Origin of the sequence: Megasphaera stantonii (assembly GCF_025567065.1) — a bacterium.
GTDB lineage: Bacteria > Bacillota > Negativicutes > Veillonellales > Megasphaeraceae > Megasphaera > Megasphaera stantonii.
This window is the reverse complement of sequence record NZ_JAOQKD010000004.1, coordinates 1-57,671: the sequence shown is the minus strand read 5'-3', so window position 1 is coordinate 57,671 and position 57,671 is coordinate 1. Positions and strand designations below refer to the sequence as shown.

The 57,671-nt window shown below is 55.1% G+C and carries 52 protein-coding genes, 4 tRNA genes, 1 pseudogene and 1 riboswitch (1 of these 58 running past the window's edge); of the genes and pseudogenes, 5 read left to right on the top strand and 52 right to left on the bottom strand.

The genetic code is table 11. The features are described from left to right. The 9 genes from fmt to OCV58_RS03830 form a co-directional block, all read right to left on the bottom strand. On the bottom strand, positions 1-382 hold the beginning of the coding sequence (gene fmt, locus OCV58_RS03870; protein ID WP_095628856.1) for a methionyl-tRNA formyltransferase. 560 nt of this gene lie to the left of the window's left edge; only the first 382 of its 942 coding nucleotides appear in the window; it begins with the start codon at positions 380-382; its stop codon lies beyond the left edge, outside the window. After that, positions 382-840 (bottom strand): peptide deformylase, encoded by a 459-nt coding sequence (gene def, locus OCV58_RS03865; protein WP_087477402.1) that lies wholly within the window; start codon positions 838-840, stop codon positions 382-384. The genes fmt and def overlap by 1 nt, the downstream gene beginning before the upstream one ends. Positions 841-933: 93 nt before the next feature. Then, entirely contained in the window at positions 934-3,294 is a 2,361-nt protein-coding gene (priA, locus tag OCV58_RS03860) for a primosomal protein N' (protein WP_154877017.1), read from the bottom strand. A gap of 125 nt (positions 3,295-3,419) precedes the next feature. Then, on the bottom strand, positions 3,420-4,610 hold the full coding sequence (gene metK / locus OCV58_RS03855; RefSeq protein WP_087477400.1) for a methionine adenosyltransferase: 1,191 nt from the start codon (positions 4,608-4,610) through the stop codon (positions 3,420-3,422). Positions 4,611-4,665: 55 nt separating this feature from the next. Beyond that, positions 4,666-4,768: riboswitch (SAM riboswitch) on the bottom strand. A 77-nt stretch (positions 4,769-4,845) separates the two neighbouring features. Beyond that, positions 4,846-6,060: a bifunctional phosphopantothenoylcysteine decarboxylase/phosphopantothenate--cysteine ligase CoaBC gene (coaBC, locus tag OCV58_RS03850; RefSeq protein WP_154877016.1), complete on the bottom strand. Its 1,215-nt coding sequence runs from the start codon at positions 6,058-6,060 to the stop codon at positions 4,846-4,848. Between the two features lie 20 nt (positions 6,061-6,080). After that, positions 6,081-6,290 carry a DNA-directed RNA polymerase subunit omega gene (gene rpoZ / locus OCV58_RS03845; RefSeq protein WP_087477398.1) on the bottom strand — a complete coding sequence of 70 codons (210 nt, stop codon included), beginning with the start codon at positions 6,288-6,290 and terminating at the stop codon, positions 6,081-6,083. Between the two features lie 34 nt (positions 6,291-6,324). Further along, positions 6,325-6,939: a guanylate kinase gene (gmk, locus tag OCV58_RS03840; RefSeq protein ID WP_154877015.1), complete on the bottom strand. Its 615-nt coding sequence runs from the start codon at positions 6,937-6,939 to the stop codon at positions 6,325-6,327. A gap of 17 nt (positions 6,940-6,956) precedes the next feature. Continuing rightward, positions 6,957-7,235, bottom strand: a complete 279-nt coding sequence (gene remA / locus OCV58_RS03835; RefSeq protein ID WP_095628852.1) for an extracellular matrix/biofilm regulator RemA — start codon at positions 7,233-7,235, stop codon at positions 6,957-6,959. 10 nt (positions 7,236-7,245) lie between these two features. After that, positions 7,246-8,121 carry a YicC/YloC family endoribonuclease gene (locus tag OCV58_RS03830; RefSeq protein ID WP_267312785.1) on the bottom strand — a complete coding sequence of 292 codons (876 nt, stop codon included), beginning with the start codon at positions 8,119-8,121 and terminating at the stop codon, positions 7,246-7,248. A gap of 213 nt (positions 8,122-8,334) precedes the next feature. Between OCV58_RS03830 and OCV58_RS03825 the strand changes: the two genes are divergently transcribed. After that, complete coding sequence (locus tag OCV58_RS03825) at positions 8,335-10,050, top strand: Rqc2 family fibronectin-binding protein (protein WP_154877013.1); 1,716 nt, start codon at positions 8,335-8,337, stop codon at positions 10,048-10,050. Positions 10,051-10,202: 152 nt separating this feature from the next. On the opposite strand, the gene OCV58_RS03820 is transcribed toward OCV58_RS03825, so the two are convergent. From OCV58_RS03820 to OCV58_RS03615, 42 genes are all read right to left on the bottom strand, one after another. Next, positions 10,203-10,832 carry a class II aldolase/adducin family protein gene (locus tag OCV58_RS03820; RefSeq protein ID WP_087477393.1) on the bottom strand — a complete coding sequence of 210 codons (630 nt, stop codon included), beginning with the start codon at positions 10,830-10,832 and terminating at the stop codon, positions 10,203-10,205. Between the two features lie 61 nt (positions 10,833-10,893). Further along, positions 10,894-12,498: a DUF4153 domain-containing protein gene (locus OCV58_RS03815; protein WP_154877012.1), complete on the bottom strand. Its 1,605-nt coding sequence runs from the start codon at positions 12,496-12,498 to the stop codon at positions 10,894-10,896. Between the two features lie 129 nt (positions 12,499-12,627). After that, positions 12,628-13,404 carry an adenosylmethionine decarboxylase gene (gene speD, locus OCV58_RS03810; protein ID WP_087477391.1) on the bottom strand — a complete coding sequence of 259 codons (777 nt, stop codon included), beginning with the start codon at positions 13,402-13,404 and terminating at the stop codon, positions 12,628-12,630. Between the two features lie 37 nt (positions 13,405-13,441). Then, complete coding sequence (locus OCV58_RS03805; protein ID WP_095628847.1) at positions 13,442-13,933, bottom strand: metallophosphoesterase family protein; 492 nt, start codon at positions 13,931-13,933, stop codon at positions 13,442-13,444. Then, positions 13,930-14,520, bottom strand: a complete 591-nt coding sequence (locus OCV58_RS03800) for an XTP/dITP diphosphatase (RefSeq protein WP_154877011.1) — start codon at positions 14,518-14,520, stop codon at positions 13,930-13,932. Before OCV58_RS03800 ends, OCV58_RS03805 begins: the two co-directional genes overlap by 4 nt. 17 nt (positions 14,521-14,537) lie before the next feature. Beyond that, positions 14,538-15,212 carry a coenzyme F420-0:L-glutamate ligase gene (locus OCV58_RS03795; RefSeq protein ID WP_107195514.1) on the bottom strand — a complete coding sequence of 225 codons (675 nt, stop codon included), beginning with the start codon at positions 15,210-15,212 and terminating at the stop codon, positions 14,538-14,540. Positions 15,213-15,225: 13 nt separating this feature from the next. Further along, entirely contained in the window at positions 15,226-15,768 is a 543-nt protein-coding gene (locus tag OCV58_RS03790; protein WP_087477387.1) for a hypothetical protein, read from the bottom strand. Positions 15,769-15,827: 59 nt separating this feature from the next. Then, positions 15,828-16,631 carry a glutamate racemase gene (gene murI, locus OCV58_RS03785; RefSeq protein ID WP_154877010.1) on the bottom strand — a complete coding sequence of 268 codons (804 nt, stop codon included), beginning with the start codon at positions 16,629-16,631 and terminating at the stop codon, positions 15,828-15,830. Between the two features lie 14 nt (positions 16,632-16,645). Further along, complete coding sequence (locus OCV58_RS03780) at positions 16,646-17,071, bottom strand: acyl-CoA thioesterase (RefSeq protein ID WP_154877009.1); 426 nt, start codon at positions 17,069-17,071, stop codon at positions 16,646-16,648. Between the two features lie 133 nt (positions 17,072-17,204). Further along, positions 17,205-17,543 (bottom strand): YkvA family protein, encoded by a 339-nt coding sequence (locus OCV58_RS03775; protein ID WP_087477384.1) that lies wholly within the window; start codon positions 17,541-17,543, stop codon positions 17,205-17,207. Positions 17,544-17,558: 15 nt separating this feature from the next. After that, a complete protein-coding gene (locus tag OCV58_RS03770; protein WP_154877008.1) occupies positions 17,559-18,479 on the bottom strand; it encodes a hypothetical protein in 921 nt (306 codons plus the stop codon). A gap of 53 nt (positions 18,480-18,532) precedes the next feature. Beyond that, positions 18,533-19,285, bottom strand: coding sequence for an SDR family NAD(P)-dependent oxidoreductase (locus tag OCV58_RS03765; protein WP_394802395.1), 753 nt, complete (start codon positions 19,283-19,285; stop codon positions 18,533-18,535). Between the two features lie 16 nt (positions 19,286-19,301). Continuing rightward, positions 19,302-20,087: a sulfite exporter TauE/SafE family protein gene (locus tag OCV58_RS03760; protein WP_087477382.1), complete on the bottom strand. Its 786-nt coding sequence runs from the start codon at positions 20,085-20,087 to the stop codon at positions 19,302-19,304. Positions 20,088-20,099: 12 nt separating this feature from the next. Beyond that, complete coding sequence (locus OCV58_RS03755; protein ID WP_154877007.1) at positions 20,100-21,476, bottom strand: divergent polysaccharide deacetylase family protein; 1,377 nt, start codon at positions 21,474-21,476, stop codon at positions 20,100-20,102. A gap of 69 nt (positions 21,477-21,545) precedes the next feature. Next, the gene (locus OCV58_RS03750) at positions 21,546-22,706 is read right to left on the bottom strand and encodes an MGDG synthase family glycosyltransferase (RefSeq protein WP_154877006.1); all 1,161 of its coding nucleotides are present in this window, start codon (positions 22,704-22,706) and stop codon (positions 21,546-21,548) included. A gap of 110 nt (positions 22,707-22,816) precedes the next feature. Further along, positions 22,817-23,095: a non-specific DNA-binding protein Hbs gene (locus OCV58_RS03745; protein WP_087477379.1), complete on the bottom strand. Its 279-nt coding sequence runs from the start codon at positions 23,093-23,095 to the stop codon at positions 22,817-22,819. A 44-nt stretch (positions 23,096-23,139) separates the two neighbouring features. Further along, on the bottom strand, positions 23,140-24,147 hold the full coding sequence (mazG, locus tag OCV58_RS03740; protein ID WP_154877005.1) for a nucleoside triphosphate pyrophosphohydrolase: 1,008 nt from the start codon (positions 24,145-24,147) through the stop codon (positions 23,140-23,142). Positions 24,148-24,177: 30 nt separating this feature from the next. Next, positions 24,178-25,761: a putative polysaccharide biosynthesis protein gene (locus tag OCV58_RS03735; RefSeq protein ID WP_154877004.1), complete on the bottom strand. Its 1,584-nt coding sequence runs from the start codon at positions 25,759-25,761 to the stop codon at positions 24,178-24,180. After that, positions 25,754-29,044, bottom strand: a complete 3,291-nt coding sequence (gene mfd, locus OCV58_RS03730) for a transcription-repair coupling factor (RefSeq protein WP_154877003.1) — start codon at positions 29,042-29,044, stop codon at positions 25,754-25,756. The genes OCV58_RS03735 and mfd overlap by 8 nt, the downstream gene beginning before the upstream one ends. A gap of 138 nt (positions 29,045-29,182) precedes the next feature. Continuing rightward, positions 29,183-29,929, bottom strand: a complete 747-nt coding sequence (locus tag OCV58_RS03725; RefSeq protein ID WP_267312781.1) for an N-acetylmuramoyl-L-alanine amidase — start codon at positions 29,927-29,929, stop codon at positions 29,183-29,185. Further along, positions 29,926-30,834 carry a PHP domain-containing protein gene (locus tag OCV58_RS03720; protein ID WP_154877001.1) on the bottom strand — a complete coding sequence of 303 codons (909 nt, stop codon included), beginning with the start codon at positions 30,832-30,834 and terminating at the stop codon, positions 29,926-29,928. Before OCV58_RS03720 ends, OCV58_RS03725 begins: the two co-directional genes overlap by 4 nt. A 91-nt stretch (positions 30,835-30,925) precedes the next feature. Then, positions 30,926-31,282, bottom strand: a complete 357-nt coding sequence (locus tag OCV58_RS03715; protein ID WP_154877000.1) for a molecular chaperone Hsp90 — start codon at positions 31,280-31,282, stop codon at positions 30,926-30,928. A 109-nt stretch (positions 31,283-31,391) separates the two neighbouring features. Next, on the bottom strand, positions 31,392-32,111 hold the full coding sequence (locus OCV58_RS03710) for a TraX family protein (RefSeq protein ID WP_154876999.1): 720 nt from the start codon (positions 32,109-32,111) through the stop codon (positions 31,392-31,394). A gap of 54 nt (positions 32,112-32,165) precedes the next feature. Then, the gene (locus OCV58_RS03705) at positions 32,166-32,624 is read right to left on the bottom strand and encodes a low molecular weight protein-tyrosine-phosphatase (RefSeq protein WP_154876998.1); all 459 of its coding nucleotides are present in this window, start codon (positions 32,622-32,624) and stop codon (positions 32,166-32,168) included. A 237-nt stretch (positions 32,625-32,861) separates the two neighbouring features. Continuing rightward, on the bottom strand, positions 32,862-33,518 hold the full coding sequence (locus OCV58_RS03700; RefSeq protein WP_154876997.1) for a TatD family nuclease-associated radical SAM protein: 657 nt from the start codon (positions 33,516-33,518) through the stop codon (positions 32,862-32,864). A gap of 13 nt (positions 33,519-33,531) precedes the next feature. After that, entirely contained in the window at positions 33,532-34,359 is an 828-nt protein-coding gene (locus tag OCV58_RS03695) for a pyridoxamine kinase (RefSeq protein WP_154876996.1), read from the bottom strand. Positions 34,360-34,375: 16 nt separating this feature from the next. Next, positions 34,376-34,912: an ECF transporter S component gene (locus tag OCV58_RS03690; RefSeq protein WP_154876995.1), complete on the bottom strand. Its 537-nt coding sequence runs from the start codon at positions 34,910-34,912 to the stop codon at positions 34,376-34,378. A gap of 205 nt (positions 34,913-35,117) precedes the next feature. Then, entirely contained in the window at positions 35,118-36,098 is a 981-nt protein-coding gene (locus tag OCV58_RS03685) for a Gfo/Idh/MocA family protein (protein ID WP_154876994.1), read from the bottom strand. Positions 36,099-36,107: 9 nt separating this feature from the next. Continuing rightward, positions 36,108-36,929, bottom strand: a complete 822-nt coding sequence (locus tag OCV58_RS03680; RefSeq protein ID WP_154876993.1) for an MBL fold metallo-hydrolase — start codon at positions 36,927-36,929, stop codon at positions 36,108-36,110. A gap of 12 nt (positions 36,930-36,941) precedes the next feature. After that, entirely contained in the window at positions 36,942-39,401 is a 2,460-nt protein-coding gene (locus tag OCV58_RS03675; RefSeq protein ID WP_154877052.1) for a homocysteine S-methyltransferase family protein, read from the bottom strand. Between the two features lie 36 nt (positions 39,402-39,437). Continuing rightward, on the bottom strand, positions 39,438-41,570 hold the full coding sequence (locus OCV58_RS03670; protein WP_154876992.1) for an ASKHA domain-containing protein: 2,133 nt from the start codon (positions 41,568-41,570) through the stop codon (positions 39,438-39,440). Between the two features lie 3 nt (positions 41,571-41,573). Next, positions 41,574-42,401 carry a peptidoglycan editing factor PgeF gene (gene pgeF / locus OCV58_RS03665; RefSeq protein WP_154876991.1) on the bottom strand — a complete coding sequence of 276 codons (828 nt, stop codon included), beginning with the start codon at positions 42,399-42,401 and terminating at the stop codon, positions 41,574-41,576. Positions 42,402-42,471: 70 nt separating this feature from the next. After that, positions 42,472-43,821, bottom strand: a complete 1,350-nt coding sequence (locus tag OCV58_RS03660; protein ID WP_154876990.1) for an MATE family efflux transporter — start codon at positions 43,819-43,821, stop codon at positions 42,472-42,474. Positions 43,822-43,936: 115 nt separating this feature from the next. Further along, positions 43,937-45,106 carry an SLC13 family permease gene (locus OCV58_RS03655; protein ID WP_154876989.1) on the bottom strand — a complete coding sequence of 390 codons (1,170 nt, stop codon included), beginning with the start codon at positions 45,104-45,106 and terminating at the stop codon, positions 43,937-43,939. 130 nt (positions 45,107-45,236) lie between these two features. Beyond that, positions 45,237-45,312: transfer RNA gene (locus OCV58_RS03650), tRNA-Ala, on the bottom strand. Between the two features lie 327 nt (positions 45,313-45,639). Then, positions 45,640-47,016, bottom strand: a complete 1,377-nt coding sequence (locus OCV58_RS03645) for an amino acid permease (protein WP_087477360.1) — start codon at positions 47,014-47,016, stop codon at positions 45,640-45,642. A gap of 135 nt (positions 47,017-47,151) precedes the next feature. After that, positions 47,152-48,480: a branched-chain amino acid transport system II carrier protein gene (gene brnQ / locus OCV58_RS03640; protein ID WP_154876988.1), complete on the bottom strand. Its 1,329-nt coding sequence runs from the start codon at positions 48,478-48,480 to the stop codon at positions 47,152-47,154. Between the two features lie 263 nt (positions 48,481-48,743). Further along, complete coding sequence (locus tag OCV58_RS03635) at positions 48,744-49,823, bottom strand: pyridoxal phosphate-dependent aminotransferase (RefSeq protein WP_154876987.1); 1,080 nt, start codon at positions 49,821-49,823, stop codon at positions 48,744-48,746. Between the two features lie 5 nt (positions 49,824-49,828). Next, entirely contained in the window at positions 49,829-50,686 is an 858-nt protein-coding gene (locus OCV58_RS03630; RefSeq protein WP_154876986.1) for a GHMP family kinase ATP-binding protein, read from the bottom strand. Beyond that, the gene (gene cbiB, locus OCV58_RS03625) at positions 50,686-51,630 is read right to left on the bottom strand and encodes an adenosylcobinamide-phosphate synthase CbiB (RefSeq protein WP_154876985.1); all 945 of its coding nucleotides are present in this window, start codon (positions 51,628-51,630) and stop codon (positions 50,686-50,688) included. The genes OCV58_RS03630 and cbiB overlap by 1 nt, the downstream gene beginning before the upstream one ends. 2 nt (positions 51,631-51,632) lie before the next feature. Then, on the bottom strand, positions 51,633-53,162 hold the full coding sequence (locus OCV58_RS03620) for a cobyric acid synthase (RefSeq protein WP_154876984.1): 1,530 nt from the start codon (positions 53,160-53,162) through the stop codon (positions 51,633-51,635). 63 nt (positions 53,163-53,225) lie between these two features. Continuing rightward, positions 53,226-55,745: an excinuclease ABC subunit UvrA gene (locus OCV58_RS03615; protein WP_154876983.1), complete on the bottom strand. Its 2,520-nt coding sequence runs from the start codon at positions 55,743-55,745 to the stop codon at positions 53,226-53,228. Between the two features lie 211 nt (positions 55,746-55,956). On the opposite strand from OCV58_RS03615, the gene OCV58_RS03610 reads away from it, so the two are divergent. The 4 genes from OCV58_RS03610 (at position 55,957) to OCV58_RS03595 (ending at position 57,488) form a co-directional block, all read left to right on the top strand. Further along, a complete protein-coding gene (locus OCV58_RS03610; protein ID WP_154876982.1) occupies positions 55,957-57,060 on the top strand; it encodes an NADH-dependent flavin oxidoreductase in 1,104 nt (367 codons plus the stop codon). 179 nt (positions 57,061-57,239) lie between these two features. Continuing rightward, positions 57,240-57,316 (top strand) — tRNA-Pro (locus OCV58_RS03605). Between the two features lie 11 nt (positions 57,317-57,327). Next, a tRNA-Gly gene (locus OCV58_RS03600) sits at positions 57,328-57,401 on the top strand. Positions 57,402-57,411: 10 nt separating this feature from the next. After that, positions 57,412-57,488, top strand: a tRNA-Arg gene (locus tag OCV58_RS03595). 63 nt (positions 57,489-57,551) lie between these two features. On the opposite strand, the pseudogene OCV58_RS03590 reads toward OCV58_RS03595, so the two are convergent. Next, a pseudogene (locus OCV58_RS03590) lies at positions 57,552-57,671 on the bottom strand (IS30 family transposase); the annotation flags it as partial.

Sequence of the window (57,671 nt, the reverse complement as noted above, 5' to 3'; positions counted from 1 at the left end):
TGACGGCATACTGGATCGGCGCGGCTCCCCGATACTTCGGAAGGAGCGAGCCATGCACGTTCAGGCAACCGTACTTAGGAATATCCAGTACGGCCTTGGGCAAAATCTTGCCGTAGGCAATGACGATGATGACATCGGGCTGAAATGCCGCCAATTCGGCTACGACCTGTTCGTCCCGCAGCGTATCCGGCTGCAGCACGGGAATCCCCAATTCCAGAGCCTTTTCCTTTACGGGTGAAAAGGAAACCTTTTTCCCGCGGCCCCGCTGCTTATCGGGCTGGCTGTACACTGCGGCGATGTCAAAGCCCTGATCGTGCAGTGCTTGCAGGGACGGCACGGAAAAATCGGGCGTCCCCATAAATACGATTCGTAACGATGCCATTAGCCTATTCTCCGTAAATTTTCTGCTTTTTCAATAAAAAGCGTACCGTATAAATGATCGATTTCATGCTGGAAAATACGAGCCAGGAATCCTTCAGGCTCGTAGATCACCGTTTTGCCGCGGCGGTTCAGGGCCTTGACCTTGATGCGGTGATGCCGTTTTACCGTGCCGTAATAGCCGGGAACGCTCAGGCAGCCTTCATCTCCGTCGTCCGTTTCTTCCGAACGCTCGATGATTTCCGGATTGATCAGCTCGATTAAGCCGTTGCCGTCGTCGAGGACGACGAGCTGCAGCGATTCGTTGACCTGCGGGCCTGCGAGGCCGACGCCTTCGGCAGCGTACATGGTTTCAGCCATGTCATCGAGCAGTTTTTTAATGTGTTTCGTAATATGTTCAACCGGTTTTGCTGTTTCTTTCAAAATAGGCGCGCCGGCTTCAATGATTTTTAGCGTTGCCATTCTCTCACCTCATAGCTTACTATAGTATATTTACATTTTTCTCTTTATTATATCATATTTTTTCATATCTCTACAGATATGGCCTTTTCCGTTTTAGAAGGACGGGTCCACGTCGATGACGACGCCGGAGGCCCAGCACTGGGGCTCACGACGCATATAGTCTTTGATATCATCCAAGGATTCGCCTTTTATCAAGATGACCAGGCGGTATTTGCCGCGTATCCTCTTGATGATGTCGGCAAAGGGGCCAATGACTTCGACGGGACTGTGTTCCCGGCGCGCCCAGCTTTGCAGTGACGCCGCCAAATCGTTTCCCCGCCGCCACAGGGGCTGCTCCTCTTCGTCTGTGAGGATGATTTTTATGATGCGATGGAAGGGCGGGTACTGCAGGGCGCGGCGAAATTCGATTTCCTGCTCGTAGAAGGCGTGATAATCCTGCTTCTGCGCGCACTGAATGACGTAGTGCTCCGGCGCATAGGTCTGCATGACGACCCTGCCCGGCGCGTCTCCCCGTCCGGCCCGTCCGGCGGCCTGCGTCAGGAGCTGAAAGGTCCGTTCGCCAGCCCAATAGGCCGGCAGGTTGAGCAGGCTGTCGGCAGATAAAATGCCGACGGCGCTGACGTTGGCAAAGTCATGGCCTTTCGCTACCATCTGCGTCCCTAAGAGGATATCATATTCATGTCGCCGGAACCGTTCCAATATCTGCTCGCCGCTGTACTTGCGGCTGGCCGTATCCTGGTCCAGGCGGACGACGCGGCTGCTGGGAAACAGCTCGCCCAGCTGTTCTTCGACCTTTTCTGTTCCCGTTCCGAAAAACTTGATATACTTGCTGCCGCAGGCCGGACATACCGTCGGAATCGGCTTGGACGCCTCGCAGTAGTGGCACTGCAGGTGGTCGCTCTGCTTGTGGTAGACCATGGGCACGTCGCAGGTGTCGCATTTGACGACGTAGCCGCACTTGCGGCACATGACGAAGGTGGCAAATCCGCGGCGGTTCAGCAGGATGATAGCCTGCTGACCGGCTGCCAGCGTTTCTTCCAGCAGGGAAACCATGGCGTCCGACACGACGCGGTAGTTGCCCCTGGCCAGTTCGTCGCGCATGTCGGCAATGGTTACAGTCGGCAAAGGCCGGCCGTGGATGCGTTCTTTCAGCTCCAGCAGCGTATATTCTCCCTGCAGGGCTGCGTAGTAATCGCTGACCGACGGCGTGGCGCTGCCCAATATGACCGGGCAGCAGTAATAGGCGGCGCGCTTCTGCGCTACGGCGACGGCATGATAGCGCGGCGATTCTTCCTGCTTGTACGAGCTGTCGTGAGCTTCATCGACGATGACGAGGCCGAGATGCTGCGCCGCCGTAAAGACGGCCGAGCGGGCTCCGATGCAGATGTGGCTTTCGCCGCGGAGCATGCGGAGCCAGTTGTTTTTCCGTTCGCCCTTCGAGAGCTGGCTGTGCATGACGACGACGTCGTTTCCAAAGCGGCGGACAAACTGCCTTACGATTTGGCCGGTCAGGGCGATTTCCGGCACGAGGACGATGACCTGCTTTCCCTGCCGCAATACGTCTTCGGCCAGCTGCATATACACTTCGGTCTTGCCGCTCCCCGTAACGCCGTGCAGCACATAAGTGCGTCCCGTCGTGTCGCCGCGGACAGCCTGTACGGCCCGGGCCTGCTCGTCTGTCAGCGTCAGAGGACGGCTCTGTTCCAACGTCGGCAGCAGCTGCCTCGTCCGGACATTTCTTTCACTGATAGCCGCCAGTCCCGTGCCGCAGAGGCGGCGGATGACGTCGGCACTGTATCCTTTTCCAATAAAAGCAGATACGGGCGCGCTGCCTGCTTGCTTCAATTCAGCCAGCAAGGCCGCCTGCCGCCGCCGGTTCGCCAGCAGGCCGTCGGCGTCGTCCCGCACAAAGGACAGCCACTTTTCCGTTTTATCGGATATTTTATTTTTCCAGCCCTTCTCTACCTGCAGTACGCCTGCCTCAAGCAGAGCGTCTACTCGCCTGGCGCCGAATTTCCGCGCCAGCGCCGCTTTTTCCACCTGGCCCTTCGCTTGGACGTACGCGGCGACATCGGCGTCTTCCGCCGACGTGGGGGCCTTCGTTCCAACCGTAACATACAGACGGACTTCCAGCCCTTTCTTTTCTATCATGAACAGGCGGAGGGCGTCGGCAAGGTTGCAGAGATAATACCGGCTGATCCAGGAAGCCGTTTCGATCATTTCTTCCTGAAACCCCGCCTGCGCCGACAGCACGGTGCTGATCGGCTTGAGCTCGTATGCATATTCGCCTGCATTCCTCTCGCTGACGGCGACGACGATTCCTTCTTCCTGCCGCCGTCCAAAGGGAACTTGCACGCGGCTGCCGACGTGCACAGCCATGCCGTCCGGGACGATATAGGAAAAGGTCTGCTGCAGCCGTTTGGCCGTCGTATTGATGATGATGTCTGCTACCATAGCCCTGCTCCTGCGTTTGTATAACATAAAGATAGGGACTTGACGAAGCAAGCCCCTATACATTGTATCATATTTAATTCAGCCATGCCACCTGGAAGGCATGATTCCTCTGAGATGGCCCAGTTTTATAAGCCGGCTTCCTGACGGAGAACGTCGGCTTTATCAAGCTGTTCCCAAGGCAGGTTCAGATCGTTGCGGCCGAAATGACCGTAAGCGGCCGTCTGTTTGTAAATCGGGCGCTGCAAGTCAAGCATTTCGATGATGCCGGCCGGACGGAGGTCGAAGTGTTTGCGGATCAATTCGACAATCTTTTCGTTTTCGACTTTGCCCGTACCGAAGGTTTCTACGTGGATAGAAACGGGATGGGCTACGCCGATGGCATAGGCCAGCTGGATTTCGCATTTATCCGCCAAGCCTGCGGCTACGATGTTCTTCGCCACATAGCGGGCTGCATAAGCTGCCGAGCGGTCTACCTTTGTGGGGTCCTTGCCGGAGAAAGCGCCGCCGCCGTGACGAGCCATGCCGCCGTAGGTATCGACGATGATCTTGCGGCCCGTAAGGCCGGAGTCGCCCTGAGGACCGCCGATGACGAAGCGGCCTGTCGGGTTGATGAACAGTTTCGTCTGGTCATCGAACAAGCCTTCGGGAAGTTCCGGTTTGATGACGTATTCGAGCAAATCTTTTTCAATCTGTTCGCGCGTAACTTCCGGGCTGTGCTGAGCCGAAATGACGATGGTGTCGATGCGGACAGGCTTGCCGTCTTCGTATTCGACCGTTACCTGCGTCTTTCCGTCCGGACGGAGGTACGGCAGCGTGCCGTCTTTGCGGACCTTGGCCAGACGGCGGGACAGGCGATGAGCCAGAGAAATCGGCAGCGGCATGTAGTCGTCCGTTTCGTTCGTCGCATAGCCGAACATCATGCCCTGGTCGCCGGCGCCGATCGAATCGAATTTATCCGTCGTGCCGGATTTCTTTTCCTGCGCTTCGTCGACGCCCATGGCGATGTCCGGGGACTGTTCGTCCAGGGAGACGAGGACGCCGCACGTATCGCAGTCAAAGCCGTATTTTGCGCGGGTATAGCCGATGCTGCGGACCGTTTCGCGCACGATGTGCGGAATATCTACGTAGCACGTCGTGGAAATTTCGCCTACGACGTGTACCATGCCCGTCGTTACGAGAGTTTCGCAGGCGACGCGGGCGTTTTTATCTTTTTCCAAAATTGCATCCAAAATGCCGTCAGAGATTTGGTCGGCCATTTTGTCGGGATGGCCTTCGGTTACGGATTCAGACGTAAAAAATTCACGATTCTTTGCCATTATATCCTCCTTATGCGTTCAAAAAAAATCCCCTCTGAAAAGAGGGGTATGTATCAGCCCATCTTTCAGTACGCTACACTGTTGGATTTAGCACCTTTCATTCACTGAAGGTTGCTGCTGCATCATCGGGCCAATCCCTCCACAGCTCTTGATGGTTAAATATTTTATTCACTTGACCTATTGTATACTAACAAGAGGAATTATGCAAGACCTATTCGAAAAATCATGGCCTCGATTACTGATTTTTTTTGGCTAAAATCGCCGCGGCCCGTTCTACGATGACCGTTGCCAGGTCTTCCTTGTCCATTTTCTCCAGTTTTTCCATCGATCCGTCGGGGAACAGGAAGGTGGCGATATTCGTCGTGCCCTGGAAGCCGGCCCCTTCGGCGCTGACGTCGTTGGCGACGAGCATGTCGAGGTTCTTCTTCTTTAACTTAGCCGTGCCGTACTCGATGAGGTTCGTTGTTTCGGCAGCAAAGCCGATGAGAACCTGATGGGCCTTGCGCTGGCCCAAGCCGTACAGGATGTCCGGGTTTTTAGCCATCGTCAAGGTCAGCGTTTCGTCGGATTTCTTGATCTTATTCGCTGCCGGATGAGCCGAACGGTAATCGGCGACGGCAGCCGACTTGATGACCAGATCGCAGTCGTCGTAATACGAATCGACGGCGGCCTTCATGTCGTTGGTGCTGCCTACGTCGATGCGGCGCGCTACGCCGGCCGGCGTCTTCAGATGGTCGTTGCTGCCGGCGACCAAGGTGACGTCTGCGCCGGCAAAGGCTGCGGTTTTAGCGATGGCAAAGCCCATGCGGCCGCTGGAATGGTTGCCGATAAAGCGGACCGGGTCGATAGGTTCGCGCGTGCCGCCGGCCGTGACGATGACCTTCTTCCCTTTCAGCAGGCTCGTCCGGCAGGCTGTAAATTCGACGTAGTCGACAATGTCTTCCGGTTCGGGCAGACGGCCGACGCCGGTGACGCCGCAGGCCAAATGACCTGTAGCGGGCTCGATGATTTCATAGCCGTACTCCTTGAGGGCGGCGATATTTTTCTGTACGATGGGGTTCATATACATGTTGCTGTTCATAGCCGGGGCGATGACGACGGGAGCCGTCGTAGCCATGACCGTCGTCGTCAGCATATCGTCGGCGATGCCGCCGGCAATTTTGCCGATGACGTTGGCCGTAGCCGGAGCGATGACGAACACGTCGGCCCACTGGGCCAGGGCGATGTGCTCGACGTTAAATTCGGGAATATCGCCGAACATGGATACGGCGACGGGGTTGCCGGAAATTTCCCGCATCGTCAGCGGCGTAATAAACTCCGTGGCATGTTCGGTCATAATGCACTTGACTTCGGCGCCGCGCTTGCGCAGCATGCTGGCGATTTCAGCGGCCTTAAACGCGGCGATGCCGCCGCTGATGGCCAAGACGATTTTCTTGTTTTCTAATAACATGGCGATGATATCCTCCGCAATTATTTAATGCCGCCCTGAGGCTTTTCATAGGTAATCTTGCCCTGATCGATTTCTTCCATCGCGATGGAAACGACGCGCGTCGTTTCTACGTCTACAAGCGGTTCGTCGCCGTCCGTCAATTCGCGGGCCCGTTTTGCCGCCAGCGTGACTAAGGTGTATTTGCTGTCTACTTTTTTCATTAACGATTCCAACGTCGGTTTGATCAACATAAGAACATCTCTCCTCTTTACTGCATACAAATTTCTATCGATACGCCTGCTTGGTCTCTTCGATACAGTTGGCGTTGCGCATGACTCTGCACTCCTCGGCTTTCAGCACGGCAGCGGCCTTCTGAATCGCTTCGCCCAGATCGTCGTTGACGATGACATAGTCGTATTTATCAATCCATTCCAGCTCGTTCCGGGCCTTCGCCAGCCGCGCGGCGATGACTTCATCCGAGTCGGTATGACGTCCCCGGAGCCGCTTTTCCAGGACGGCCTTGCTCGGCGGCACGATGTAGATAAAGACGCCTTGGGGATACTTTTCCTTTACCTGCATAGCTCCCTGAATGTCGATTTCCAGCATGACGTGGTTGCCCTGGCGGAGCATCTGGTATACGTATTCCTTCGGCGTGCCGTAATAATGGTCGTATACCTTGGCGTGTTCTAGAAACGCGTCTTCCTTCAGCAGCTCTTCAAAACGGCCGTTGTCGGTAAAATAATAATTGACGCCGTCTTCTTCGCCTGGCCGCGGCTGGCGCGTCGTCATGGAAATAGAATAGTGGATATTGGGAAAATGCTCCCGCAGTGCGTCGCATATCGTCCCCTTGCCGGCGCCGGACGGGCCGGAGACAACGATAAGCAGACCTGAATCGATCATGGTCGCTCCATCCTCTCTTATAAATCTTCTTCTGGTTCTTCCTTATCTTCCCCGTCGACCTGCAAAATGCGGTGGGAAATAGTTTCCGCCTGCAGGGCCGATAAGATGATCTGCCCGTTGTCCATGATGAGGACTGAGCGGGTCTTGCGGCCGAAGGTCGCGTCGATGAGCGTATTGCGCTCCCGCGCTTCCTGCACCATGCGCTTGATCGGCGCCGATTCGGGGCTGATAATGGCCACGACTTTGCAGCCCATTACCATGTTGCCGAACCCTATATTCAATAAGTTGAAATTCATAGCCTCACCATCATTCGATATTCTGCACCTGTTCGCGAATTTTTTCGATTTCGTTTTTCAGCTGCAGGACATATTCCGTCACGTCGGTGTCGTTGGCCTTCGAGCCAATCGTATTGACTTCCCGGTTCAGTTCCTGAATGAGGAAATCGAGCTTGCGGCCTACGTCGCCGTCCTGCTCCAGAAAGCCCTTTAATTGTACCACATGGCTGCGGAAGCGCACAACTTCTTCCGTAAAATCCACCTTGTCGGCGTATGTGGCTACTTCCTGCAGCAGACGGTCCTGGTCGGGGACCTGGCGGGCCGCGTCGAACAGGGCCAGTATTTTTTTCTCCAGCCGTTCCTTATAGCGGGCGACGACGTCTTCTTTCTTCGCTTCAATGGCGTCGATCATAGCCGCCATCCTGTCGGTCCGCGCCAGCAAGTCGCGGCGGATATTGGCCCCTTCCTTATCACGCATGGCCACCATGCCGTCTAAGGCGCCCTGCAGAGCCTGGGCGAAGACGGGCCATACCTCTTCGGCGTCGACTGCCGGCGGTTCCTGGACGAACCAATCTTTAGTCAAGCCCATGATCAGCGGCAGCGTCGTCTTTTCTCCGCCGAACAGCGACTGGTTCACGTCGTCCAGCGCCGCCTTGCAGGCTGCCAGGGCCGCATAGTCGATGCGGATCTGAGGCGCCGCCGGCGTCAGTTCGCCAACGGTGACGTATACGTCGACCTTGCCGCGGTGCAGCGTCTCTTTTATACTCTTCCGCAATTTATCTTCCAGCGCCAGATAGGCGTGGGGCATGCGGATGTTTAACTCTAAAAATCGTTGGTTGACAGCACGCATTTCGATGGTCACGCTGACGTGCTCATCGCTGTACGTACCTCGGCCGAAGCCGGTCATGCTGCGCACTATGATGACCTCCTCTACAGCATCGTTCTATCTAATGTATTAGTATAACGTAAATCCGGCCGCAGGTCTATATGCTTTTGCGCAAAAGGCCGACTTTTCCCCTCAAAAATCCGCGCCCGGCCGCAAGCCTATCTACTCACGGCCCCGTATTTATGGTATGATGTCAGAATAGAGTAATTTTGTAAAAGAACAGGAGTTGTCATTATGAATCTCGATGGCATTACGCTTCATTGCATTACCAATGAATTAAAAGATATATTAAAGGGCGGTCAGATTTCCAAAATATACCAGCTGGACAACCGCTCTCTTTACTTTCGCGTATTCAACGATACGGGAGTCCACCATCTCATCATGACCTTGGATGATTCGCCTCGGCTGTACGTCGCGCGGCAGATGCCGCCGACGCCGGACGTGCCGACGGGCTTGTGCATGTTTCTGCGCAAATATTATGAAAACGGCCGCATCGCCTCGATCAGCCAGCTCCACATGGACCGGCTCATTGAAATCGCCGTCGACGTCCTCGACACGTCGGGCCAGCTGGCGACGCGGAAGATCCACGTCGAGCTCATGGGCAAATACAGCAACGTCATCTTCACCGAAGACGGCGTCATCATCGAAGCCCTCATCAAGACCCGCAAGGATAAGCAGGCCCTGCGCACTATCTTCCCCAAGGAGCCCTATGATTTCCCGCCTAACTTCATGCGCATGAACCCCTTCGACTTTTCCGCCGAAGAATTAGCCGCCATGATGGAAACGGGTACGGACGAACCACTGGGAAAATGGATGCTCAAGCGATTCAATGGCATGAGCACCGTCGTCCTCGACGAGTTGGCCGTTCGAAGCGGCCTCGATAAAAACGCCCTCGTCCAGGACCTGTCGCCGGCCGACAAATTCTCCTGGTGCCGCTGTATCGAACGCCTAGGCCAAGAGCTTGACGGCGTATCGGGAGCCTTCGTCTATATGGTCAAGGGAAAGGAAATCATCTTCCCACTGGAACTGCAAAGCCTGTCCGCCTATCCGCGCCGCCGCTTCTCGTCCATCGAAGAATACCTCGACGACTATCAGGCCGCCAGCAAGGGCAGCCTCAACGGCGAGCAGGAAGACATGCAGAAGCGCGTCGCCAAGCTCATCGAAAAGCAAAAGAAAAAGATCAAGCGCATTTCGTCCGAATTGAAAGAGACGGATAAGATGGATACCTATAAGCTTTACGGCGACTTGCTCATGATTTACGCCTACGAAAAGCACGACCACGAAAAGAGCGTCACCGTCGCCAATCTCCTGTCGGAGCAGCAGGAACCGATTACCATTCCCCTCGAACCGGCCTATTCCATGACGGACAACGCCAATCGCTATTACAAGCGTTACACGAAGATGCGCAACCGCAAGCAGAAATCGGCCGAGCTCATCGCAGAAAACGAGCAGCATCTCCAGTACCTCTACTCGCTGGAATACGCCCTGGACAACATCGGCAGCAAGGCGGAAATTGTCGATATCAAGGCCGAAATGCGGCAAATGGGGCTTATTTCCTCTACATCCAAAGATAAGATGAAGCGGGAATTTTCCCAGCAAATCCTGACAGCCGACGCCGGCGGCATCCCCATCTGGGTAGGCCGCAACAACAGGCAGAACGATTTCCTGACCCAGAAGAAAGCCCATCCCTACGACCTGTGGTTCCACATCAAAAATCAGCCCGGCTCTCACGTCATATTAGCCTGCCACAACGTGACGCCGACAGACGAGCAAATCGAAATGGCCGCCCAGATGGCCGCCTATTACAGTAAGGCCCGCGGCACGTCGAAGGCCGAAGTAGACTGCGCCCTCGTGCGCAACGTCAAGAAGCCGGCCCACGCCGCACCGGGCTTCGTCGTATTTGAAAACCAGACGACCTACGTCGTAGAGCCGAAGGATTGGAGCAAGTAACTGAAACACCTCCCCTGCTGTGAATCCGCTGATGAAAGAGGCATTTTATTAAAAAATCTAAAAAATAACTGGGCACATAAAAACAGCAAAAAGCTGTTCAGCCGATGATAGGTTGAACAGCTTTTTGTATTGTATAAGTTAATCTGAATTGACTAGCGCAGGAAAAACGATGCCAGCTCCTGGCTGCGGCTGATATCCTGCAAAGCCCGGGAATTGACGGCGAAGGCCAGCGACGCCCGGTAGACTTTGGCAACGGCCTCCAGCGTTTCCATGCGGTACAGGGCTTCCTTCAGGTCTTTACCCAGAGCTGTCGCGCCGTGGCGTTCCATGAGAAATACGTTGACCTTCTTGGCGTATTCGGCGCAGGCCTTGGCCAATTCGGCGCTGCCCGGCGCAGCGTACGGCACGGTCGGCACGGATTTCCCCAAGACGATAGCGCCTTCGGTTACAATGGTGCTGGGAAAGGCCAGCCCGGCGACGGTTACGGCGGTAGCGACGATGGGATGAGCATGGATAATGGCGTTGACATCGGGACGAGCCTTATAGATTTCTAAATGAAGAGGCGTTTCCGACGACGGCTTGCCTTCTCCTTTTATCACCTTGCCGTTTATATCCATGACCAGAAGCTGAGACGGCTTCAATTCGCCCTTCGGAAGGCCCGACGGCGTGATGACGATTGTTCCATTGGGATTGCGGAAGCTGATATTGCCGTCGCAGGCGGCGACGAGGCCGGCTTCCTTCATTTTTTCACCGATTTTACACAATTTTTTCTTCGTATCCATATATAACACTCCTTCATGTCCATCTATGTATACTATACCATGACTACGGCCTGAGGCAACTTTATTTTTCCAACAAGATGGCCGATATGGAAATGCTCTGAACGACATCGTCGGCCAAATCGACATTCATCGTGCGTATAAAGAGATAATGGCCATCGTCGGGAAGGAGATACAAATTCGCCACATTTCGGTTGGCCATCTGACCGGCGCCTTCGTACTGCCGGCACAGCTGTTCGGCATAGGGCAGCAGGGAAATCGCTACGTCTCCCCTCTGCGTTTGAACCGTGAGCATGCCATCCTTACCGGCCGTCCTTTCCACGACGTACATCGTCGCGTATCCGGCTACCGGCGCGGCTGTACTGTCATTGATGAAATACCGCGACCGGTAATGGGGGCCGGCATATCGGAGAGACTCCATGACCGGGGACTGCAGAACGGCTTCGACAGCCGGGTCCCTCTGGCCCGTATAGCTCTTCACGTAGCGGTACGTGCTGTATAGTTCTTCTTTGTCTTCGTGAGATAAATCCGCGGCATCTGAGACCACGCCGTTTTGAAGCATTCCCTTTTCTTCCATCATCGCCAATAGCCGCTTTTCCTGACTGCGGTACGGCGTGTCCAGCACATTTAGGGGCGTTACGGAAATGATGAGCGTCATACCAGCGGCCAACAGAAACAGCCAGGTTCCGGACAGACGGCGCAGGGCCGCCGGAATCACGGCAATACCAAAGGCTGTGCAGGCCATGGACAAATAGCGCAGCTCTGTCAATCCATAGGCTTCATGACGAATATACACGCCCCAAAGCTGTACGGCTACGACAGGAAGGAGAAGCAAACCGCCCCATCGGCGGTAACGCAGCAGCCAGGCATGCTTGTCATAACCGCTGCAGGTCAAATAACAAAAGGCGTATACCAGCAGCGCAATGGAAGCAAACCAGTTCATTTTCCCTACAGGCATTTCTCCCTTAAAGAAAATCATGGCGATGTATATGTACAGAATCGCCAGTAATACGCCGTAGACCGGCACGACGACGTAGGCCATGACATTTCCGAAGGGCTTGGACGGCAATGCCGGACATCCCACTTTGGGAACAGACGACAAGAATACGTTCCACCCGACGACCAAAAACGACGCATAGAAAATCAATGCGTACAAGTTGGAAAAAGATAAGGACAGCTGAAGCAGCGTCTGCAGAGCCATGGCGCAAATAGACAGGGATATGTCAGCGACGACGGCGACGCCGACGGCCTGCAGGGCGCCGCAGAATACGCGGTTGAAGGCGCTTTCACCGGCATAATACGTCAGCCAGGCCAGAATACCAGCTGTCAAGGCCAGAAATATACCGGAGCCATATAAGATGATATAGGTCATGTCCTGTACGGCCATCCACGTACCGTACGAGCCAGCCCATACGACAAGGGACGCGCCTTGCCACAGCCAGGCCTTCGTCCCTGTGATCCGGCGCGCTTCCAATACCAGCTGCCACCAGACAGAGAACATAGCAGCAATACACAAAGATATGGCTCCATAGACAGGCCATTTCTCGTCCGACGGCCAGCAAGTCAGATAGGCCAAATCGGCAAACAATAAGATGGAAATGAGGAACGGCACCGTAAAGCGGCGGATACTGTCGACGCTTCGCCGGCGGAGTTGCAGTACTATATTCACAGGAAGCCAGCTCCTTTCTGTTTACATGATGTTACAGGTATTATACCACGAGTATCAAGATTATAAAAGAAAAACTGCCTGCCGTCTTAATTTAAGACAACAGGCAGTTTTGTTCATAAAGATAAAAAATTAACGCATCGTCGGCATGTTGTGGCCGTTGAATATTTCCAGCATTTCCTGATATACGAGCTTGCGGATTTGATTGCGCTGCCGTTCCGTCAGCTGGTCGGCAGTCATGTTGAACAGGTAGTTGTTCAAATCAAAATCCTTCAGCATCATTTTCGTATGGAAGATATTTTCCTGATATACGTTGACGTCTATCATATTATAACGGCTGCGCGTACTTTGGGAAATGTAGTTTTGGATGGAATTAATGCGGTGATCGATGAACAGCTTCTTGCCACTCACGTCGCGGGTAAAGCCGCGGACATGGTAGTCGAGGGTTACGATGTCGGAGTCGAAATTGTCAATCAGGTAATTCAGCGCGTTGAGAGGAGAAATACGACCGCACGTCGATACGTCGATATCGGCGCGGAAAGTCATGATCCCCTTCTGGGGATGGCTTTCCGGATACGTATGAACCGTCAGATGGCTCTTATCCAGATGACAAACTACGTCGGCATCGGCCGGTTCGACAGGCTCTTCTGAAATGAGGATAGTGACGCTGGCCCCCTGGGGATCGTAATCCTGGCTGGCAATATTTAAAATATTCGCGCCGATAATGGACGAGACATTTTTCAAAATATTCGTCAGCCGTTCTGCGTTATATTGTTCATCAATATATTCGATATACTGGCGGCGCGACTCTTCGCTGAGGGCATAACAAATGTCGTATATGTTGAAGCTCAGCGTTTTGGTCAGATTATTGAAGCCATACAATTTTAATTTATTCGTTTTCGTTGCCATTTCATCATACCTTTTCAATAAAATTTCCAAATAAAAGTTACTTTGTCAGTTCATAAAACTGTATATCCGTCAGCACGCCGTCGGCTATGGCGCACACGGCATACGTGCCCACCCTGCCGTCGCGGGGCAGGGAAACGCTGCCGGGATTGACGATGGTCATATCGTCGTCGCGCTGGCAAAAGCGGCGGTGCGTATGTCCAAACAGGACGAGCTGAGCCTCGTGTTCTCTTCCGAGCTGCCGAAGCTTAGCCAGCCGCGCTTCGCCGTACCACTGGTGCCCGTGAACGGCGATGATATTCACGCCGCCGATGGTCACCTTGCGGCACGCCGGCGCGTCGCTCATAAAATCGTTGTTGCCCCTGACGGAATATACGGGCACGCCAGTATATATGGCTAAATCATCGCCGTCGTCGCTGTAATCGCCGCAGTGTATCCACGCCGCTACATCCGGCGCCTGCGATACCATGCGTTCCAGCGGACGAAAGCGGCCGTGGCTGTCGCTGACGACGCCTACGAGGACGGGCTTCATGACAGGGCCTCGACGAGCAGCTCCAGGGCTTTGCCCCGATGGCTGATTTCATTTTTCTCTTCCATCGTCATTTCGGCCATAGTCTTGCCCTTTTCCGGCACGTAAAACAACGGATCATAGCCGAAGCCGTTCGTACCGGCATAAAAATCGCGCAGCACGCCGCTGCAGCGGCCTTCCCTGACGATTTCCCGTCCGTCGGGAAACAGCAGGGCCAGCACGCAGGCGTAATGAACCGTCCGCTTTTCCGGCGGGAAGGCCGACAATTCGTCGATCAGCTTTTGGTTGTTCTTTTCATCGTCACATTCCGGGCCGGCATAGCGGGCCGAATAGACGCCGGGCCGTCCGCCTAAGGCGTCGGCGATGATGCCGGAATCGTCGGCCAGACAGGGAAGCCCGGTGGCCTTCATGTAATACGCCGCTTTCAGGCGGGCGTTTTCTTCAAAGGTCGTCCCCGTTTCTTCCGGCTCCGGCAGCTGAGGACACAAGTCGCGGACGGCTGTCACCGTATACCCCAAGGGTTCCAATACGCTTTTGAATTCCCGTATTTTTCCGGCGTTATGCGTTGCCAGGACGATAGTCTGTTTCATAGTTCCGTCGTCACTCCTTAGTTTGCAGCCGCAGCTTCGGGCTTTTGATGAACGAACTTCGCGTAATTCTTGATTACGACGATAGGAGTCTTCTGCGACGCGTTGCCGAAGGGATTGTCGATAAGAATACGGGCGATTTCACTGGGATTGAGGCCTTTTGAATGGCCGAGGACGGCAGAGCGCTTCAAATCGTTGACGTCAGCGACGCAGGCGCCATAGCAGCCCAGCCGCTGCTTGATCTTTTCCGCTACCTTATCCGGTTCAGCCGGTCCGTAGACGATGCATTTGTCAAAGGGCGGCATCGTGCCCGTGACGTCGTCCGTCAGGGATGCCTGGCGGCACAGCTGGTACCAGACGCCGTTTTTGCCGATTAATTTCGCCAGGAAGCCGATGATGAAGCAGAAGAGCATCTTCCATTCCCCTTCCAGATTCATAGCGGCCTGCATGCCGTAGAGGCTGGCCATGCTGCCCTCGCCGGGAACGAAGCGGCGCATGAGGCGGGCCTGCCACGACGGCGTCAGCTCTTCCGGGCGCGTATAGCGGCGCTGCGTAATCGCTACGACGCTTTCGGCCGTGCATACGATATCGTCGGGACCGACAATATCCTTTGCATATTCTTCAATGGCATCGACAATGTCATCTTTATCCGTAAGGATTCTCGTCTTAATCGGTACAAGTTCTAATTCTGCCATTTCCATATACCTCCTAATGCAGTTCCAATGCGTGCTGTACTTCCGAAGCCTTCAGGGTAATGCGGGCTTTGTGGATGTACCATTCGCTTCTCGACACGACCTGGTATACCAAATCGATGGGCATGTCGGGGAAAGTCTTCAAATCTTCGCGGATATTGCCGCTCTTGCTGACGAGGGCGATGGTGACGCGAAGGCTGCTTCCTTTTCCAGGATAGTAAATGACAGATTCCCAGTAGTTGTCGTCCCGTTCGGCTTCTTTATTAGCCAGCTGCGAATGGACGACGCATTTGTCGTATTGTTCTCTCGGCAGCAGCGTACGGGGATAAAAATCCATGATCGTGCCTAACTGACGACCGGCATTATGAAAGGGAACTTCCGTTTCAAAGACAGCCGTATCAGCCGTCATCTGCTTCAGCTCAAAGGGCTTGCGGCGGCGCGCCTCGATGACGAAGCGGGCGTCGCCCTGTCTCCAGGCAAATAAGCGGAACAGAAGATACAATACGGCGACGATGCCGATAACGGCAATGACGATGTTGATCAATACATACAATAACACGGCGCAAGACTCCTTTTCGACGCCTTATCTATCCGATAAGGCCGTAATTTTCTCCGCCCTCAGGCAAAGGATATTTCTTCAACTGTAAATTCGTTGGCCGGAATGAGATGCTCGGCCAGCTTGCCGCCGCGCCGGGCCTCGGCGGTAAAGCAAAGGCGCAGATATCCCGGCAGGCGGTCGTGATTGAGAAGGCCGCCCTTCTTTAATACTTCCAGCGTCTGCAAGGCCATTTCGTGAGCCGGGTCTACAAAGGCGATCGTATCGCCGCACAGCTCTTCGAACAAAGGCTGCACAAAGGGAAAATGCGTGCAGCCGAAAATGGCCGTATCGGCTCCGGACGCGATGACCGGGGCCGTATATTGACGAAGGGGCTCCATGATCTCCTCGCCGGACAGGACGCCCCGCTCGACGAGATTGGCCAAGGCCGGGCAGGCTTGTTCTACAATTTCGATGTCCGGATCGATGGCCGCAGCCATTTTTTTATGGCTGTGATTGGCAATCGTCAAATCCGTCGCGAAGACGGCGATTTTTTTCTTGGCGCTGATTTCCCGGGCCGTACGAATGCCGCGGCTCATGCCGATGAGGGGATACGGCACTTCTTTCCGCACCGTCTCGTAGGCCACGGCCGTTACGGTATTGCAGCCGATAGCGACGAGCTTGACCTCTTTTTCGCTCATAAAACGCAGTATATCTCTCGTATATGAAAATATTTCTTCCGGCGTGCGCGAACCGTAGGGATTGCGCTTCGTATCGCCGACATAAATGATATTTTCATGAGGCAGCAGCATGCGCAGCTTATTTACGACAGTCAAACCGCCGACGCCGGAATCGAATACGCCGATAGGCTGTCTATTCCGCTCCACTTGTCATTCCTCCATTATTGGGCAGAAGCTTCCTCCCGCTCATACCATGCTTTCAATTTATTGTAGTGCCTGTCATCCAAGCGGGCCACTGTCCCCGTATCCTTATGAGTAAACACGTTCTGCGACGTGCCGACGGCCAGCAGGACGCCGTCTTCCTTGCGCACAATGCGGTATGAATACGTCATCTGGGCCCGCGACAGACGGGTCAGACGCGTTTCAATCACGATGGTATCGGCGTAGTTAATGGGGCTGACGTACTCGCAGGAGACGTTCTTTATGGGAAATAATATGCCCTCGTCCATCAGCTCGAACAAGTCTATGCCGGCCTGTTTCAAATACTCGCAGCGGCCGCATTCAAACCAGCGGATGTGGTTGGAGTGGTGGGCGATTCCCATCATATCGGTTTCATAAAACCGCACTCTTTCCGTAACAGTAACCATGCCAATTCATCCTCCTATATAGCACACTCACATCATTTTACGATGAGTATGTATGTTTGTCAAAGGAATTTCGCCAATTCATGAGAAATAGACAATCCCAACACGGATATCCGTATCGGAATTGTCTATATCGTCACACGTTGGCAAAGGGAAACATGCGGCGTACCTTTTCCAGGTGCTCCGGCTTGACGTACGTTCCGGCCAAGCGCAGGGCCGCCGCTACGACGGCGGCGTCGTCGAGCCAGCCGATGCCGATAAAGGCGTCGGACACTAAATCCAGAGGCAGTATGACGTACCCCAGGGCCCCCATCAGGGCCAGCTTGACGAACTTCGGCGTATCCTTATCCTGCATGCAGTAAAAAATTGTCATCAGCTTGGGCAGGAAATGAAGGCGCCGTCCCGTTCCCCGTATAAAGCGAATAAATTTTCCCGGCGTATAAAAACGGGCGAAAAAGCTCAGCAGTTTCCACATACGCATCGTCCCTTTTTAATCCAGCGGAATCTTGGCGTCTTCTACGGCGGCCTTGACCTGTTCTTCTACCGTAGTCTTTTTCTCTGTTTCCGTTGTTTCGGCTGCCGCAGCCTGTTCTGCCGCGTCGTCGGCAGCTTCGGCCGCCGTTTCTGCAGCGACGGCCTTCGCCGCGTCTTCCGCCGCTTTTTCTTCGATAATTTCTTCTACTAAATCGTCCTTATGGCGGACATTGTGGTATAATTCCTGACCTTTTTCCTTGACGTCCTGGAATTTTTCCGCAGCCGTACCGCCCCACCGCTTGATGAAATCGACGGTTTCGTCGCCGAGGGGAACGTTTTTCAAGGGATTTTCACGCAGGCGGTCGACCTGTTCGCGTGCTTTGTCCTTCCATTCGCCCATCATTTCGACGTACGGCGTCATGTCGCTGGGCATGCCGTCCTTCATCCAGCGCTGCGTCACGCGGCCCAGGCTGTACGTAATGCCTACGGCTACGGGAACCTGAATGACGCTGAACGGGATGAGCGTCGTAAGCAGGGTGCCGATCATGCGGCTGCCGACGGCGCCGAGGAAGGCGATGAGGGCCCGTTCGGTCAGCTTGACGTTGTAAATGCGGGCGATGCGGCTGACGAGATATACTTCGTTCGCCATGAGAGCCACCGTTCCCAGCAGCGGTGCGACGACAATCGCACCGGCGCGGGCCGCCGCCCAGCGGCACAGCGTCTCGACTTTAACGTCTACATCGTCTGTAGACTGCTCAATCGTCTGGAGGACCTGCAGGGCCATTTCGCTTTCGCCGCCGGGAATTTCCTGATCGGCCGCAGCGACGGGCTCAGCTTCCTGAGCCGGAGCCTGACTGGATTTCAAATCGGCCAATTCCTGTTTCAGCTTGGCAATTTCTTCCTGCAGCTGTTCTACTGTTTTAATTTCTTCTGACATATATACCACCTCATTTGCGCAAATTTGATGAGTTAATTTATTTTCCCATGTTTTTACCAGCTTGTCAAACCGCCGTCGACGGGAAGTGCCGCAGCGGTGATAAACGACGCGTCGTCGCTGAGCAAAAAGGCGATGGCCTTCCCCACTTCCTGCGGTTTCGCCAGCCGGTATAAGGGGTACTGTTCTTTCATGGATTCTATCGTCCGGGACGGGTCGCCTTGCAGCTGCTTTTCCAAGAGCGGCGTTTCTACGTCGCCGGGACAAACGCAGTTAACCCGCACCTGATGGGGCGCCGCCTCCAGTGCCAGGGATTTCGAAAAAGCCACGACGGCCCCCTTCGTCGCGCCGTAAACCGAGCAGGCCACGTTTCCCTGCAGGCCGGCGTCGCTGCTTACGGTGACGATGCTGCCACAGGTCTTTTTGAGATACGGCAGAGCATATCTGCACAAAGAAATCGTGCCGTACACGTTGACGGCAAACATCTTCCACACCTGTTCATCGTCAGTATATTCCAGCAGGCATTCTTCATAATATCCTGCCGACGTAACGAGGCCGTCCAGCCGTCCAAACTGACGAACCGTTTCGCCGATCATGCGGCGGCAGTCCTCGTCATTGCCTACGTCGCCGCTCATATATACGGCACGGCTGCCGGCGTTCAAATAGTCCAGAGCCGCCTTGCCCCGCTCAGCGCTGCGGCCGCTGACCGCGACGGTCCAGCCTCTTTTCAGTAAAATTTCCGCTGCCGCTAGGCCGATGCCCGACGTGCCGCCGCTGATGAAGACCGTTTTCTGAGCAGATTCCATCATCGCATTTCCTCCTTCGCTATAGTAATCCGGCGTAATCCAAGGCCAGCTTAACAATTAACACGGTCGTCACGACGAGCATAATCGCCCGGACAAAGGCCGTACCGCGCCGTATCGCCAGACGGGAGCCGAAATATGCGCCGGCAAACAGGCAAACGGCCATCGCCGCGCCGTAAATATACAATATTTTTCCCCAGTATACGAGGAGGACGAAGCTGGTCAGATTGCTCATCAGGTTCAGCACCTTGGCGTTGCCGGCGGCGATGATGAAATCAAAGCCCAGGGAAACAAAGGCCACGATGAGAAAGGTTCCCGTGCCGGGACCGATGAAACCGTCGTAAAATCCGATAGCGCCGGCTGCGGCCATGGCTAAGGCCAGGTTCTTCTTCGTCTCGCCCTGATACGTATTGACCGCTCCCATAGAGCTTCCCCGGCTGAAAACAAAGAGAATCGTCGCCACCAGGGCCGCGATGATAATCGGCTGGAGCCATTGGGCCGACAGGTGAAGCATACAGGCGCAGCCCAGCACGGCTCCAACGAAGGTACAGGGCAGGGCTATCTTCATCAGGTGGACGTCTACCTTGCCGGCCCGCCAGAACTGCCAGGCGCTCATGACGGCGCCGAAGGTAGCGGAAAATTTATTCGTACCGATAGCCAGATGGGGCGGCATGCCCGTCGCCAGCAGCACCGGCAGGGAAATAAGGCCTCCGCCTCCGGCAATGGCGTCGACGAAGCCTGCCAAAAATCCGCCGCCCATGACGAATATCAGAATGTATATAGAAATCGTACTATCCCCTATATCCATAGTCTTCCCCCGCTACGACATCAAGTCCGTTACAAATACGATGTCGACGCCCTTGGCATGGAGCTCATCGACCATTTCGCTGAGAGCCTGCGCCGTATTCGGCCGGCAGTGGCCGATGACGACGGCGCTGCCGTTTCGTATCGCCATGTCTCCGCCCTGACGCAGCCGTTCTTTAATAGAAGCCACATCGGAATCATTGTCGATGAACAGGTTATTGCGGCCTGTCATGACGCCCATAGCCGAGGCAGTCTGCTCGCCTACGGAGGCGCTGTTCGTGCGGCTGTCGAGGAAGGCCAGCCCGCGCTGCCTCATAACGGACATGACGCTTTTCATGATGCGTTCGTCTGCCGTGGCCATTGATCCCTGGTGGTTGTTCATGCCGACGGCATAGGGCACCTGATCGAGGATTTCATTAGCCGTAGCCTGAATCTTGCTGTCGCTCATGTCGCCGCCGATAAATATTTCTTCCGACGACGTCGTGTTCAGAGGCTGCATGGGCATGTGCACAAATATCTTGCGTCCCGCGCTGTAGCCGCTGGCGGCGGCTTCGGCTGTATGAGCCTTATACGGCATGACGGCATATGTCAGCGGGACGGGAATGGAATTCATACGCGACAACGTATCGAGGTCGACGCCGCAGTCGTCAATAACGATGGCCAGACGGCCCTGTACTTGAGCCGGATGACTTTGCTTCGGCTCAGTCTGCTCTGGCTTCGATTCCGTTACAGCTTTCTTCGTTTCTGCCTGTTGCTTCTTTTCATCGTCAGGCGAAGACGATTCTGTGAATATGTCCTTTATATTCTTGACTAAGCCGCCCTTTTCCTGCACCGGCAAAACGTACAGCTTGTCCGTCACCAGGTACAGCGGATCGCCGTCGAGGGTATCGAAGTAAGCGATATCGTATTCCACCGCGTCCTTCCCGTCGAGCTTCGTCTGGGTCACCCGGTATATAGACGCTTTGCCGCCGCTCTTTTGCAGGAATTTTTCCAATTTTTCCCGGGAGAAGGGCTCAGACGGCGTCACGGCGGTGCTGCGCGTCGTCCAGTAAATCGCGCCGCCCGTCGCCTGCCGGTCTTCGCTCCGCTCTTCGCGCTTCAGCTCCTGTACGTCGGCCCCCTGTTCCTTGAGCCAAGCCGCAATGGCATCGCTTAATTCCTGAGAAGTATCTGTATATACGGCGTCTTTTCCGTCGTCGCGAACCGTTTCAATCTGCTCCATCTGCCGATCCGACGACGGCTCCCTGCCCGTGTCCCTGTCGCCGGCGAGCCAATACGCACCGATGCATAAGGCAATAAGGCACAGCAGGACGATCCACGGCCGCGATGACGAGCGTTTGGGGCGGCGCGGCTGTCTGGTCTGGCGGGGCCGCCGTGTAGTAGTCTGTTTCACTTGCCATTCCTCCTATAAAAAGAGCCGGATGCTGCCTCCATAGCGAAGACTATGGGCCATCCGGCTTCGTTATATTGATTCGTGAGAATATTCGCTGCCGCAGACCGACAGGGATTCCTCATCGTCCGGAAATACAATCTGACGAATATGAGTCGCAATAATACGCGCTCCGTCGCGGTGGCACGACACGCTGGCCTCTGACATAGCCTGCAGTTTTTCCGGGTGCCGCAGCAAATCTGCCGTAATGACGGCCAGATTTTCCTGACCCTTCGCCCAGCGGGCGCAGCCCTTCTCCTGCATGTACATGGCGTTCGCCTCTTCCTGTCCGGGAATAGGGCTGTACAGCACCATCGGCACCTGAACCGTCGCCGCTTCCGTACAGGTCAGCGCTCCCGGCTTCGTGACCAGAAGGGCCGCCTTCGCCATGAGTTCGGCAATACGGTTCGTATAGCCCAGTACCTTGACGGGATGGCGCAGTTCGCGGCGAAGCTGATAAATTTCATCGTATAAATCGGCGTTATATCCCGTAACGACAGTAAAGCTATCGACATCGTCCAGCTTGTCAAGGCGTACCAGAGACTGGCGGATAGACCCCATGCCCAATCCGCCGCCCATGATGAGGACGTTTTTGTTGCGCTGATGGTCTTCATCCCAGCGCCACGTGCCCTGCTTAAAGGCGCTGCGGACGGGAATTCCCGACACGGTAATCTTCCGGCCGTCGATGCCCTGCTCGGTCAGCAGCTTTTTCAGGGGAGACGCGGCAACAAAATACGCGTCGATCTGCGGGTATACCCACAGCTGATGAATGGCAAAATCCGTAATGATGCCGGCGAGGGGAATCGTTAAGCGGCGCTGACGCTTGAGCAGAGCCGCCGCGCCGGCCGGAAACGGATGGGTGAAGACGAGGACGTCCGGCTTCTTGTCGGCTAAAACGCGCAGCATGCGGCGCTTCAGCCCCCAAGAAATGAGCGTCTTAACTGCCATGCCCTTCTTATAGCCCTGAGAAGAGTAGTACATCAAATCGTATAATAAAGGGAATAAGTCCAGGATTTTGATATACGTCTCCTTGACGATATTATCGATAGACAAGACGTCGTTAGAAAGAAAATCGACGTGCTCTACCTCCCAGTCGGCAGGAATCGTTTTCACATATTCTTCTATTGCGCGCGCTGCCTGCGTATGTCCTGTGCCGATCGACGCCGACATGATCAGGACCTTTTTCTTCGTCATACAAATCCCTTCTTTTGGGTAGAAGATACGATTACCTTACTATCTCTATGTTACGACAAAAATCAAGTAAAGAAAAGGGCCGTGTACTATGCGGCCCTCGTTTTACGACATTATTTATTGTTGACCAAGTCTTTTAACTGTTTGCCAGCTTTAAATGCCGGTGTCTTGGAAGCTTCGATCTGAATCGGTTCGTTGTTGCGCGGGTTGCGGCCTTCACGGGCTTTGCGCTGGCGAACTTCAAAAGTGCCGAAACCGATAATCTGTACTTTATCGCCTTCGATCAGGCTTTCGCTGATGGCTTCAAATACAGCCTTTACCGCTTTTTCAGCATCTTTTTTCGTCAGATCGGATTTCTGTGCGACACTCGCAATTAATTCTGTTTTGTTCATTACAAGTCCTCCTTTATTTGGTTACATCTATCTTCACAGCCAACCTATTCCCCGTCGCCGCAGCCGCGCCGTTCCAAGTCCTTGGCTTCCTTCCAAAAGGAATCCAGTTCGTCTAAGGAAAACTCGTTCCACGAACGGCCCGATTCCTTAACGCGCTGCTCGACGTGAGAAAACCGGCGGCGAAACTTGCTGTTCGCTCGATGTAACGCGCATTCCGGCTCGATATGAAAATGCCGGCATACATTTGCAAAGACAAATAGCACGTCGCCCGCTTCTTCTTCCGCGTGGTCTCCGTCCTGCTCCTGCAGGGCCTCCTGAAACTCCTGCCATTCTTCGCCCAGCTTAGCCAGCACGTCTTCGTCCTTATCCCAGTCGAAGCCGACCTTGGCCGCTTTTTCCTGAAGCTTATAGGCCTGCAGCAGAGACGGAAGTCCTTTGACGACGCCGTCCAGCATCTGGTCATGATGCTGGCGCTTTTCGCCCTGCTTTAATCTATCCCAGTTTAACACACTCTCACCCTTGTTTTCAAGGCTTTTTTCGCTAAAAACGTGGGGATGGCGGCGAATCATCTTTTCCGTAATATCGCGGACGATATCCTGAGCGGAGAAAAGCCCTTCTTCTTCGCCGATGCGGGAGTGAATGACGACCTGATACAGCACGTCGCCCAGTTCTTCCCGCATTCCCGCGTCGTCGCCCTGGTCGATGGCGTCGAGCATTTCGTATACTTCTTCCAGTAGGAACCGGCGCAGAGTCCGATGGGTCTGGGCAATATCCCACGGGCAGCCATTCGGGCCGCGCAGCCTGGCCATGACGTCTACGATAGGCGCCATATCGAAGGGCATGTGCCCCTGCGCCGCTTCCTCCTTCAGCGCGTCATCGATCATCTGGCGGACTTTTTCGGCCATAGCCGGTCCGCCCGGCACGGTATGCACGACATCTCTCACATACGACGTCTTGACTAAATAGTCCACGACAGGCCGGTACGTTTCTTCAAACGAACGCTCCCAGCCAGCCGCATCCGTCCCTAACGGAATGATTTCAATAGTTCCCATGACGTATCCCCCTTTCAGGCTTTTTCCAAGTTATTTTTCCAGCCTGCCGAGCAGCGATGACACCTTCGCGCCTACGACAGGCACGCGGCGAAGATCGTCGGCGGCGACGGCGCGGAATAAAAACAAACAGAGGATATATATGGCTCCGGCCGCGCTGATCGCGGCGAGCGTTGCCCCCGTATTGCCCAAAAACAGCAATAATCCGTGATATGCAAACCAGGCCGTCCCGGCCATAGCCGCAGCCGACAGGAACAAGCGGGCAACATATCCCCACTGCACGTGGTACGCAATGAGCCGATGGGCAAAATACAAATTTAAAATCGTCGCCACGGCTAAGTCGATATTCGTAGCCCAGGCCGCACCGACTTCCCCCAGCCAGGGAATCGCCGTCAAATGCCAGCTGAATAAGATTTTAAATACAGCGGCAACGGCCATGTTGAGCAAAGGAATGGCCGTATGCCCCATGCCTTGGAGCAGGCCGCTCGTAATCTGCTGCACGCCGATAAAAAAGACGGATATGGACAGCACGCAGATAGCCGGGCCGGCCTCAGGTGTCGCGTAGAGCATCTGCGAAATCGGCACGGCCAATACGGCCAGGCCGCAGCAGCTCGGCACCGTGATGATGTTGGCGATGCGCATAGCCGTATGGGCCCGCTTCAAGACCAGATCAGTCTGTCCCTTGGAATAGGCTGCCGAAACGGCCGGCACCAGGCTCGTCGCCAGGGAAATCGTCAATATCGTCGGCAGCTGGACAAGGCCGTTGGCCATGCCGGTGAGATAGCCAAACAGCGTCGTCGCCTCGTGTATCGTATATCCGGCCGCCTCCAGCCGCTGCGGCACGATAAACAGGTCGATGCTCGCTACGGCCGGCAGCAGCATGTTCGCCGCTGCGACGGGGACGGCCAGGACGGCAAGCCGCCGGATAACCGAAACGGCCCGGCATGGCGCAAACTGCCCCTCGTCAGCCGGCAAGGGCGCGCGGCTGTGACGGTAATACAAGAAGGCTATGACAGCCAATCCGGCCGCCGCCCCCGGCACGGCGCCGAAGGTAGCGCCAGCCGCCGCGATTTCCAATCCGTACGGAAACAGCAGCCAGGCCAGGACAAGCATCGTGCACACGCGGACAAACTGATCGACCATCTGCGACACTGCCGTCGGCGTCATGAGCTGCAGCCCCTGGAAGTAGCCGCGGAAACAGCACGTTACGATGGAAATTGTCAGGGCCGGCGCGAGCACCAGCAGGGGCAGGTACGCCCGGTCATCGCGGACCAGTCCGTAGGCAATCAGGGCCTTCGCCCCAAAAGCCATGACGACGCCGCAGCCTAAGGCTGCCAAGGTCATGACGGCCAGGGTAATATGGAAAATACGCTTGGCGCCGCTGTAGTTCCCTTTAGCCGTCTGTTCGGCTACCATGATGGAGACGGCAATCGGTATACCCGCGCCGGCAATGCTGAGAAATAAGATATACAAGGGATAGGCCATCTGATATAAGCCGATGCCTTCGCCTTCCAACAGCCGGGACAACAGGATGCGGTTCGCGCCGCCGAGTATCTTTACGACGATACCGGCGACGGTCAGAACCATAGCGCCTTGCAAAAAAGAAGTTTTACTCAAGGGGATTCCCCTTTCTCAGCTTCGAAAACGTAGTCAGCAGCTCAGCGAGCAGCGTCAGTATATCCGGCGTATTAGCCAGGGACACGCGCAGCATCAGCGGATTCCCCGGCACGGGCCGCACGCGGCGGCGCAGGGACAGATCCAGCTGATTCGCCTTGGGAAGCAGGTTTGGGTACTGCCATTTGAATTCCAGCACGTCCCGCTTCTGCGAAATCAAGACGATGTGCTGCTCCTGGGCCTGCAAGCGCAGTTTCGTCGCCTGTAGCAGCGTCTGCACGGGCTTCGTCGGCTTGCCGTATCTATCTTCCAGTTCCGCCGCCAGGGCGTTGAGTTCCTCTTCAGTCCGCAGCAGGGCCATGCGCTGGTACATTTCGATTTTCTGGCCGCCGTTGCTGATATACTCGTCGTCAATAAACGCGTCGACATGGATTTCCATAACCGTATCCTGCCGTTCCGGCTCGGCGGGCTTGCCGGACTGGGCCTTGGCAATGGCCTCTTCCAGCATATGGCAGTACATGGCGAACCCGACGCTGGCAATGTTGCCGTGCTGTTCCCGGCCCAGCAGGTTGCCGGCGCCGCGGATTTCCAAATCCCGCATGGCAATCTTAAAGCCCGATCCCAGCTCTGTAAATTCTTTAATAGCCTGCAGCCGTTTTTCTGCCACTTCCGACAGCACCTTATCGCGGCGGTACAGGAAGTAGGCGTAGGCCATGCGATGACTCCGGCCGACGCGGCCGCGCATCTGGTACAGCTGGGACAAGCCGAAATGGTCGGCATCGTACACGATAATCGTATTGGCGTTGGCCACGTCCAGCCCATTCTCTACCAGACTGGAGCACAGGAGCACGTCATATGTTCCTTCGTAAAAATCAAACATGATCTGCTCCAGCAGCGTGCCCGCCATCTGGCCGTGGGCGATGCCGATGGTGATATCTGGCAGCAGGGCCTGCAGCTCGTCCTTCATCGTCTCGATGGACTCGACGCGGTTATAGACGAAAAATACTTGTCCGCCCCGCCGTTTTTCACGCATGACTGCGTCGCGGACGATACGGGCGTTGTATTCCGTCACATAGGTCTGCACCGGCAGGCGGTCCGTCGGCGGCGTCTCGATAATGCACATTTCCCGCAGGTTGACCAGGGACATGTGCAGCGTCCGGGGAATCGGCGTCGCGCTCAAGGTCAGCACGTCGATATTGGCGGCCCAGGCCTTCCATTTTTCCTTCTGGGCCACGCCGAAACGCTGCTCTTCGTCGACGACGAGCAGTCCTAAGTCTTTAAATTTTACCTTCTTATTCAGCAGGCTGTGCGTGCCGATGAGGACGTCGACGTCGCCGCGGAGCGTACGGGCCAATATATCCTTCTTTTCTTTATACGAGCGGAAGCGGTTCAGCACGTCGCAGGCTACGCCGAAGGGTCCGAACCGTTCGCTGAAGGTCTGAAAATGCTGCTGGGCTAATACGGTCGTCGGCACGAGGACGGCGACCTGCTTGCCGCCCATGACGGCCTTGAAAATGGCCCGCATAGCTACTTCTGTCTTGCCGAAGCCTACGTCGCCGCAGACGAGGCAATCCATGGGAAAGGGCTTTTCCATGCTCTTCTTGATCGTCTGGACGGCCCGCAGCTGGTCGTCTGTTTCTTCATAGGGAAAGGCGTCTTCAAATTCCTTTTGATAGGATGTATCGGCCGGAAAAGCGTATCCCGGAACGATTTCCCGCTTAGCGTACAAAGCGACGAGCTTTTCCGCCAAATCGGTAATCGATTTCTGGGCCTTTTTCCGCACCTTCTGCCATTCGTTGCCGCCCATTCGGTGCAGCTTCGGAGTCGTCCCTTCATTTCCGATATAGCGCTGCAGCAGTTTCAGCTGATCTGTCGGCACGTACAGGATATCCTGGCCGGCATAATGGATTTCCAAATAGTCCTTATGCACGCCGTCCAGCTCGATGGTCTTAATGCCTTCGTACCGGCCGATGCCGTGGGACTCGTGGACGACGTAGTCGCCGGGCTTCAGGTCCGTAAATACGTTGATTTCCTGTCCCTTGGCCGCATGATGGCGGAGGCGGCGCTTTTGCATGCCGTATACGTCCCGCTCGGCCAAAACGACGAGCTTGGCGTAGGGAAGCTCGAAGCCGCTGCGGATTTCGCCGTCTGCTGTGTACACGGCCCCTTTCTGCAAGGGTTTGTCTGCGGCATACAACTGCGGCTCCACGTCCTGCTGACGGAGCCAAGCTGTCAAAGACGCCGTCCGCTCGCGGCTGCCCAATACGAAGAGAACCGTATTGCCGTTTTTCTGCCAGTGGCTCAGCTCATCCTTCAGCAGGGTAAACTGCTTTTGAAAGCTTGCCATCATCTTTGCGGCGAAGCTCGACGAAGAGTCAGCCGGCATGTCCGGCACGGATTGGGCCATAAGGGACAGCATGATTTGACTAGCCGCCCGTTCTGCCGTCACAGCCTTCTGCCAGGGACAGAGGCGGCCTTTATAATCGTCGGACTCCTTCAAAAGCTTTTTCAGGCTTTCCCGTATCCGGTTGGGCTCGTCCCAGATTATGACGCCGTCGCCGATGTAATCGAGAACCGTGCAGGCCCGTTCGTCCTGTTCTTCTTCCAGTGAAATCGGCAGCAGGCGGACCTGTTCCACCGCTTCCTTCGACTTTTGGCTGTTGACGTCGAAAAAGCGCAGGCTGTCTATGTCGTCGCCGAAAAACTCGACGCGCAGCGGGTCCTGCTGGTTGACCGCATATATATCAATAATATCGCCGCGAACGGAAAAATGACCGCGCCGCTCGACGAGATCGACTCGCTCGTACCCGCCGTCTACGAGACGCTGCAGGAGCATGTCCCGTTCATACTCCGCGCCGGTCTTTATATCGACTGCGCCGTCGTCAATGCGCTGCGGCGGCAGTACATACTGAAAAGCTTCCTCCGCCGTCGCCAATACGACGCCGGGCCGGCCTTCGCGCAGAAAACCGAGAACGCGCATCTGCTGCGCCGACCGTTCGATGCTCTTCGCCGTCGTCGTAAAGACGGCTTTGTCGACAAAAGGAAAATCCAAAACCGCCATGTCGGGCAGCCAGAACTGCAAATCGGTCTGCCAGGCCGCGGCCTGTTCTTTTCCCGGCACGACGAGCAGCGCCGGCCCCTTTATGTCTGCCAGCGCGTTTCCCGTAAAGGCGCTTTTTGCCGAGCCGCCCAGCCCGTAAATGCTGTGCCGCCCGGGCAGATGAAACTGCTCTGCCGCCTTTTTAATATTTTCATCGTCATTCATCCATTGAAATACTTGATTCATTGCTTGACCTCATAGAAAATGGGGCTTTAGACAGTACGCTAAAGCCCTATTTAGTAATGTTTTACGTTGTCTTACTATATACACGGTTTGTATTATATCATATTTTCCGGCTAAACGCATAGGCATGACTTGCCGGGATTACCGGTCTTTCTTGAGAAGCTCCCATATATCGGCGTCTTCCAGCTCTTTTTCTGCCGTCTGCACCTTGACATCGCGGCGTATCTGCGGCAGCAGACGGTATAAGTTATCGCCAGGGCAATCCGTCGCGTTCACGTCGTGATGGCCTTCGATCGTCGTAACGCCCGCCTCGATATCGTATACGCGGCACAGAAACACCAGGAGCCGCTCCAGCGAGGCAAGCTGTTCAGCCGTCGGCCGTTCCGTATCAAAATTCCCCGTTACGTTGATGCCGACTGTGTCGAAATTATGGCCCTGAGCATGGGCTCCTACAGCAGCCAATGGACGGCCTCGTTCAATCGTACCGTCCTTTCGGATGACGTAATGATAGCCGATACCGGCCCAGCCCTTCGCCAAATGGGCCTTGTGAATAGCCTCTGCCGACGTGTCGCCGGACGGCACGCCTACATGATGAATGACGATCCCTTTCGTATCGGGCCGCACCAGAAGCGGTTCGGCAAAGGAAAAATTCGTTTCGACAACAGGAATGTCTTCAGCCGGGCTTCTGTCAGCAGCGGAATCATATCGGCGCATTTCTTCTTTTCCGCTAGCAGACGGCAACTTTCCTTTGTCCGGAATGGCTTGTACTACCTCTGTCTGTACGGCAGCTGCATCTGCCGGCTTCGCCTCAGCACCGGCGACAGTTAAAACTCCCAGCCAGCAGATACAGCAAACCAGCACGCGTATATAAAATTTCACCTGTCTCATAGGCATACGTCCCCGCCTCTGTCCTGAATGATGCGGCACAGCCCGTCGAACGTAGCCTGCGGCGCAGGATGACCGTATTGCCCCAAGCGAATATGCGGCTTAGCCCGTCCGTGATAATCGCTGCCAATCGTAGCCAGCAAATCGTGCTCGTTAGCAATAGCTGCATAAAAAGCCGCCGTATCGTCGTCGTGATAGCTGCAGTACGCTTCGATGCCGTCTATGCCTTGAGCGATTAAGTCTTCCGCTATGTCCCGATTTTGCTTCATATTCGCTCCCGGATGGGCCAGCACGGCAACGCCGCCGTGTTCCTGTATGATGCAGACGGCTTGGGAGAACGGCATGAGGACCATAGGAACGAAGGCCGGCCCTCCCTGGCCGCAGAAATCCCAGCCGAAATTGACATACGGTGCATTGCTGCGAGCGCCGCCGGGCCGGTAGGGGGCCAGCAGGGGATTCCCGTCATTGCGCGGGTCTTCTAACGCCGTTTTAGCAATATTGACCGAAGCGACGACGCCGCTGGAAGCCATGTCCCATATGGCCTGCCGATCCAGATAAATGCCTAACCCTTCGACGGCATCGAGGACCTTTTCGGAAATAGCCAGCCGCTGGGCGTGCAGATCCTGTTCCAATTCGGCAAAGACCGGAGCCTGATAGCGAATGCCATATCCCAGCAAATGGAAATTCTTGCCCTTATGCTGACAGCTGATTTCGATTCCCGGAATAAAGGACAGCTGCAAGGCTGACGCCGCGGCTTTTGCCTCGTCCAGAGCGCCTACGGCGTCGTGATCCGTAACGGCTGCCGCCCGCAGACCGGCGTCAGCGCATTGCCGCATCAAATCAGCCGGCTCAAACTCCCCATCCATGCTGTATTTCGTATGCATATGCAAATCAAGCCATGTTTCCACTATGTACCATCCTTCCAATCTCATATATCAATTTATATCTGAATACTAAAATGACACCGTAGATAGGTGTCATTTAGAAAACTATATTGAATTATAACAGCCTGTCTTTCTTTTCCAAAATTGCAGCAGCCGCCGAACAGGCCGGACAATCACAATATACAGCGCCCTTAGACTGAATATCTCTGGCATGGGCTGCAATAGCTTTCGCCGTTTCTTCGCCGAAAACCTGGACGCCGCCGTCTGATTCAGCAAACTGGATCAGCATGTCGATCGGCATGATATCCCCTTCCAGCTCGGCAATATACTTCTTCGTTTCTTCCGCTTCCTGGTCTGTCCCAACGGCATCAAGCCAAGCCTGGGCCGCGGCTTTCGCTTCCTGGCTGCATGACGGGGCGGCCATAAGCGCATGCGTCTGTTCTACTACAAAATCCAATATTTGCTTATCCATATACGGCACCTCTTTCTATAACGGAATATCCTTACGTATACCTATTATATCATATAACAAAAGAGAAAAAAGACAATTTACGCATATTATACAACAGCCAATCCCGGTATCATAGCCGAAGCCTTTGGACAATGCCATACAAAATGGCTAAGTGGGCCGGATAATACAGGTAAAATATATATTTCCTGCCGTTCGTTCCGCGCCGGCCGTTATATAACATTAAAAGAGGCAGTGCCGCTAAGGAAAAGACCTGAACGCCGCCCAGCTCCAGCGAAATACAGCACAGCCCGAACGTCAGAGCAGCCAGTTTCTGCGTCCTCGTCGTTCCTAGCCAAATCATGACGGGCGTAACGGCGCCGCAAAACCCATAATCTATAACAAAGCCCGGCACAAAGGAAGCATGACACAGAACATATAAGAAAACGAGGCTTCCTGCCGTTCCAAACATCGCCAGACAAGCGCTCCGTCGGACCTGACGGTACTGCATCACATAAGATAATCCGAAAATAAGGGCAATCGAACAGGCAAAGGTAATGAAAATAGATTGGTACAAATTACCATCGGCTATATAACTGACGACAGAGCACAGCAGTCCTACTCCCAAAACAGAAAGAAAGTATCGCTGCTTACGACGCGTATGAGCGCAGCCTTCGGCTACCATATAGGCAAAGATAGGATACGCTGCCCTGCCAATCATACGCAGCTCCATGCATCCGGGAAAGAAAAACACGCCTATATGATCGATGGTCATGGAAATCAAGGCCAGCCATTTCAGCGTCGTCCCGCTGATGCCGACACACAAGCCGTCCCAACAGCTTACCTCCCGCATCTTCTTCCCTCCCTCATGAAAACATCAGCTTCACCATCGTCTCACAGTTTCCACCTACTTATTCTGCAATATATACGCTAATAACGCCCGGCAGCCCATATCGACATCTTCATAGGTCTTATCAAAATTCCCCGTATACCACGGGTCGGCTACTTCGCGGTCAAGTCCGGCAAAGGACAAGAGAGAGTATACCTTGCCGTCATCGTCTGGCCCGCAAATGCGGCGAATTTCATAATCGTTTTCCCGGTCAAAGCCGACAATATAATCGTACGCCTCGTAATCGGCCTTGGTAATCTGCACGGCCTTGCGCTTCGTAAAAGGAATCCCCTGCTCGCGCAGCTTCTCCTTCGTTCCCCAATGAGTATCGTTGCCAATCTCTTCCCGGCTCGTCGCCGCCGAAGCAATATAAAACGAATTGGCAATCCCCCGCTGCCGCACTAATTCCTTCATGACAAACTCCGCCATGGTAGATCTGCAAATATTGCCGTGGCAGACAAAAAGCACCTTTATCATCTATGATCTCCTCCTGAAGTCAACATATTATACTTGATAAAAAACATTGAGCCGTCACTGTAACCTGCTGCATGTATTGAGAATAGCATATCATATTTCTGATTGTCAAACGATTGTCATTGCGCTCTATGCTAACTATATCTTTCAGCAAAATAATAATTGCCATAAAAAATACTGTCCAGGTTAAGCTGAACAGTATATGAGTCGGCGATATGCAGTTGTGAATGCGACAACGTTTTACGAGTCTTCGTAGACACGCACGCGCAGCGTCAGGCCTCGTTCCTGGCATATGGCCCGGCACTTGGCGATTTCTTCGCTGTCTTCGACGTGATCGACGACGGTTAGGACGACGTTCGGCACGTATTGCTTGCATCGCTGAGCGAACTGCAGCATGGCGTCATAGGACTGTATGCCGAAGCGGCTGCGCGTCAATTCCAAATAGCGTTCCTTATTGGATGCGTTCAAACTGATAGAAATGGTATCGAGGAGGCCCTTAAAATCCGGTGCCGTATCGCGGCCATAGGACAGGTCAGACAGGCCGTTCGTATTCAGCCGCGTCAGCACATCGGAATGGGTCTGCTTTACATAAGCCAGCAAATTCTTTAAATCTTCCAGCCGTTCTGTCGGTTCGCCGAATCCGCAGAATACGACTTCGCCCACGTAGTCCCACGGCGCAGCGTCGAGCAGGGCCTTTGCGTCGGCAACAGTTGGTTCTTTTTTTAGCCACAGCGTCGTTTCTTCGGCCATCTTCTTCATGCTGCGCAGACAAAAGGTGCACGAGCAAGTGCAGCGGTTGGTCAGGTTCACGTATATGGCGCGTTTTCCTTCAGGCTGGCGTTTTAAGCTTTCTTCGAGAGTGATATATTCTCCCTTGTCATAAGCATACACTATCATGAGTATTTCCTCCCTACTTCAATTCTGTCAAAAATTCTTCAAAAGCCAAGCCGCAGTTGTGCGGCAAGTCTAATTCTTCCGTGTATATCATGGTCTTAGTGATGAAATCGGCGGCCGTACGGACGGCTTCTGTCAGCGGACGGCCCTGCACGACGATGCCTGACACGATGCCGGCGAAAACGTCGCCCGTTCCCGATCGGTCGCTGCCGATTTTCTTTGTCTTCAGCAGCTGCGGCTCTGCGCCGCGTTCATAAATATAATTGCCGATGTCTTCCCCGCAGTGAATCCCCGTAATGACCAGTTTTCCCGGCCCTAACCCCGATAATGCTCCGGCCATATCGCGCAGCTCTGCCAGCGTGGTACGGCCATCTTCAGGATAAGGAATCTGTAAAAGTCGGCATGCTTCGGTCAGGTTCGGCGTGATGACATCGGCATAGGGCAGCAGATGCCGCATGCCGCGGCACAGTTCTTCTGTATACGAGGAATAGAGCTTGCCGTAATCCCCCATGACAGGATCGACGATGACCGTCGTGCCCTCTTTCTTAAAGGTCCGCAAAAAGTCCAGCACCAGCTCGATTTGCTGCACCGAACCGAGAAATCCCGTCGATATGCCGTCAAAGGTCAAATTGTTTTCCTTCCAATTTTCCATGTACGGCTTCATTCGGTCCGTATAATCGTCAATATAGTACGTCGGAAATCCCGTATGAACCGACAAGATCGCCGTCGGCAATACGCAGGCCTGTATTTTCAGCGCCGAAATAATCGGCAGTTCTACGGCGACGGAACAGCGTCCGTATCCTGTCACGTCGTTGATCAAGGCAATTTTTTTCTGATGCTTCATACGCTACCTCGTTTCCCTAAAGACACGCCGCCGCCTTTTGCAATGCCGCTCCGACGGCCACGGCCGCCGCGACGTTGACAATGCCTTCGCCGATAAGTCCCGGCGTCATGAGCAAGCCGGCTCCGGCGCTGCCGTATAATAAGGCGCCTGACCCGGCATAGGCAATGACCATCCACAGCGCCGATACAGAAAAGGCCAGCAGCATCCGCATAGACAAGACCGAGGGCCCTTCTCCCTCTGCGGGTATCGCAGCCATACGGAAAACTATCTCTACCATGACCCATTTGATGACCAGCGTCGGAAGAATCCATATGGGGAATCCGCCTAACAAGTCAGAAAAGGCCGAGCCGATAGATGCGGCGAATCCAGCCTGACGGCGCGGAAGAAACAGGATCAGCAGAAAAATAACGGCGTCGCCTAAGTGCGCATAGCCAAAGGGAATGGGAATACGCGGCATAAACGTCATCATAAATACGACAGTCATACAAACGGCAGTCATGCAAAGTGATTTTGTCGAAACAGGTTGTTGTCTTCTTGCTGTATGCGAATACATAACGCATCCTTCCTTTCGGTCTCGACGCCGGCACAAGACGATGTTCTTTAATCTGTACCTAATTCTATTACAATAAAATATCATAGTAAATAGGACAGATTGCGTTTTTTCTGTCAAATTACTTAGACATCCCCATATTTTTTGTTTTTGCTGCCAAAAAGCATACAAAAAAAGGCCCTGATCAGAGCCTTTTTCATGAATATCGTTATACTTCTTCGGGATAAGTCAATCCCCATTGCCGCCGCAGCGTCGTCATGGTTTCCATCACGTCGGCCGTATACTGCAAATACATGGCATTGCCTTCGCCTGCTGCGGCTTGCTCCATGTGCAGGATTTCATAACATAAAGCCATGTCCGTATGGCCGGCTTCTATGATTTCCTGGCGGCCGTCGTCTGTATACGTAACGACAGCCTTACTGCCGCGGGGATAATCATAGATTTCTATATATCCCCTGTCGAAAACGGCCGTGCCCCGCTTAGGCTGCTTGGCATGAAGGGATAAGGATAATATAGCCATTTCTCCCGCTTCATTCTGCAGGAGGATACCGGACTGCTCGTCTACGCCGCTCGGCGCTAAGGAGACCTGCGAAAGGACCTGCGTCGCCTTGGACGATAAAAACCAGCGGGCAAAGGCCAAGGCGTACACGCCGATGTCGAGGAGCGCGCCGCCAGCCAGTTCCTTACTGAAAAAGCGATTGGTCATATCGTACGGCTTATAGCTGCCGAAGCTGGCCTGCACCAGGCGCAGCCGGCCTAACGCTCCCCCTTCGAAGCGCTTCCGCAGTTCTTCATACAAAGGCATGTGATATAATGTCATGCCTTCGGCTAAAATGCAGCCATTTTCCTGTGCCGCTTCCATGGCCTGGTTCAGCTCGCCGCTGTTGAGGGTAATGGCCTTTTCACATAAGACGTGCTTTCCCGCTTGCAGCGCCGGCAGGATGTATTCGATATGACGATTATGGGGCGTGGCGATATAGACGATGTCTACGTTGGGATCGTGCGCCGCGTCTTCCGGCCGGTCGTACACCGTTTCTATGCCGTACTGCCGGGCAAAGGCTGCGGCCTTCTCCTGGGTCCGGTTCCCTACGCCGTATATGCGGCCGCCGAGGCGTTCCGCACCTTGGGCAAATTCATGGGCGATAGTACCACAGCCGATTATCGCCCAGTTATACCGCAGTTGATTCATGACGACCTCCTATACCCATTCCAACGCCAAATTTACGCCGGCTTCCCTGACCGGCACGACGTCGGCTAAGGCGCGCTTCGACAGGAAATCACAGCAGTGGGCAGCGTAGACGACGCCGGGCTGAAGGGCCTTAAAATAGGCGACGGTCTGCTCCAATACATCTGGATCCGGATTCATCAAATGGAATCCGCCGATGACGGCGGCAATCCGCTCGTCCCGGCAGACGCGCTTAGCCTGCTCGATAATATTGCAGATACCGGCATGAGAGCAGCCGGCAATGACGACCAGCCCCTCTTCCGACCGATAGGCCAGCGCCGTGTCGTCGCAAACGAAATCGCTTTCCCACTGGCCGCCGACCTTCGTCTTGCCGATAGGACGATGGCCTTCAAAAGAATTGGTCTTTTCGATTTCTCCCAAATACGCCAGCTTAGGGCTGAGCCATAAGGGCTGCTTTTCCAAGCGCAGGGCGAAAACGCCTGAAAGGGCTTCAGCCGTCATTGGCGAGCCGATGTCCAGCGTTCCGACGCGTTTGGGAGCAAAGGCCGCCGGATGGGCCAGCAGGGGCACGCCGTAGCGTCCCAGCTTCTCATACCATTCGTGCAGATACAGCAGGCCCCGCGTGTGGTCGTTATGGCCGTGAGAAATGACGACGCCGTCGAGGGCATGCATCGGCAGATTCATGGAAAAGGCATTTTTCAGGAATATATCTGAATAGCCGGCGTCAAACAGCCATGTCTTGCCGTCTTCTTCCAGATAGTAGGAAAGGCCGGGCTCGCCGACGTAGTACTGGTCGATAAAGGTATAATTGTCTACTAATATTCGCAGCTTCACAGGCGTTTCCTCCTAGCAGGACAACAAATCCGACACGAGCTTGACGCAGTCCGCCGCATCCTTCGAATAGCCGTCGGCGCCGATTTCATCGGAAAAGCTGGCCGTTACGGCGGCTCCGCCGATGATGATCTTGCCGCCGTAGCCCTTCGCCGCCGCTTCGGCGATGACGTCCTTCATGCGCATCATCGTCGTCGTCATCAAGGCCGATAAACCGATAATCGAAGCCTTTTCTTCCAGCGCCGCGGCAACGATGGCCGAAGCGGGCACGTCTTTTCCCAAATCAACGACGCGGTAGCCGTAGTTGCGCAGCATCAGGCCGACGAGGTTCTTGCCGATGTCGTGGACGTCGCCTTCTACCGTCGCGATGACGACCGTAGCCGATTCTTTCTGGCCTTTCCTTTCAATAAGCGGCTCGAGCAGGGCAATAGCCCGTTCCATAGCGCTGGCACTGGCGATGAGCTGGGGCAGGAAATACACCTGCTGGTTGTACAGCTCGCCGACGCGGTTAATGGCCGGAATCAGGAGCTCGTCGATAACCTGCTCCGGCGACATGCCCCGAGCCACGGCTTCTTCAGCATAGCGGACAGCGGCGTCGCGTTCCCCGTCGAGGACGGCTTGATATACTGGATCGGCAGCCGCTTTGTCGGAAGAGAGGATGGCAGCTTGCCCTCCAGTTGCCTGAGAGCGTTGTGCCGTTTCCGCTTCCTGCCGTTTCCGCTCTTCTTCCTTTGCGGTAAAATACTGCATCCGCTTGATATACGCCATATCGCCGCCCTCTTTATTCATGAGCATATTCGATGCCGCGGCGACGTTCATGAGCATGTCCTGCGACGGATTGGCAATCGCCATGGTCAGGCCGCTGGCAATCGCCATCGCCAAAAAGGTCATGTTGACGTAGGCCCGGCCAGGCAGGCCGAAGGAAATATTGGATAAGCCGCATACCGTCGGCAGGGCCAGGCCGTGTTTGCAGTGGACAAACGTCGCCAGGCAGTCGAGAGCCGCTGACGGCGCTGCGCCGACAGTGGCGACTAAGCCGTCGACGACGATATCTTCTTTCGTAAAGCCCTGGGCGTAGGCCTCGGCCAACAGGGCATCCAATACGGCATGCTTTTCTTCTAGCGAAGCGGGGATGCCTTCGTCCGACAAGGGCAGGGCGATGAACATGGCTCCGTATTTTTTGGCAATCGGCAGGAGCTTGTCGATCTTCTCCCGTTCAAAGGAAATAGAATTGATCAGGGCACGGCCGGGATATATGCGCAGCGCTGCTTCAATGACCTCAGGATAGCTCGAGTCGATGCTCAGGGGCAATCCCGATACGGCCGTGATTTCATAAATAGCCTTGACCATCATAGCCTTTTCGTCGATGCCGTTCGTGCCCATGTTGACGTCGAGAATCGCCGCTCCGTTCTGTTCCTGTTCCCTAGCCATTTGGCGGACTAACGACAGCTTCCCTTGGCGCAGTTCCGCCTGCAGGGCCTTCTTCCCCGTCGGATTGATGCGTTCGCCAATGATTTGAAAGGGCCCGGATAAGGAAATTTCCGTCACCTGCCGTTCCGAGGCAAGTATACGGCGGCGTACGGCCCGAATCGGTCGGGGCGGCATATCCCGTACGGCGCCGCTCAAAGCTTTGATGTGTTCCGGCGTCGTGCCGCAGCAGCCGCCGACGATGCGGGCCCCCGCTTCGACGAGAAGCTTGCCGTCACAGCCAAATTCTTCCGGCGTCATGCGGTACACTGTCCGGCCGTCTTCCAATTCCGGCAATCCCGCATTGGGCTTGGCCAGCAAGGGAATATCGGCGTAATCGTACATCGTCCGAATCATAGCTGCCATGTCTTCCGGTCCCGTCGAGCAGTTCACCCCGACGGCGTCGACGCCGAGAGACTGGAGCACGACGACGGCTGCTTCCGGCGGCGTACCGTACAGGGTACGGCCGTCTTTTTCAAAGGTCAGGCTGGCCATAATCGGCAAATCGCAGATTTCTTTAATGGCCAGCACGCAGGCCCGCGTTTCCTGGAGGCTCATCATCGTTTCGACAATGAACAAGTCGACGCCGCCGTCATACAAGGCCTTCGCCTGCTCTTTATAGATAGATACTAATTCGTCAAACGTCAGCTCGCCCATCGGATAGAGCTGCTGCCCCGTCATCGTCATGTCGCCGGCAACATAGGCCTTGCCCTGGGCCGCTTCCTTGCAGAGGGCGACGAGTTCTCCGTTTATCTGCGTCAGCTTGTCTTCCAGACCATATTCGGCCAGCTTCAGCCGGTTTCCCGTAAAGGTCGGCGCATAGAGGATCTGCGTCCCTGCCTCCACGAAGCGGCGCTGCAAATCCAGCAGGGCTTCCTTATGTTCCAATATCCACTGCTCCGGGCATACGCCGACAGGCATGCCGGCTTGCTGCAAATTCGTCCCCGTCGCCCCGTCCAGGACTACGATTCCCTGCTCCAGCAGGCGGCGAAATTCTTCTCGTGTCATTTTCATTACCCCTTATATATACATAACGCCGTAGCGTTAAAAATTCATGTGTTCGATGTATGCCGACTGAAAAAAGTCGTTATTGGCCAGTATGACCTCGCCGGCATGACGGCAGATTTTCTTCATATCGTCCAAAACCGATTCGTCTGCCAGTACGGCGGCAGCGCCGGCCAGGGACGTATTGCCGGCCGCTGCCGTCTTATGAACCAGCTGCGGCGGCAGCAATCCAATGGCCGCGGCCTTGGCCGGCTGCAAATAATAGCCGAACCCTCCGGCAATATACACGCGGTCTATATCTTCGCAGGTCATCCGTTCTTCGTAGAGAAGGGTCTCAATACCGGCACGGATGGCGCTCTTTGCTAACTGAACCTCGCGGATATCCTTCTGCGTCATGACGATTTGCTCACAGTCCAGCGTCGTCGCTAAAGGAAAGCCCCGCCGAAAATACGGTTCTTTCAGCTTGCCCGTCGTATCGACAAGACCTGTTTCGATGAGGCCTGCCAGGGCCTCGATAACGCCGGTACCGCAGATGCCGACAGGCGGCGCGCCGTCAATAGTCCGCACTTTCGGCCGGACGCCGTTCATCGTTACACCGCAGATGGCCCCGGGTACACTGGCCGTTCCCCATTGCAGGCTTCCTCCTTCCAGGGCCGGACCGGCAGCCGTCGCCGTCGTCAGGAGTCCCTCTTCGCTGCGCAGAACCATTTCGCCGTTCGTCCCTAAATCGATCAGAAGCGTCGTTTCTTCTGACTTCATGAGGCTGCAGGCCCAAATACCGGCCGTTATATCGGCCCCTACATAGGTGCTGATGCAGGGGAGCAAGGCGACAGGCTGATTGGAAAACCCGTCGTACTCGCCGAATACGTCCTTCCACGAGTACCAATCTCCGCCCAAAGATACGGGACGAAACGGCCAGGAACCTAACCCGCCGCAGTCCCAGCCCATCAGCAAATGGAGCATCGTCGTGTTGCCGGCAACGGCAGCCTTCAGGCAGCGGTCTTTGGCCTGCGGATATGTATCCCACATCTGGTGAAACATCTGCTGCAAATCATGGCAGACGGCCTTGCGAAGCTGAGGCCCCTTGCCGTCCTTCGCCGCCTGTATGCGGCTGACGACGTCGGCACCGAAGGCCCGCTGGCTGTTGGCCGCCGTAATCGTATGAACCGTGCGTCCTGCCGTCGTATCTACCAAGGAAAGGGCCAGCGTCGTCGTGCCGATATCGACGGCCAGACCGTACGAGTGTCCGATATCCGCTTCATAATCGTCGCCGTCGCGGCCAAGAGCCGCCAGAACTCCGCGGTTCCTCTTAGGAATCACAATCTGCACATCTTCTGACGGTACGGCTTTACAGGCCAGCCGCCAGCCGGCAGCTAAATCGGCAGGCGTAAACAGTTCGCGGTCCTCCGGCGATACGGTGACCATTCCTTCTGCGACGCGGACGCGGCATTTTCCGCACCGGCCCGTTTCACCGCAGGGAAAGCTGTCCATATATCCCTGCTGCCGCAGCCATCGGCTGATACGCATGCCCTTGGGACAACGAATATACTCTTCCTGCGTCTCTTCCTTCCGCAAGGCGCAGGACGCATTGCCGCAGCGCCGGCAATCGTGTTCTATATGAAATACGTCCGGGTCGTCTGTCAATTCATATAAAATTGCCATGGATTTCTCGGGCTGCAGCATATGATGCTCCGTCAGGGTCACGCCTAAGGTACGTCCGGCTTCGACGGCCTGCACCGCCTGTTCCTGCAGGGAAAAGCCGCAGTCCACGCCGGCCTCATGCCGACTGGCTATGCCGCAGCCCTTTTCACGGCAAAGGCCCCGTATCGCTTCGCCCAGCTGCCGTTCGAAAGAAAACAGACAGCTGTCCGCCATGGCGCTGAACAGGACGGCCTCCGAATACTCCTTGCGGGCGACGTACATAGCACTCTGCCGGCTCACGGCAGCCCCTATAGTCAGGACGGCGTACAATCCCATACGCCCCTGTCCGTCGTCGGCAAAGGCCAGGGCGACTTTCGGCCGGACAACCTGACGGACGGGGCGCTCCAGCTCGGCAAACAAGGCCTTGCCCTGGGCCTGACTGGCCTCGTCCTTTCCATATCCGGCCAAAGCCAGGGATGCCGCGGCGTCAGGCCGAATATCTCGTCCTGCAATGATGCGAATATCCTTCACGGCTCAGTCTCCTTCGTTCCACATGATAACCGCCATATGGCGGCCCGTCTGTTCGCCGGCCTTGCTGGCTTTTCGGTACGAGAAAAAGAGGTCGTCGCGGCAATAGGTGCAAAGGCCTGCGTCTTCCAAATGCTCCGCCCGAATGCCGGCGCGCAGCAGAAGCAGCCGATTTGCCTTCGGCAAATCGAAATAGTATTTATTCCCTGCCGGCCGGGTCAGTTCCTTCATCTCCAAGGGCGAAAACAGCTTAGCAAATGCATCGACGACTTCCTGCCCTACTTCAAAGCAGCAGGGCCCGATAGCCGGCCCTATGGCGGCCAGCACGTCATCCGGCTCCGTGCCGTAGGCCTCGCCCATGCGCCGCAGCGTCTCCGCCGCGATGTTTCCCGCCGTTCCCCGCCAGCCGCCGTGACTTACGGCGACAGCATGGTGCACGGGATCGCAGAACAGCAAGGGCGTGCAATCGGCGAAATTCATCGTCAGCGGCACGCCGGCTTCATCGGTCATCAGGCCGTCGCACGACGGAATCGCGCTCTCCCGCTCCAAGGCCCCCCGTCCCCGGTCGGCCCGTCCGGCCTGAACGACGTTGACGCCGTGTACCTGATTGCAGCAGATGATGTGTTCCGGCACGACGTGCAGAGCCGACAAATAGCGGCGGCGGTTTTCCAAGACATGCCGCGGATCGTCGCCGCTGGAAAAGCTCATGTTGAGAGACGCAAAGGGAGCGCCGCTCACGCCGCCCTTCCGAGCCGATACGGCGGCAGTCACATTAGGCAGCACCTTAAATATATCAAAGGTAATATAAAAAATACCGTTTTTTTCTTGCAGCATCGCAGTTCCTCCTTGCTGACATACAAGTGACATCGTTACCATTATACAGAAAAATACCTGAAAAAACCAGCTATTTACCTGCCTTCCCCATGGCAGCCGACGCCGTTCTCTTGTAGATGAAGAAGGCCAGCAACGCCGCAACGCCTTCCGCTATCCAAAAGCAGTGCCAAATACCGTCGGGGCCCCACAGGCTGACACAGACAAACGCTGCCGGAATGATGACGACGACGTAGCGCAGGAGGGAAATCAGCAGGGACGGTACGCCCTTCCCCAGTCCTTCAAGAGCTCCCGACGCCGTAACGGATAGGGCCGACACGATAAAGCCGCAGCTGATAATGCGCAGGGCCGACGCTCCGAGGCGTATCGTTTCGGGATTTTCCGTAAACCAACCTATGAGTACATCTGGAACAGCAAAGCAGACAACGGTTCCGCCGATCATGATGAGGCTGTTCAGCCCTAACGTCGTCCTATACAACGCGCCGACGCGGCCGTATTCCCCTGCGCCGAAGTTATAGCCGATAAGAGGCCGCACGCCCTGAATGATGCCGTTGGACGGCATATACAGAAAGGTCTGGAGTTTATAGTAGATGCCGAGGATGACGACGTATATCGGCGAAAAAGGCGCCAGCATACCGTTGAGAGCCGATACGAGCAGCGACGGCAGGCCCATATTGAGCACGGCGGGAATGCCGATGCCGTAGAGCCGCTTATCCAGCAGGGGATTCCATACCAAATAGGCCGATGAAATACGTACCTGCAGAGTCTTATACCGGCATACGGCAAGGTATACGGCCAGCGACACGGTCTGCCCCAGTCCCGTCGCCCAGGCCGCGCCGGCAATCCCCATAGCCGGAATGGGGCCGAAACCGAAAATCAAAATGGGATCGCCGACAATATTCGTCAGACATCCGCAGATAAGGGCTATCATCGTCACATTCATCCTGCCGACGGCTTGAAACATCTTTTCATAGGCCAGGCCGATGGTCAATATCGTAGAAAATCCAAAGACAATATAGGCATAGGTTAACCCCATGGATACGACAGCTTCGTCGTCGGTAAACATGCGCAGGAAAGACGGAATCAGGGCGAAGGTCACGGCTGTCAGCACGACGCCGTGGACGACGGACAGTACCATGCCGTGCGTCGCCGCCGTATGGGCCGTATCGTTCTGCTTAGCTCCCAGGCAGACGGAAATGACCGCATTCAGGCCGACGCCGAAGCCTATGCTCACGGCGTTGACGAAGTTCTGCATGGGAAATACGAGTGATACCGCAGTCAGGGCATCTTCGCTGATCATGGCGACAAAAAAGCTGTCGATAATGTTATATAATGAATTGACGATCATTGATACGACAGCCGGCAGCGACATAGACGCGATGAGCGGCAATATCGGTTTCTCTTTCATAAAGGTTTCGTTCATACAATTACCTCCTACACGCAAAAAAGCCGCACGACTGCATGACGACAATCGTGTGGCTAAAAGATGACAATGTCCGGAAAAGTCCACAGATGACTTTTAGTAGATTCGTATTGAATTAGATAAAAACGCTTTCCATTGCCAAGACAGCGGCTAAAAACACGACGTTTGCCGCCGTGAAAAAGGCCAAATACCGCAGAGGACGGCAATGAGCTGTTCCTAAGTAGGCCTTAAAAGAGATGATGCTGGCCATGGAAGCGATAATCGTACCCAAGCCGCCGACGTTGACGCCCAGCAGCAGTTCCTGCGCTGCATCCGTATAGGGAGCGAGGAGAACGACAGTCGGCACGTTGCTCAGAACCTGGCTGAGCAGTAAGGACAGCATAAATTCATGGCCCTGCAGCAGCTGAGCCGGGCCTGCCGCCATAATCGGCAGACGGCCGATATTGCCTACGCCGATAAATAGAAAGATGAACAACAAGAGCAGCTTGTAATCGACGTCGCGAAATACCTGCCTGTCCGCCAAAAGCAAGGCCGGGCAGACGATGAGAAACATCACCAGCGGCGTAATCAGGCGCAGGACAGCTAAGATACACACGCCGAACAACAAGGCAAAAACCAGTCCCTTTCGCCGCCCCATCGTCGGCGCCTCGCCGTCGGGCACGGAAACGGCCGCCTTGGGAATATAATACGTAACAGCCCACAGCAGCAGCCCGCTGAACGCCGTCAGCGGCCCCGTAATACGGAGAAATTCGGCTAAATTCATCTGATAATAGGAATAGATAAACAGGTTCTGCGGATTGCCGATAGGCGTTAGAATACTGCCCATATTCGCCGCAATCGTCTGAAAGGTCAGGACAAACAATAGCTGGTCTTCCATGCCTGCCGCCGAAAGTACGGCAATGGCCAGGGGCACAAAGATGATGAGCGACACGTCGTTCGTCACGGCCATGGAGAAAAAGAAGCAGCTGAATACGAAAAACTGCACGAGACGGCGCGCCGATACGGCTCCGGAAAACAATCGGCCGTAGGCATAGGTCAAGACGCCGCCGCGGCGAAAGCCGGCAATAATCGCCATCAGGCAGAACAACGTCGCCAGCAGCGGCGCGTTGATGCTCCCGACCAGCTGCTCCGGCGAAACGGGAACGGCAATCGTCGTCGCTAAGGCAAACAACGAAGCTATCGTCAAATCCGGATTTTGCCGCATATATAATTCTATCCGCTTCAGCGCGGCTATTCCCGGTACGGAAACCGACATGGCAACTCGTACTCGCTGCTGTACTTTCATTCGGCTTGTCTTCCTCCCTGCAATGATTTCTAGTAAGCTACTGTATTATAGCATGCCGCACGGCAGAATGCTACTAGCTGCATTCAATTTTTTCACAAAAAAAAAAAGACCCCGCTCAGGGTCTTTTTCATGGTGGAGATGAAGGGGCTTGAACCCTCGACCTCACGGATGCGAACCGTACGCTCTCCCAGCTGAGCTACATCCCCATGACATGTATTTATTATACAAGATTCATGGAGTTTTACAAGTCCTATTTTTAATTTTCCTGCCATTCCCTTAGCAAAAACGTCATTTCATAGCCTCACAATAGATCAAACGCTTGAAAACAGGAGAAAAAGAAAACGATACCATTACCTGCAAAGATAATCCTTTGAAAGGTACAGCTGCTCTAAACGGGCTGCACAAGGTTTCAAGGCTAGTGGTCTTACTTAGCCAAAAACACCGCATCGCACAGGACAACTGCAGGATGCGGTGTTTTCAGTTTTACAGATATATCCCTTGAAATGCAGTTTCTTCTGCCTTTTCCAACGGCTTTACTTGTTTAACGTACTGTGGCCATAGCCGTAAGCCAAGTAAATGACCAAGCCCAAAACCGACCAGATGGCAAACAGCACGAGCGTATGCCACGACAGCTGGGAAAAGACGAAGGCACAGAATATAAACCCTAAGGGAGCGATGACGTGCACCGCCGGGCAGCGGAAACCTCTCGGCTTGTCCGGGTATTTGCGGCGCAGAACGAGAATGCCGACGCACGAGCACAGGAAAGCGAAAATCGTACCGGCACTGCACGTTTCGGCGACGATGTGAATCGGCGTGAAGCCGGCGATGCACGCAACGAGAATGCCGACGACAATCTGAATAATATACGGCGTGTGGAATTTCGGATGGACCTTATACAAGCTCATGGGCATCAGGCCGTCGCGGCTCATGGAATAGAGGGCCCGGCTCTGCGCATAGAGCATGCACAGTACAACTGTCGATAACCCGCAGAATGCGCCGGTGCCGACGACAGCCGAGCCTAAATGAAGGCCGATGTATTCCAATACAAACGATGCCGGAGCAGCCGTATCAAGAAGGGGATACGGCACGACGCCGGTCATAGCGGCGCATACGGCGATGTACAAAATCGTACAGATAGCCAAGGCGGCGATGATGCCGATAGGCATATCCCGTTTCGGATTTTTCGTTTCTTCCGCCGCTGTGGACAAGGCATCGAAACCAAGGTAAGCAAAGAACAGCACAGCCGTGCCGGCGGCGACGCCGTGAATGCCGTACGGCAGGAAGGGCTGCCAATTCGCCGGTTCAATATGGGGAGCCGCCAAAAACAGGAATACGAAAATCGTGCCGATTTTGATGTACACGAGAATCCGGTTTACACGGGTACTTTCCTTTACGCCGATGACCAGCAGCGCCGTCGTGACGAGGACGATAAAGGCTGCCGGCAGATTGATGAGTCCGCCTTCAGCCGGCACGGCCGTAAGCGCTTTAGGCAAATCGATGCCGCACGAATGAAGGATGCCGACAAAATATGCCGACCAGCCGCCGGCAACGGCGCTGGCTCCAACGGAATATTCCAAAATCAGGCTCCAGCCTACCCACCAGCCGAATACTTCACCCAGCGACGCATAGGCATAAGTATACGAGCTCCCTGATACAGGAAGGAACGAGGCCAACTCCGAATAGGCCAGGCAAACGAAGGTACAGGTAACGGCTGCCAGCACGAAGGACAGCATCAGGCCAGGGCCGGCATATTTAGCAGCGCCAATGCCGGTCAGGACGAAAATCCCCGTCCCGATGATGATTCCCAACCCCATGAGGGTGATGTCGAACGCTCCCAAGGCTTTCGTCAATTTTTTTTCTTCCGTAGTCTCCATCAAATCTTCGAAGGATTTACGGCGCAAAATGTTCATGCTTTTTTCCCCTTTACACTACAAATTCAGCGTAATGAACAAAACAGCTCCTAAGAATTAGGATTCCTAAGAGCTGTTTTATTATGCTTGCCTAAGAGTATATCATGTCACTTGGCAGTTGACAACAAAATTTTCTTAACTTGCTTTAGATTTTACTGCGCCCTTCCAAATCAGGCCGATGATAAACCCGGCGATGGCAAAGGAAATCCAGCCCATACCGATGGAATGGAACGGAACCATCGTATTAAAGAATGTATCGATGCCGCCGAGGGAAATACCGGCAGTCTGCGTACCGGCGATGAGGGACGGAATAATCGTCAGGCCCATCGTCCAGGCGTATACGCACTGACGGCCGCCGAAGGACTTGTGCAGGAACGTCAGGAATACGATGGCGACAACCTGCGGATAAATGAACATCAAAACGGGAATAGCCGCAACGATGATGGTCTTCAAACCGAACATAGCGACGCCGAAGGACCAAACGGAGAAAATCGTTACCCAGCCTTTATAGCTGATCTTCGGAACCAAGCGGTTGAAGTATCTCGCGCAGGACGAAATCAGGCCGATAGCCGTGGACAAGCAGGCCAGCAATACGATGATCGCCAGGATGATAGCCCCTACGTCGCCGAAGAGGATCATAGCGCTCTTGGAAAGTACCGGCGCGCCCGTGTCCTGAATGCCGAATGCCATAACGCTGTCGGCGCCGATCTTGGAAATAAAGATGTAGACGAAAGCCAGGCAGCCGACGGCGATAATGCCGGCCTTAAATACTTCCTTCGTCACTTCTTCCGGCGTAGACGCGCCGTCTTCCACGACGAATTCTACGACCAAGATAGCGAAGATAAGCGATGCGATGGCGTCCATCGTGCCGTAGCCGTCGATGAAGCCCTGTACGGTCGCCAGCATAGGCGTCGCATATTTTTCCGTCGGTTCAAGGGGCGTGCCGAGCGGCGTAATGAACGACTTAACGATAAGAACTAAAATGACAAACAGCAAGGTCGGCGTCAGAATCTTGCCGATACGGTCAACGAGTTTGCTCGGCGATACGGACAGCCACCACGAAACGACGAAGAAAACGACCAGGAATATGGTCATGACCATGTCGCTGCCGCCGTCAGACAAAAACGGACGAACGGCGATTTCATAGGAAACGCTGCCCGTTCTCGGCGTAGCAAAGCAAGGCCCGATCGTAAGCGATGAAATAACTGCGAAGAACAATCCGAACTTCGGATGCACGCGGCCTGCCAGCTCCTCCAAGTCTTTACAGCCCGAATAGCCGATAGCCAATACGCCCAGCAGCGGAAGGCTAACGCCTGTCAGAACGAAGCCCAATACGGCCCACCAGACGTTCACGCCTGCGTTCTGTCCCATAGATGCCGGGAATATCAAGTTGCCGGCGCCAAAGAACAAGGCGAACAGCATTAACCCGATAGCTACGGTTCTGTTTTGTTTCTTTTCTCCCATATGAATTCCTCCTAACCCTTTTAAATTTTTCGCTACAGATAAATAAGGACGGGAATAAAGTGTAGCATACATTAAATAATTTAATCATTGCGATTGCGTTATCTAATCTATAATGTTATTGTATCATAAAATCAAAAAAAAATCATTTGCAAACCCCACTTTTAATGTTCTTCTAATTTCATTTTAATTTTAATTTAATAAATACGTGATTTTTGTAACTTATATAGACAAATAAAAAGACGGTAAAATTTAAATACCGTCCTTTAACTTTCAATAGAAACAACATTTTTGAGGGCCTTGCAAAGTATTTCATTTTCTTCCTCCGTCCGCACGGCGAGGCGAAAATAAAAAGGCGTCAAGCCGGGATAGTTAGCACAATCGCGAATTAGTATACTCTCGTTGCGCAGGGCGGCGCCGATGTGGCAGGCCGTCAGGCCCGTTCCCGCAGCGTCGACCAGCATAAAATTAACCGTCGGCGGCAGCGGATTCAGGCCGGGTATAGCTCGTACTTTTTCGTACAAAGGCATTGCCGCATTCCGCACGTATTGTTGCGTTTTCTCCTGATACGCCCTGTCTTTCAGGGCGGCGATGCCGGCGGACTGGGCCAGGCAATTGACGTTCCACACATCCTTATGCATTTCCAGCAGCCTGCGTTTCCCCTCCGGCACGACGGCAAAGCCCAGGCGCAGGCCGGGAACGGCGTAATATTTCGTAAGAGATTGTATGACGAACAGGTTGTCATACTGCTTTACCAGCGAACGGGCGGCGTATCGCTCGCCGTCGCTGCGGAAATCGAGGAAGGACTCGTCGACGACGACGTCTGTCCCTGCCTTCCGCGCCGTCCATACCAGGGACTCTATGTCGCTTGCCGGCGTCAGCGTCCCCGTTGGGTTATTGGGATTGCCGATCATAATGCAGTCTGCATTGCCGGCTTGCCGGCGCAATTCGTTGACAGGCATGGCGAAACCATCTTCACATTTCATATAGCAATAAATTACATCTGCCCTCGCCGCCAACGCCGCCCGCTCGTATTCGTTAAAGGAGGGAACGGGAATGAGAACGCGCTTCGGCCGAACACAGTGCATGTACACGTAAAATAGTTCGGCCGCGCCGTTCCCCAGCAGGAGTGCGGATTCCGGCACGGCGTAATAGCTGCTCAAAACCTCCTTGAGCCGCCGCCCCTGCGGGTCCGGGTAGTGGACGACTGTATCGATTTCCGCCGCAATCGCCGCGCGGACCGAGTCCGACAGGCCGAGAGGGTTGATGTTGGCGCTGAAATCCAGCCACTTCCCGCCCTCATTCGGTACGTATATATTTCCGCCGTGTTCAAATCGTTCGGGCAACGCCCTCATCTCCTCTCGATAGTCCATCCGCCGCCGCTTAATACAGCCGCGCCCATATAGGTCATTGCCAGCCGTTCCGCTGCGTACGGTCCCACGCAGTCGTCAAGCCATTGTAAAGAGCAATGTTCTGGAAACAGCAACCCGCAAACCGTGCCGCTGTGACCGATATTCACACCGACAGCTCCGAATGCCTTCCCTAGTTCCAGCAGCGCCGGCAGCTGCGGCTTACAGACGACGCGCTGATGGGCCAGGGCGCTGTGCGTTGCGGCAGCGCCCAGCTTTTCCGCCGTATATGGCGGCGTCAGCAGCGGCAGTATCTGCTCCGCGTCAATGCTGTACATCCTGGCGGCTTCATCGTACTGTTCATGAAAGGCCAGCGTATCGACGGTCCCACCCAAATCGAACATAGCAATAGCCAGGGCCGGCATGACGCCAAAAGAATGAAGTATGTTGCCGGTTTGATAATTGATTGCCACGATGCCGCGGCAGAATACGCCGTCTGTCGGCTCGATAGACGCGGCGATGGAGGCGATTTCCTGCTCCGTTATCGACCGTCCGCAAGCTGTTGCCGCAGCTACAACAACGGCCCCTATGTCGGCACTGCTCGACGCCATCCCCTTCCCTGCCGGCAGCTCCGACGTCACATACAGGCTGAACGGAAATTGACTGACGCCCAGATACTGCAGCGTTTTTGCCAAAGCGGCCCGCGATTTTTCCCCGGCGGCAATACATCTGAGGCCGTCGTCTTTGACAACGGCCTCGGCGCAGCGGTCGATAGGGCAGGTAATAAGAAAAGGTTCTCCGTTGGCGTAGCCCTGCGCCAGCTCGCCGCACGAACCGGGAACGCGCACGATCAATTCCATCACGCCACCTGCCAGCAGTACCACGCCGTCAGCACCGCCGCAGACAACGCAACGGCATACATGAGATGGACGGCCTGACGAATATGGCCAGGCCCCAGCTCGTGCCTGGGATCGCCCATATAGGCCCGGAAGGAAACCTTGCCGAAATAGGAATTATATCCGCCCAGCCGAATGCCTAGCGCGCCGGCTACGGCAGCTTCTGCATAGCCCCCGTTCGGACTGGGGTGCTTGGACGCGTCGCGCCGTATGATGCGCCACGCTCCCTTCCAGTCATAGCGCAGCAACGCGGCCATCAGGATGTACAGCAATGCGCCGATGCGGGCTGGTATGTAATTGAGCACGTCGTCCAGCCGGGCAGCAAACCGGCCGAAATACAAGTATTTGTCATTCTTATAGCCGATCATTGAATCGAGGGTATTCGCCGCTCTGTAACATGCCGCTAGGGGCACGCCGCCGAGGGCAAAAAAGAACAGCGGCGACAAAATACCGTCAATCGTATTTTCCGCTACCGTTTCGACCGTCGCCCGCACGACCTCGCCCTCGCTCAGTTTCTCCGTATCCCTGCCGACAATCCAGCCCACCTTCGCCCGGGCGATGCGCAGGCGGTGATGAAGCAAATAATGACGGATTTCGTTGGCCGCCTGGGCCAGGCTGCGGGGGCAAATCGTCCAGAACAAGATAAATCCTTCGGCCGCATAGGATACATAGGCATTGTCTATATACGATATCCCCAGCATGACGGCGTAAACGATATCATATACAATCAGCAAGACGATGATAGACAAGACCATGCCGGCAAGGAACTGTTCCTTTTTTCCTGCTGCCGAACGGTAAAATATCCGTTCCAGCCAAGCGATAAGCGCCCCTATCAGCGCCACAGGATGTATTTTGACGCGCGGGTCGCCTAACAGCGTGTCGAACAGCAGCGCCCAGATAACCGCCATGATCAGTCCCTCCCAGCCATGATACGCCGCAGCGTATCCATGTCTAAATGCGCGCGGACGACGGCAGCCAGCCGGTCATAGCTCTTCTGCTTTTCCGCCCGGAAATTCCGCCGCACCGCCAAGGGCTGCAGTCCCTTCTGACGCCGCAGGCAGTTGAGGAAATCACGGCGGAAGGCGTCGTTGTCAAATATACCGTGCATATACGTCCCCCAAACCAAGCCGTCGCATCGTGCCGTGCCATGCACGACATGGCAGGCCTGCTGAGACCGCTCCGTCACAACGATGGGGTGAAGCAGCCCTGCTTCGGCATCAGCCGTATGGCCCATATGGATTTCATAGCCTTCCAGCCCTTCCGCCGACAGCACCTGCCCTAAAAACGGCAGGCCGCAGCATTCGCCTTTGACCTGGGCCAAGGTCTTTCCGGTTGTAAAGGTCGTTTCTATGGGCAGCAAATCCAATCCTCCTATTCCTTCCGTCGACGACTCCGTATGCTCCGGGTCATAAATATATCGGCCCAGCATCTGATATCCGCCGCAGATGCCGACGACGGGCGCGCCTGCCGACAGCACCTGGTAAAGGGCTGACGCCATGCCGCTGTCTTGCAGCCAGGCCATATCCTCAATGGTATTCTTGCTTCCCGGGAGGATGACGACGTCGGGACGGCCCAGATCGGCCGCCTCGCGGACATAGCGCAGAGATACGTCCCCTTCGCCTTGAAGACTGTCAAAATCGGTAAAGTTGGAAATCTTCGGCAGGCGGATTACGGCAATATCCAGGTCGCCTTCCTGTCTATCTGCCGGCTTATCTTCCAATGACACCGAGTCTTCGTCGTCAATGTTTAAATTTTCTATATAGGGAATGACGCCTAAGACGGGTTTGCCGGTCTTCTTCTCCAAAAAGTCTACGGCCGGGGCAAATAAGGATACGTCGCCGCGGAATTTATTGACGATGAGCCCCTTGACCAAATCCCGTTCGTCTTCCTCCAATAATGCGAGCGTACCTACCAAGGCTGCCAGCGAACCGCCCCGGTCGACGTCGGCTACGAGAAGGACCGGCGCATGCAGATATTTAGCTACGCGCATATTTACGATATCGTATGGTTTCAAATTTACTTCCGCCGGACTGCCGGCCCCTTCGATGACCAGAGTGTCATAGGCCTTTGTCAGGCGCGACAAGGCGTTCTGTACTGCCGAAAAGGCCTCCAAGGCATATCCATTATGGTATTCCTTAGCAGACATATTGCCTACGGACAGGCCGTCGATGATAACCTGGGAGCAGGAGTTTCCCGTAGGCTTGAGCAGGACAGGATTCATATCGACAGCCGGCTCCAATCCTGCCGCTTCGGCCTGCGCCACCTGGGCCCGGCCCATTTCCCGGCCGTCAGCCGTCACATAGGAGTTCAGCGCCATGTTTTGCGCCTTAAAAGGGACGACGCTCTTTCCTTCCTGCAGAAAAATGCGGCATAGTGCCGCGGCTAATACGCTCTTGCCGACATGGGAACTCGTCCCCTGCAGCATAATATATTCGGCCATGCCGTCATGCTCCTTTCCAATTTCATATCTGTAACTTCATCGGCTTACCATTCGCCGCTCTGATTATAGCAAAGGGCGAAGATATCGTCCAGTCGCGCTCTGCGGAGCCGCCGCGATGTCTCCTGGCGTCCCTGCCGCTACAATGCGGCCGCCCTGCGCACCGCCGCCGGGACCCATGTCGATGATATAGTCGGCGTTGGCAATCATGTCCAGGTCGTGTTCGATGACGATTACTGTCGCTCCCTGGTCGATGAGGCGCTGAAAAATCGCAATGAGGCTGCGCACGTCCAAGGGATGCAAGCCAATCGTCGGCTCGTCAAAGACAAAGAGCGCCTCGTCCTGTCCCCTGCCGATTTCGGCGGCCAGCTTCAGCCGCTGGGCTTCACCGCCCGATAAGGCCAGCGTCGCTTCGCCGAGGGTCAAGTACCCTAGTCCTAAATCCACTAATGTCTGCAAGCGGTCGCGGACTTTTTTCACGTCCTTTACGGCTTCCAAAGCCTGTTCCACTGTCAGTGCCATCAATTCCGGCAGAGACAGCCCTTGGCCGCCGTCCTTTGCCGGACGTCTAATGGCCGCGGCTTCCTTTCCGTAACGCGAGCCGCCGCAGGCCGGACAGGTTACGGCCACGTCGGGCAAAAACTGCACGTCCATTGTAATCTGTCCCGTGCCGTCGCAGGCCGGGCAGCGCAGCGAGCCCGTATTGTAGGAAAAGTCCTTCATGCCATAGCCCTTTTCCTTCGCTGCCGGCAGGGCCGCATAGACCCGGCGCAGGTCGTCCAGGACGTTGCTGTACGTCGCTACTGTCGAGCGGACATTTGCACCGATCGGCGCGGCGTCGATCAGGTGGACCCTGCGTATGCCGCCGCCTTCTATGGACAGGACATGTCCTGGCAGGGGCTGCCCGTCGGCCTGACGCTGCAGCGCCGGTATCAGGCTTTCCAATATCATCGTCGTCTTGCCCGAGCCGGACACGCCGGTCACGGCGACGAGCCGTCCTTTAGGCAGTAAGACGTCTAAAGGCTGGACGGTGTGAATCGGCCCGGAAACCATACGTATTGCTCCGTGGGCAAACATCTCTTCTTTATCAGCCCGCCGGCGCACAACTGGCGAGCCGCTCCCTGCAAGAAAGGGCCCGATACGCGACGACGGATTCAGAGCTACGTCCTGCACCGTACCGGCGCAGACGAGGCGGCCGCCGTGCGATCCGGCTCCGGGCCCCATTTCTATGAGCCAGTCTGCCGCTTTCAGGACCTGCACGTCGTGGTCTACGAGGACGATAGAGTTTCCATGTGCAGTCAGATCGCCCAGCATCCCCAGAAGGCCGTCGACGTTCGCCGGATGAAGGCCGATAGACGGCTCGTCCAGCACGTACAGCACGCCTGTCGTGCGGTTCCGAACGGCCCGGGCCAGCTGGACGCGCTGACGCTCGCCGGTAGACAACGTCGCGCCGGCCCGGTCGAGAGACAAGTATCCCAGACCTAATTCCACAAGACGCTTCGCCGTATGGAGAAATTGAGCCGCTATACTGTCAGCCATGTCTCGCAGCGATTCGGGCATAGCCGCCGGTACGGCCTGGACCCACGGGATAAGGGCATCCAGCGTCATCGCCGAGGCCTCACCCAAATCCAATCCGCAGAGGCGCGTCGACCGGGCCCGCTCGCTAAGGCGGGTGCCGCCGCAGTCGGGGCAGACGTCCTGCTTTAAAAATTTTTCTACGCGCTTCATACCCTTGTCGTCCTTGACCTTCGCCAATGCATTTTCTACGGTATACACGGCATTGTAATAGGTAAAGTCCAGTTCGCCGGCCTGGTTGCTGCTCTTCGCCTTATAAAAGATGTGCTTTTTAACTGCCGGGCCGTGAAAGACGATGTCCCGTTCCCTATCGGTCAGTTCCGAAAAGGGCACGTCTGTACGGACGCCCATAGCCCGGCACACGTCGGTCATAAGGGACCACATGAGAGAATTCCACGGCGCGACAGCTCCCTCGTCGATGGACAAGGATTCGTCGGGAACCAGCGACGCCTCGTCGACAGTCCGCACGATGCCCGTGCCGCCGCAGGTCCTGCAGGCTCCGCCGCTGTTGAAAGAAAAATCCTCCGCCGCCGGACCGTCAAATGCAACGCCGCATACAGGACAAACGAGCCTTTTCCCCATAGCCACGGCAGCCGACGGCTCCAAATAGTGGCCGTTGGGACAACGATGGCTGCCGAGACGGGAAAACAATAGGCGCAGGCTGTTCAGCAGTTCCGTCGCCGTGCCGAAGGTACTGCGGATACCCGGCACAGCCGGCCGCTGATGAAGGGCTAAGGCCGCCGGCACGTTTTCAATGCTGTCGATCTTCGCTTCCGCTGCCTGGGTCATGCGCCGCCTCGTATAGGCTGACAAGGCTTCCAAATACCGCCGCGACCCTTCGGCATATAATACGCCCAAGGCCAGCGACGATTTCCCTGAGCCGGATACGCCGGCTATGGCTACCAACTTCCCCAAAGGGATGTCTATATCGAGATTTTTTAAATTATGGACTCGCGCGCCCCGTATCTGAATGCAGTCGGGCGCCGCTCCCCTGCGTTTATTCTGTTCCATACCGTACAGCTATGCCTCCTTCGCCGACGACAACAAGATTCGGTGTTCTTCTTATTGTATCATTGATTGCTTCTGATTTCACTATGACAATGACGGTGCCTTTTATGACGAACTGTATCGGCACTATTTGCATCTTCTCCGTTTCATGATATAATGGCCCTATAAATTTATACCTTTTTAATCAACTTATATGATATAGAGAGGTGATACGATGCGTTCATTCCACGACACACTGACGCTGCCCAACGGCGTTGTGCTGAAAAACCGTTTGGCCATTGCTCCGCTTACAGTCTGCCTCAGCGACCCCCACGGCTATGTCACGCCGCAGGAAGTCGACTATTACGCCTCCCGTACGGGCGAGGTGGGCCTGTACATTACAGGCTGTTCCTACATCCAGCCGAACGGCCGCGGCTGGCTCGGTGAAGAAGCCATTTACGACGATTCATCTATTCCCGGCCTGTCCAAGATGGCTTCCGCAATCAAACGAAACGGCACTAAGGCGATCATGCAGATCTTCCACGCCGGCCGCATGGCCGAAGAGGATGCTATTTTCGGCTATGATTTAGTATCGGCCGGCGACGTCGCCGCGCCCTTGAAAGGATACCGTACGCCACGTCCCTTGACTGATGCAGAAATTGCCGAAGTCATTGCAAATTTCAAAGGCGCCGCCGTCCGCGCGATGAAAGCCGGCTTTGACGGCGTAGAAATCCACGGGGCCAATAACTATCTTATCCATCAGTTTTTCTCTCCCCATTCCAACAATCGGACCGATTGCTGGGGCGGCTCGCTGGAAAACCGCGCCGCCTTTCCCCTGGCCGTCGCCGACGCCGTCTTAGACGCAGTCCGAGAAATGGGAGCCAAAGATTTTATCGTCGGCTATCGCCTGTCTCCGCGCGAGCAATGGACGCCGGGCATTGCCCTCGGCGATACGCTGTACCTCGTAGACAAGCTCGCCTCTTTGAAGCTGGATTACCTGCATATTTCCCAAAGCCATATTACCAGCACGGCCGCCGAGCCGGAATACTGCGGCAAGCCGATTCTCGCGCATATTGACGAAACCGTCCGCGGCCGGCTGCCCATCATTTCCGTCGGCAACATCCAGACCCGCAGCGACGTACAGCAGGCCCTCGAACACTCGGACATCGCCGCCGTCGGCGGTTCCGCCCTAATCGACCCGAACTGGGCTGCGAAGCTTTTAAACGGGCACGACGAAGCAATCCGTACCAAGCTAGCGCCGGAAGACAGGGAGATCCTGAAAATTTCTCCGCTGGCATTTAAGATTCTCTCCAGTCGCGCGCCGGAACGCATTTTATAAACGTACAAAACGCCCGCTGCGTCACGCCGGCTCTTTCATCACGCAGCAATATAGCCCGACGAGCCCAACCTCGCCGGGCTATTGCTTTGGGATAGATAAGGGCCGATACGATAGTCCTCGTCTTTGTGAAAAAATAATTTGACAAAATTACTCATTCACGATATAATACTTTTTGTTGGCGGGGCATAGCGCAGTTTGGTAGCGCACCTGGCTTGGGACCAGGGGGTCGCAGGTTCAAATCCTGCTGCTCCGACCATATCGCAGCATGCGGGTGTAGCTCAATGGTAGAGCGCCAGCCTTCCAAGCTGGTTACGTGGGTTCGATTCCCATCACCCGCTCCATTTTCGTTATGACTCAGTAGCTCAGCTGGATAGAGCAACAGCCTTCTAAGCTGTGGGTCTAGAGTTCGAATCTCTACTGGGTCACCAATATAAGAAAGCATGAGATACGCATCGTCGTCCTCATGCTTTCTTTTTTTATCTGGCGAATTGTCAAGCTAAGTGCAACTTTTTAGAGTAATGTACTTCGTATGGCGTTTTGTATCCTAAACATTTTCGGGGACGGCGATTTAGTTCTGCAAAAACAGCTTGCACATAGGCTTCTGGAACGAG

Bases quoted from the DNA above. Each gene is read 5' to 3' on its own strand.
- def (WP_087477402.1), bottom strand. From the start codon at position 840: ATGGCAACGCTAAAAATCATTGAAGCCGGCGCGCCTATTTTGAAAGAA.
- priA (WP_154877017.1), bottom strand. From the start codon at position 3,294: ATGGTAGCAGACATCATCATCAATACGACGGCCAAACGGCTGCAGCAG.
- metK (WP_087477400.1), bottom strand. From the start codon at position 4,610: ATGGCAAAGAATCGTGAATTTTTTACGTCTGAATCCGTAACCGAAGGC.
- coaBC (WP_154877016.1), bottom strand. From the start codon at position 6,060: ATGTTATTAGAAAACAAGAAAATCGTCTTGGCCATCAGCGGCGGCATC.
- rpoZ (WP_087477398.1), bottom strand. From the start codon at position 6,290: ATGTTGATCAAACCGACGTTGGAATCGTTAATGAAAAAAGTAGACAGC.
- gmk (WP_154877015.1), bottom strand. From the start codon at position 6,939: ATGATCGATTCAGGTCTGCTTATCGTTGTCTCCGGCCCGTCCGGCGCC.
- remA (WP_095628852.1), bottom strand. From the start codon at position 7,235: ATGAATTTCAACTTATTGAATATAGGGTTCGGCAACATGGTAATGGGC.
- OCV58_RS03830 (WP_267312785.1), bottom strand. From the start codon at position 8,121: ATGACCGGCTTCGGCCGAGGTACGTACAGCGATGAGCACGTCAGCGTG.
- OCV58_RS03825 (WP_154877013.1), top strand. From the start codon at position 8,335: ATGAATCTCGATGGCATTACGCTTCATTGCATTACCAATGAATTAAAA.
- OCV58_RS03820 (WP_087477393.1), bottom strand. From the start codon at position 10,832: ATGGATACGAAGAAAAAATTGTGTAAAATCGGTGAAAAAATGAAGGAA.
- speD (WP_087477391.1), bottom strand. From the start codon at position 13,404: ATGGCAACGAAAACGAATAAATTAAAATTGTATGGCTTCAATAATCTG.
- OCV58_RS03805 (WP_095628847.1), bottom strand. From the start codon at position 13,933: ATGAAGCCCGTCCTCGTAGGCGTCGTCAGCGACAGCCACGGCCGCTTT.
- OCV58_RS03800 (WP_154877011.1), bottom strand. From the start codon at position 14,520: ATGAAACAGACTATCGTCCTGGCAACGCATAACGCCGGAAAAATACGG.
- OCV58_RS03795 (WP_107195514.1), bottom strand. From the start codon at position 15,212: ATGGCAGAATTAGAACTTGTACCGATTAAGACGAGAATCCTTACGGAT.
- OCV58_RS03780 (WP_154877009.1), bottom strand. From the start codon at position 17,071: ATGGTTACTGTTACGGAAAGAGTGCGGTTTTATGAAACCGATATGATG.
- OCV58_RS03775 (WP_087477384.1), bottom strand. From the start codon at position 17,543: ATGTGGAAACTGCTGAGCTTTTTCGCCCGTTTTTATACGCCGGGAAAA.
- OCV58_RS03770 (WP_154877008.1), bottom strand. From the start codon at position 18,479: ATGTCAGAAGAAATTAAAACAGTAGAACAGCTGCAGGAAGAAATTGCC.
- OCV58_RS03765 (WP_394802395.1), bottom strand. From the start codon at position 19,285: ATGATGGAATCTGCTCAGAAAACGGTCTTCATCAGCGGCGGCACGTCG.
- OCV58_RS03760 (WP_087477382.1), bottom strand. From the start codon at position 20,087: ATGGATATAGGGGATAGTACGATTTCTATATACATTCTGATATTCGTC.
- OCV58_RS03750 (WP_154877006.1), bottom strand. From the start codon at position 22,706: ATGACGAAGAAAAAGGTCCTGATCATGTCGGCGTCGATCGGCACAGGA.
- OCV58_RS03745 (WP_087477379.1), bottom strand. From the start codon at position 23,095: ATGAACAAAACAGAATTAATTGCGAGTGTCGCACAGAAATCCGATCTG.
- mazG (WP_154877005.1), bottom strand. From the start codon at position 24,147: ATGGGAACTATTGAAATCATTCCGTTAGGGACGGATGCGGCTGGCTGG.
- mfd (WP_154877003.1), bottom strand. From the start codon at position 29,044: ATGAATCAAGTATTTCAATGGATGAATGACGATGAAAATATTAAAAAG.
- OCV58_RS03725 (WP_267312781.1), bottom strand. From the start codon at position 29,929: ATGAGACAGGTGAAATTTTATATACGCGTGCTGGTTTGCTGTATCTGC.
- OCV58_RS03715 (WP_154877000.1), bottom strand. From the start codon at position 31,282: ATGGATAAGCAAATATTGGATTTTGTAGTAGAACAGACGCATGCGCTT.
- OCV58_RS03710 (WP_154876999.1), bottom strand. From the start codon at position 32,111: ATGCGGGAGGTAAGCTGTTGGGACGGCTTGTGTGTCGGCATCAGCGGG.
- OCV58_RS03705 (WP_154876998.1), bottom strand. From the start codon at position 32,624: ATGATAAAGGTGCTTTTTGTCTGCCACGGCAATATTTGCAGATCTACC.
- OCV58_RS03700 (WP_154876997.1), bottom strand. From the start codon at position 33,518: ATGATAGTGTATGCTTATGACAAGGGAGAATATATCACTCTCGAAGAA.
- OCV58_RS03695 (WP_154876996.1), bottom strand. From the start codon at position 34,359: ATGAAGCATCAGAAAAAAATTGCCTTGATCAACGACGTGACAGGATAC.
- OCV58_RS03690 (WP_154876995.1), bottom strand. From the start codon at position 34,912: ATGTATTCGCATACAGCAAGAAGACAACAACCTGTTTCGACAAAATCA.
- OCV58_RS03685 (WP_154876994.1), bottom strand. From the start codon at position 36,098: ATGAATCAACTGCGGTATAACTGGGCGATAATCGGCTGTGGTACTATC.
- OCV58_RS03675 (WP_154877052.1), bottom strand. From the start codon at position 39,401: ATGACACGAGAAGAATTTCGCCGCCTGCTGGAGCAGGGAATCGTAGTC.
- pgeF (WP_154876991.1), bottom strand. From the start codon at position 42,401: ATGCTGCAAGAAAAAAACGGTATTTTTTATATTACCTTTGATATATTT.
- OCV58_RS03660 (WP_154876990.1), bottom strand. From the start codon at position 43,821: ATGAACGAAACCTTTATGAAAGAGAAACCGATATTGCCGCTCATCGCG.
- OCV58_RS03655 (WP_154876989.1), bottom strand. From the start codon at position 45,106: ATGAAAGTACAGCAGCGAGTACGAGTTGCCATGTCGGTTTCCGTACCG.
- OCV58_RS03645 (WP_087477360.1), bottom strand. From the start codon at position 47,016: ATGAACATTTTGCGCCGTAAATCCTTCGAAGATTTGATGGAGACTACG.
- brnQ (WP_154876988.1), bottom strand. From the start codon at position 48,480: ATGGGAGAAAAGAAACAAAACAGAACCGTAGCTATCGGGTTAATGCTG.
- OCV58_RS03630 (WP_154876986.1), bottom strand. From the start codon at position 50,686: ATGGAATTGATCGTGCGCGTTCCCGGTTCGTGCGGCGAGCTGGCGCAG.
- cbiB (WP_154876985.1), bottom strand. From the start codon at position 51,630: ATGGCGGTTATCTGGGCGCTGCTGTTCGACACGCTGTTAGGCGACCCG.
- OCV58_RS03620 (WP_154876984.1), bottom strand. From the start codon at position 53,162: ATGGCCGAATATATTATGCTGCAGGGGACGAGTTCCCATGTCGGCAAG.
- OCV58_RS03615 (WP_154876983.1), bottom strand. From the start codon at position 55,745: ATGGAACAGAATAAACGCAGGGGAGCGGCGCCCGACTGCATTCAGATA.
- OCV58_RS03610 (WP_154876982.1), top strand. From the start codon at position 55,957: ATGCGTTCATTCCACGACACACTGACGCTGCCCAACGGCGTTGTGCTG.